The organism is Shinella daejeonensis (assembly GCF_024281235.1).
In the GTDB taxonomy this organism is placed as follows: Bacteria; Pseudomonadota; Alphaproteobacteria; order Rhizobiales; family Rhizobiaceae; genus Shinella; species Shinella daejeonensis.
Genome location: NZ_JAHWXY010000010.1, coordinates 1 through 57,671, shown reverse-complemented (window position 1 = coordinate 57,671; position 57,671 = coordinate 1). Strand labels below are relative to the sequence as shown.

Genomic DNA, 57,671 nt, shown 5'->3' with positions numbered 1-57,671 from the left:
AACGAGCTGGTCGGCCACCTCGTTTGCCCGGAAGCGCATCTTGCGCGAGCGTTCGACCCGGCTGGCGATGCGGCGCAGGTTTTCGAGAAGCACGAAGCGGATCAGCGAGGGCAGCGCCCAGAGCTCGCCGATCTTCAGCACGGTGACCTGCTGCACGCCCTGGACGAAGGCCGTCAGGGTCTCGGTGGAGACATTGCTGTGGGTGTGGGCCACATAGAGCCAGGCGAGCGCCAGGGCGCGCGGAACGGGCCTGCCTTCCACGGAAACGGTGGGAAGCTGGCGATAGAAGCGGCGCGGGAAATCGCGCCGGACCTCCTGGATCGCCTCCTCGACGACATAATAGTTGTCGAGCAGCCATTCGGCAGCGGGCGTGATCTGCGCGCCGGTCTCCACATCGCGGGCCGTCACCTGGTAGACGCGGAAAATCTCCTTCTCGTTTTCCTTCTGCCGGGCATGGAAGGCGAAGGGGCGGAAGCCGGGAAGGAACGGGGCGCCCTCACGCGCCAGCGCCTCGCCGCAATCGGCCAGGTCCTCCCGGGAGAGATAGGCCGCACGGATCGAGTCGTTGTAGTCGATCTGGCGGGGCTCGGCGTCACGAGGAGCGATTTTCGGCGTATTTTGAGAGGACATGTTCCCGATTCATAGATTGGCGGTGACGACTCGTCGGCAAAGGCCCCGATGCCGGACGGTTTTGCGGGCAGGCTGCGCCGGCACGCCGCCTCGAACCAGCATGCCGCGATAGCGAAACGGCGAACGGCGTGACTTGGTTCCAGCGGCCCGCACAGGGCCATGGCCTCGTGGTATATGAAAACGGTATTTTTTAGCCGTAAAGACAGAGGCTTGCAATATCTCGGCCGGGTCGGTCGCGGTTGTGGATGCAGCCATTGACACGAGAGCCGCGGCGCGGCAGTGTCCGCCGGTCAGGGTCTTCCGGGCCGCAGGGTCCGGAGGCTAAGAGGGAAGCCGGTGCGATTGTCCCAACACGGGACACAAAGCCGGCGCTGCCCCCGCAACTGTGAACGGTGAGCGATCGTCGATAAGGGCCACTGGCGCGCAAGCGCCGGGAAGGCGAGACGGTCGCGAGGATCCGCAAGCCAGGAGACCTGCCCTGACGCCTGTAACGTCCATGGGCGGGGTGTCCCTGTGGTGCGCTTGCTTCCGTCCAAGGCGGTATCCGGCATGCGTGCGTCTGGTCATCCCCCAATTTGAAATTGGGGATTATTCGTGTTGGCAATCAACGAAACCTTCGCCTCCGGCCGAACCGAGCCGGAATCCGTCTTCATCGCCTGGCTTTTATGGCAACCGCAGGGCGCGGACCTCGCCGGCGAGGCGCTGAAGGAAGTTCGCAAGCTCTCCCGCTATGAATCCCGCCATCCGGATATTCGCCGGTTGCGCGATCTCTTCGCCTCGCTGGCGGGACTTGAGGGGGCGTTGCATTGACGATTGTTTTCGCAGAGAACACATAAACAAATATTGACATAAACATATCTTTATGTGATTTCCGGCATTCTTGAAATGTCCGGAGGTCTTTGTCATGGCTGGTTCGCAACTGGAAACCCTGTTCGGCCCCGTGCTGCCGGCGCGCGACGGACGGGAAATCCTGTCCGCGCTCGCGGCGGCGGCGCGTGAGCGCATCCTGGTGCTCGACGGTGCGATGGGCACCGAGATCCAGACGCTCCAGCTCGGAGAAACGGATTTCCGCGGCAGCCGCTTCGGTGATTGCGCCTGCCATCAGCAGGGCAATAACGATCTCCTGACGCTTACCCAGCCGGGGGCGATCGAGGACATCCACTACCGCTATGCGCTGGCCGGCGCCGACATCCTGGAGACCAATACCTTCTCCTCCACCACCATCGCCCAGGCCGACTACGGCATGGAGGACATGGTCTACGAACTCAACCGCGACGGTGCGCGCCTTGCCCGCCGCGCCGGGCTGCGGGCAACCGAGAAGGACGGCAAGCGCCGCTTCGTCGCCGGTGCGCTCGGCCCGACCAACCGCACCGCCTCGCTTTCGCCCGACGTCAACAATCCCGGCTATCGCGCCGTCACCTTCGACGATCTGAGGATCGCCTATGCCGAACAGTTGCGCGGCCTCATCGACGGCGGCGCGGATATCATCCTGATCGAGACGATCTTCGATACGCTGAACGCCAAGGCCGCGATCTTCGCCACCCAGGAGGTCTTCGCGGAGAAGAACATCCAGCTGCCGGTGATGATCTCGGGCACGATCACCGACCTTTCAGGCCGCACCCTTTCCGGCCAGACGCCGGAAGCCTTCTGGAATTCGGTGCGCCATGCCGCTCCCTTTTCCATCGGCCTCAACTGTGCGCTCGGCGCCAATGCGATGCGCGCCCATCTCGCCGAGATCGCGCGCGTCGCCGATACCTTCGTCTGCGCCTATCCGAACGCCGGCCTGCCGAACGCCTTCGGGCGATATGACGAGAACCCGGAGGAAATGGCCGCGCAGATCGAGGGTTTCATGCGCGACGGGCTCGTCAATATCGTCGGCGGCTGCTGCGGATCGACGCCGGACCATATCCGGGCCATCGCCGAGGCGGCCGCGCACCACAAGCCGCGGGCAATCCCCGACATCCCGCGCCATATGCGGCTTTCCGGCCTTGAGCCTTTCACGCTGACCGACGCCATTCCCTTCGTGAACGTCGGGGAGCGCACCAATGTCACCGGCTCGGCGCGGTTCCGCAAGCTGATCACCGCAGGCGACTACGCCGCCGCTCTCGACGTGGCGCGCGACCAGGTGGCCAACGGCGCGCAGGTCATCGACATCAATATGGACGAGGGCCTGATCGATTCGGCGAAGGTCATGACGGAATTCCTCAATCTCGTCGCCGCCGAGCCGGATATCGCCCGGGTTCCGGTGATGATCGACAGTTCCAAATGGGAGGTGATCGAGGCGGGGCTGAAATGCGTGCAGGGCAAGGCGCTGGTCAATTCCATCTCGCTGAAGGAGGGCGAGGAGGCCTTTCTTCACCATGCCAGGCTGGTGCGCGCCTATGGCGCCGCCGTCGTCGTCATGGCCTTCGACGAGACGGGACAGGCCGACACGAAGGCGCGCAAGGTGGAAATCTGCACCCGCGCCTACAAGCTGCTGACCGAAGTCGCCGGCCTTGCGCCGGAGGACATCATCTTCGATCCGAATATCTTCGCCGTCGCGACGGGTATCGAGGAGCATGACAATTACGGCGTCGACTTCATCGAGGCGACCCGGGAGATCACCGCCAGCCTGCCGCATGTCCATGTGTCGGGCGGCGTGTCCAATCTTTCCTTCTCCTTCCGCGGCAACGAGCCGGTGCGGGAAGCCATGCATGCCGTCTTTCTCTACCATGCCATTCAGGCGGGCATGGACATGGGCATCGTCAACGCCGGCCAGCTCGCCGTCTACGACACGATCGAGCCGGACCTGCGCGAGGCCTGCGAGGACGTGGTGCTGAACCGTCCGCCGAAAGCCAGCGGCACGGCGACCGAGCGTCTTCTGGAGATTGCCGAGCGCTTCCGGGGCGCCGGCGGCAAGGAGGCCCGGGAGCGGGATCTCGCCTGGCGCGACTGGCCGGTGGAAAAGCGGCTGGAGCATGCGCTCGTCAACGGCATCACCGAATTCGTCGAAAGCGATACGGAGGAGGCTCGCCAGAGTGCCGCGCGGCCGCTGCATGTCATCGAAGGCCCGCTGATGGCGGGGATGAACGTCGTCGGCGACCTCTTCGGCGCCGGCAAGATGTTCCTGCCGCAGGTGGTGAAATCGGCAAGGGTGATGAAGAAGGCTGTCGCCGTGCTGCTGCCCTATATGGAAGCCGAGAAGCTTGCCAATGGCGGCAGCGGCGAGCGCGAAAGCGCCGGAAAGATCCTGATGGCGACCGTCAAGGGCGATGTCCACGATATCGGCAAGAACATCGTCGGCGTGGTGCTGGCCTGCAACAACTACGAGATCATCGATCTCGGCGTGATGGTGCCGGCGGCCCGGATACTGGAGACCGCCCGGGCGGAGAAGGTCGATATCATCGGCCTTTCGGGCCTCATCACGCCGTCGCTCGACGAGATGGCCCATGTCGCGTCCGAAATGGAGCGTGAAGGTTTCGACATCCCGCTGCTGATCGGCGGGGCGACGACGAGCCGCGTGCATACGGCGGTCAAGATCCATCCGCGCTACGAACGGGGCCAGGCGGTCTATGTCACCGACGCCAGCCGCGCCGTCGGCGTGGTGGGCAGCTTGCTCTCCTCCGAGATGAAGCCCGGCTATATCGAAACGTTGAAGGCGGACTATCGAAAGGTGGCGGACGCCCATGCCCGCCACGAGGCGGAAAAGCAGCGGTTGCCGATCGCCCGCGCCCGCGAGAACGCCTTCAGGGCGGATTGGCCGGCCTATGTCCCGAAGACACCGTCCTTCCTCGGCACCCGCGTCTGGCAGGACTGGGATCTGGCCGAGATCGCCCGCTATATCGACTGGACGCCCTTCTTCCAGACCTGGGAAATGAAGGGTGTCTATCCGCGGATCCTCGACGATGAAAAACAGGGCGCCGTCGCCCGCCAGCTCTTCGACGACGCGCAGGCGATGCTGGAGAAGATCATCGCGGAAAAGTGGTTCACCCCGAAGGCCGTCGTCGGCTTCTGGCCTGCCGCCGCAGTCGGTGACGATATCCGGCTTTTCACCGACGAAACACGAAACGCCGAGCTTGCCACCTTCTTCACGCTGCGCCAGCAGCTTTCCAGGCGCGACGGCCGGCCGAACCTTGCGATGTCCGACTTCGTCGCGCCCCTCGACAGCGGCAAGGCGGATTATCTCGGCGGCTTCGTCGTTACGGCGGGCATCGGCGAGATCGCCATCGCCGAACGTTTCGAGCGGGCGAACGACGATTATTCCTCGATCCTCGTCAAGGCGCTGGCCGACCGCTTCGCCGAGGCGTTTGCGGAAAGGATGCACGAATATGTGCGCAAGGAACTGTGGGGCTACGCGCCGGACGAGAACTTCTCGCCGACCGACCTCATCGGCGAACCCTATGCCGGTATCCGCCCTGCGCCGGGCTACCCGGCCCAGCCCGACCACACCGAAAAGGAAACCCTTTTCCGCCTGCTCGACGCGGAGCGGGCCATTGACGTGCGGCTGACGGAGGGCTTTTCCATGTGGCCGGGCTCCTCGGTCTCCGGCCTCTACATCGCTTCGCCGGAAAGCTATTATTTCGGCGTCGCCAAGGTCGAGCGCGACCAGGTGGAGGACTATGCGCGCCGCAAGGGCATGGCGGTCGCCGAGGTCGAGCGCTGGCTCGGACCGGTCCTCAATTACATGCCGGTCCAGAACGTCGCCGCCTGATTCCGTCTCAGGCGGTCGCCAGACTGAGGTAGACGACCATGCCGTAGCTGGCCGCCACCAGCGCGGCAAGCGATGCGACGACGGCGGCCGTGACGCGTGCGCCGGCCTCCATGACCTTGCGGAGATCGATGCCGAGGCCGAGCGCCGCCATGGAGACGACCGTCAGGACCGTCGACAGCAGGCTTATGTGTCCGGCCAGCTCAGGGCCGATCAGGCCGGCGCTGCGGATCGACAGCGTCACGAGGAAGCCGACGATGAACCAGGGCACGAGCCGATGCAACGCCGGCCGCCGGCCGCTGCGCGCGCCGGCGGCAAGCGACAGGACCACGATGACCGGCCCCAGCATCAACACCCGCACCAGCTTGACGAAAGTGCCGATCTGCACGCTCAGCGGCGAGACCGGGGCGGTCGCGGCCAGTACCTGCGGCACCGCATAGACCGTCATGCCGGCCATGATCCCGTAGCCGGTCGCCGACAGGCCGAGCAGCGGCACCAGCAGCGGCAGCAACAGGACGGTCGCAATGCCGAGCGCGGCGGTGAAGGCGATCGAGGAGGCGACCGCATCGGCATCGGCGCGGATGACCGGGGCGGTGGCGGCGATGGCGGAATTGCCGCAGATCGCGTTGCCGCAGGCGACCAGTATCGCCACATGCGGCGAAAGGCCGAGACAGCGTCCGATCACGTAGCTGAAGACGAGCACCAGGGCGACGACGGCGGCGATCGCCGCAACGAGAGACAGGCCGAGCGCCGTGATCGCCGCCGCGCTGACGCCCGCCCCGAGAAGAACGATGGCGACCTCCAGGAAATATTTCGCCGAAAAGGCGATGCCGGGATCGAAGGCGCCCGGCTCGCGCAGGGCGAGGCGAACCAGCGCGCCGATGAGAATGGCGAGTACCAGCGCCTCGATCCAGGCCTCGCCGGCCAGCCGGCGTTCGATCCATTCGGCAGCCAGCGCCGCCACCGAAACGAGGCACGAGAGGACGATGCCGGGCAGGAGTGCGCGTATTTCGAAGAATGCCGTTTTGTGAGCCGTTTTTTCCATGTGGCGACGATAGCGTCGAAAAAATGTTCGATCCATCGACAAATATGATACGTTTCGTTCGATTGGATCGAATGAATGATGACTCTGGAACAGTTGCGGATTTTTGTCGCCGTCGCCGAGCGCGAGCATCTGACGCGCGCCGCCGCGGCGCTGCATCTCACGCCTTCGGCGGTCAGTTCCGCCATCCGGCTGCTGGAGGAACGCTCCGGCATATCGCTCTTTCACCGCACCGGCCGGCGGATCGAGCTGACGGAAATCGGCCGCGCCTTTCTTTCCGAGGCCCGGGAAACGCTGACGCGGGTGGAAAGTGCGGAACTTTTCCTGACGGAAACGAGCGAACTGAAGCGCGGCACGCTGTCGCTTGCCGCCAGCCAGACGATCGCCAGTTACTGGCTGCCGCCGTTCCTGCTCCGCTTTCGCGCGCGTTATCCGGCTATCGAGTTGCGTTTCGCCGCCAGCAATACGGAACAGGTGGCCGAGGCGGTGCGCGCCGGACGCGCCGAACTGGGGTTTGTCGAAGGTGCGATCGACCATCCGGCGCTTGCCGCCCGCACCGTCGCCCATGACCGGGTGGTGATCGTGGCCGCTCCCGGCCATGCGCTTTCCGGCCGGCCGGTCGCCACGCCCGATCTGACGGGCGCGCGCTGGGTGCTGCGCGAGCCGGGTTCGGGGACGCGGGGCGCGCTGATCTCGGCGCTGGCCGCCGGCGGCCTGCCGGAAACGGCGCTCGACGTCGCCCTGTCGCTGCCGACCAATGAGGCGGTGCGCCACGCCGTCGCGGAAGGCGGCGTTCTCGCCGCAATTTCCGAGCTGGTGGTGCGTGACGATCTTGCGAGCGGGCGGCTGGTGCGCATCGCCTTCGATCTGCCGGAGCGCACATTCCTGCTCCTGCACCACAAGGAACGCTATCGCGCCCGTGCCGCGCTGGCCTTCGAGGCGCTGCTCGACGAGGCCTCGTGACATTTCTTCCGGCCTGCAACCCTCGAAGCGGTTCCTGAAAGGGATCATCGAATGCTATCGTCGCAAAAGAAAGCGAAGGGCGGCCGGATCGGCCGGCCATTTCAGGGGCGGAGGCAGGCATGTCGGCGGAGAAAGTGGCGATCATTACGGCGGGTGGCAGCGGCATGGGCGCGGCCGCAGCCCGGCGGCTTGCGGCGGATGGATACAGCGTGGCGATCCTCTCCTCCTCCGGCAAGGGCGAGGCGCTGGCGAAGGAACTCGGCGGCCTCGGCGTCACGGGCTCCAACCAGTCGAACGACGACCTGAAACGCCTCGTCGACGCGACGCTCGAACGCTTTGGCCGCATCGACGCTCTCGTCAACAGCGCCGGCCACGGTCCGCGCGCCCAGATCGTGGAGATCACCGACGAGGACTGGGCGAGGGGCATGGACGTCTACCTGATGAACGTCATCCGTCCGGTGCGTCTCGTCGCCCCGGTGATGCAGCAGCAGCAGGCGGGCGCGATCGTCAATATCTCGACCGCCTGGGCCTTCGAGCCGAGCGCCATGTTCCCGACCTCCGCCGTCTTTCGTGCGGGGCTTGCCGCCTATACGAAACTTTTCGCGGATAGCTACGCGGGCGACAACGTGCGCATGAACAACGTGCTGCCCGGCTGGATCGACAGCCTGCCGGCAACCGAGGAGCGGCGCGAGAACGTGCCGATGAAGCGCTATGGCACGAGCGCGGAAGTGGCCGCCACGGTCGCCTTTCTGCTCTCCGAGGGGGCGGGTTATATCACCGGCCAGAATCTGCGCGTCGACGGCGGCCTGATGCGGTCGGTCTGAGGAAAGGCGCCGTCCGCAAGGATCCGTCATCGTTCGTTTCTGGCCAGTGGCCGGCGCATTTTCGCCGATCCCCCGCCATGTCCGGTGGTTGCGGCGCACAATCTTTCGCCAGAAATAGGCCTAAGTTTGCGCTTGCACCTTGCAACACCATGCTGAAGAGTGGCGCTCATTCGTTATGCCGGGGGGAGGGACGTGACGACACTGCCCTGGAACAATCTCAGCAAGCGCGAGCGACAGGTGCTGGAAGGCGCATTCTGGTCGCACGACAGTTCGCGCCAGGGCCTTGCCGCAGCCCTCGGCTTTTCCCGCAGCAAGGCGAACGGGCTGGTTTCCGAACTCGTCGAACAGGGGCTGATCGAGGAAACCGGACGGCGGCCGTCCACCGGCGGCAGACGCCCGGAAGCCCTTCGGCTGCACCGTGACCTCGGGCTCGTGGCGGGCGTCGACATCGATGCCACCAGCCTCGATATCGCGCTTCTCAAGCCGGATATGACCGTCGTCGCCCGCCAGAGCGAGGTGATCGACGTCCGGGACGGGCCGGGGCCGGTGCTCGCCCGGGTGCGGACCTGCCTCAAGACCCTGTCGCGCGACCATGCGGCCACCGGCCCGCTGCTTGCCGTCGGCATGGGCGTGCCGGGGCCGGTGAATTTCGGCATGAGCCAGCTCGTCAATCCGCCCCTCATGCCGGGATGGGACAGCTTTCCGATCCGCGATTACATGCGCGACGTCGCTCCCGCACCCTGCTATGTCGACAACGACGTCAACCTGATGGCGCTCGGGGCATTGTGGCGCCAGCGCCGGCAGCACCGCAATTTCCTCGTGGTGAAGATCGGAACGGGCATCGGCTGCGGCGTCATCTGCAACGGCGATATCTATCGCGGCCAGACCGGCTCGGCCGGCGATATCGGCCATATCTGCGTCGATGAGACCGGACCGCTTTGCACCTGCGGCAATCGTGGCTGCGTGGAGGCGATGGCCGCCGGACCGGCCATTGTCGCAATGGCCGGCACGGCGGTCGAAAATGGCGAAAGCCCGTTTCTCGGCGACTGGCTGGCGCGTCACGGATCGCTGGGGATCGAGGCGATCGGCGCGGCGAGCCGCGCCGGCGATGCGGCGGCCGAAAGGATCATTGCCCGCGCGGGTGCGCTGATCGGCCAGATGCTGGCCTCGGTCGTGAATTTCTTCAATCCGTCGCATGTCTTTCTCGGCGGCGGCGTCGCCGATCTGGGGCCGCTGCTGTTTGCCGCCATCCGCCAGCGGGTGCACCGGCGCTCGCCGGCGCTTTCGATCCGCCATCTGGAAATCTCGGCCCTGCCTTTCGTCGCGGATGCGGGCCTGATCGGCGCGGGGGTGCTGGCGATCCGCGAATCCTTGCGCGATGGGGAGATATGCCAATGACAAGCCAGGCTGGCGAAAGTCGGGTGACGCCCGGCCTTGCCGTTTCATTCGAAAATGTGGTGAAGGACTTCGGTACGGTTCGGGTGCTGCATGGCATCAGCTTCGATCTGGAGCCCGGCAAGGTCTACGGTCTCCTGGGGGAGAACGGCGCCGGCAAGTCGACATTGATGAAGATCCTCGGGGGCTACCAGCCGCAGACCTCCGGCGTGCTGCGCATCAATGGCCGGCCGGTGTCCTTTTCCAGCTCCCGCGACGCCGAGGCCGAGGGTGTGGTGCTGATTCACCAGGAATTCAACCTGGCGGACGATCTCAGCATTTCCGACAATATCTTCCTCGGCCACGAGAAGAAGCGCGGCTTCCTGCTCGACAATGCGGCGATGCATGCCGAAGCCGGGAGGGTCTTGCGCAAGGTCGGCCTGACCGTCGATCCGGCCGTAAAGATTAGCCGGCTCATCGTTGCCGAAAAACAGCTTGTCGAGATCGCCAAGGCGCTGGCGCGCAACGCCCGCCTGCTGATCATGGACGAGCCGACGGCGACGCTCACCCCCTCCGAGACCAGCCGGCTGTTCAGGCTGATCGAGGAGATGCGCGCCGATGGCGTCACCATCATCTATATCTCGCACAAGCTGGACGAGGTGGAGCGCATCACCGATGAGGTCATCGTCCTGCGCGACGGCCGCTTCGTCGGCCGCTCGCAGACGAGGGACATCACCCGCCGGCAGATGGCCAACATGATGATCGGGCGCGAGGTGACCGACCTCTTTCCCGAGCGCGCGCCGGTGCCGCAGGAAACCGCGCCGATATTCCGCGTCACCGATTTCACGGTGCCGGGCTGGGCGGAAAAGCTCAGCTTCGAGGTCCGGCCGGGAGAAATCCTCGGCTTTGCCGGGCTGGTCGGCGCGGGACGGACGGAGTTGTTCGAAGGCATCCTCGGCCTGCGCAAGGCCTCCGGGAAGGTGGAGATCGCCGGAAAACCCGTTGTTTTCCGTTCGCCGCGCGCCGCCGCCGATCACGGCCTCACCTATCTGAGCGAGGATCGCAAGGGCAAGGGCCTGCATATCGATTTCACGCTGCGCGAAAACCTGACGCTGATGGCGCTGAAACGCTATGTCCGCCCGCTTCTCGATCCCGCCGCCGAACAGCGCGCGCTGGAGGAGGCGGTGAAGGAATACGGCATCCGCACCGGCAGCCTGCGCAACAAGGCCTCGGCGCTTTCCGGCGGCAACCAGCAGAAGCTGGCGCTTGCAAAGGTGCTGCATCCCGAACCGAAGGTCGTGGTGCTGGACGAGCCGACGCGCGGCGTCGATATCGGCGCCAAGCGCGACATCTATTTCCTGATCGCCCGGCTGGCCGCACAGGGGCTGGCGGTGATCGTAATTTCATCGGAACTGCTCGAATTGATCGGTCTTGCGCATCGCGTCGTGGTGATGCGGGCCGGACGCTTCTCCGCCGAGGTGGACGGGGCGCATCTGACCGAGCAGGACCTGATCGCTCATGCAACGGGGACCGCCAATGTCGACGCCTGAACCCTCCCGATCCGATGCGAACGAAGCCGTACGCCCGCGCGAGACGGGGCATGCATCCTGGCAGGAACGTATCCAGAGTTACGGCCCGCTTGCCGGTCTCATCCTGCTCTGCCTCGTCGGCACCTGGCTCAACAGCGATTTCGCGACGCCGGACAATCTTCTGAACGTCCTGACGCGGACCGCCTTCATCGGCATCATTGCCGTCGGCATGTGTTTCGTCATCATTTCCGGCGGTATCGACCTGTCGGTGGGCTCCATGGCGGCGCTGATCGCCGGTTGCGTCATCATGCTGATCAACTGGGCGGGCGCGGCCATCGGTTCGCCGCTTCTCGCCGTACTGCTCGGGGCTGCGGCGGCGATCCTGCTCGGCGCCTTCCTCGGAATGATCCATGGTCTGCTGATCACGCGCGGACGCATCGAGCCTTTCATCGTGACGCTCGGCACGCTCGGCATCTATCGCGCCTATCTGACCTATTTCTCCGGCGGCGGCGCGATCACCCTCGACAATGCGCTCGCCGATCTCTACGCGCCGGTCTATTACGGCTATTTCCTCGGCATCCCGATCCCCGTCTGGGTCTTCCTCTGCGTGGCGGTCGCCGGCGGCGTGATCCTTAACCGCACGGCCTTCGGCCGCTACGTGCAGGCGATCGGCTCCAACGAGCAGGTGGCACGCTATGCCGCCGTCGATGTCGACGGGGTGAAGCTCAAGACCTATGCGCTGCTCGGCGCCTGCGTCGGCGTGGCGACGCTGCTCTATGTGCCGCGCCTCGGCTCGGCCTCGCCGACCACCGGCCTGCTCTGGGAGCTGGAGGCGATCGCCGCCGTCATCGTCGGCGGCACGGCGCTGAAGGGCGGGGCCGGATCGATCGCCGGCACGGTGATCGGCGCGATCCTGCTGTCCGTCATCAGCAATATCCTGAACCTGACCAGCATCATCAGCGTCTATCTGAATGCGGCGGTGCAGGGTTTCGTCATCATCGCCGTCGCGCTGCTGCAACGCAGCCGACGGACGTGATAACCACAGCAACCAAGAGGGAGTGAGAAGAATGCAATCGATGACCAGACGTTTCATGCTGCAAGCCACGGTGGCGGCGGCGGCGCTGATCGCCCTGCCGGCCATGGCCGAGGAGCAGGTCCATCTCGGCGTGTCCATTCCGGCGGCGACGCACAGCTTCATGGGCGGCGTCAACTACTGGACGGAACAGGCCAAGAAAGATCTCGAAGCCGCGCATCCGGATCTGAAGATCACCGTCAAGACCGCCGCCAATGCGACGGAACAGGCCGACCAGTTGCGCGACCTGTCGACCGTGTCGAAGATCAACGCGCTCGTCGTCTTCCCGTTCGAATCGGCCGCGCTCACCAAGCCGGTCGCCGATGTGAAGGACAAGGGAGCCTATATCACTGTCGTCGACCGGGGCCTGACCGATCCGTCGATCCAGGACGCCTATGTTTCGGGTGACAACACGGCCTTCGGCCGGATCCCGGCCGAATATATCGCCAAGGAACTCGGCGGCAAGGGCAATGTCGTGGCGCTGCGCGGCATCGCCACGACGCTCGACAACGAGCGGATGGGCGCGTTCGAGGACGTGCTGAAGCAGCATCCGGACATCACGCTGCTCGACGCGCAATACGCCAACTGGAACCGCGACGACGCCTATAAGGTCACGCAGGACTTCCTGACGCGCTTCAAGGAGATCGACGCGTTCTGGGCGGCCGACGACGACATGGCCTTCGGCGCCATCCGGGCGATCGACCAGGCCGACCGCAAGGACATCAAGATCATCTTCGGCGGCGCCGGCGCGAAGGACATGGTCAAGGTCATCCTCGACGGGAGCGATCCGCGCATCCAGGCGAACGTCAGCTATTCGCCGAAGTTCATCTACGACGCGATCAAGATGACGGCGGAAGCGCGTCTCAAGGGCGAGAGACTGCCGGAAAACAACATCATCCCCTCGGTGCTGATCGACAAGGACAACGCCAAGGACTTCTATTTCCCGGATTCGCCGTTCTGATCCCGGAGACGATCTGAATACGAACGCCGCCGGCAAGCCGGCGGCGTTCGTTTTCCCGACCGTGGGATATGCGCGATGCCGTCGGGATCAGTCGGCGCTGAGGGCGGCGGCCGGTTGCAGGTGCGAGGCGTGGCGCGCCGGCAGGTAGCCGAAGATCAGGCCGGTGAGGAACGAACAGGCGAAGGCGAGCGCCACCGGTCCCGGCGTGAAGCTCACGGGCATGCCGAAGGCCGCGGCGGCATAGCCGACGGCAAAGCCGAGAACGACGCCGATCGCTCCGCCGATCGCCGATACGACCAGCGCCTCGATGATGAATTGGACAAGAATATCGCGCCGGCGCGCGCCGGTCGCCATGCGCACGCCGATCTCCCGCGTGCGCTCGCGCACGCTGACCAGCATGATGTTCATGACGCCGATGCCGCCCACCAGCAGCGAGATCGCGGCAACCGAGCCGAGAAAGACCTTCATCGTGTTGGACGTGGCCGTGAAGGCCTCGCGCACGGAGGACATATTGGTGATCTGCGTGTCCTGTTTCCTGTGCCGTTCGTCGAGCAACGACTGGATCGCATCCTGCGTCTGGTCGATGGCGGCGGCATCCTCCACCTGGATTGTGATGGTGCGCACGTTGCGCTGGCCGAAGAGGCGCAGCCCCCCGGTCGACAGCGGCACGAGGATCGTGTCGTCCTGGTCGCTGCCGCCGGCGGTGGCGCCCATCTCGCCCATGACGCCGATGACCTGGAAGGGAATCTTGTCGACGAGGACATATTGGCCAAGCGGATTGTCACCGTTCGGAAAGAGCGTTCTGGCCACGGTCTGGCCGAGCACGGCGACCGGCGCATGATGATCCATGTCGTCGGCATTGATGAACTCCCCGGCCGCGACCGGCCAGGATTTCGCCAGCGGGAATTGCGGCACGGTGCCGTTGGCGGAGGTCTGATAGTCGATATTGCCGTAACGCACCGTCACGGTGCTGGTCATTTCCGGCACCGCGAAGGCGACGTTCGGCAATTCGAGGATCGCGTCCGCATCGGCAGGGATGAGCGTGACGGGCATCGTGCCGCCGCCCCGGAAATTCGCCATGCTCGGCCGGACGAGCAGCAGGTCGGAGCCCATGGCGGAGATGCGGTCGAGCACGGAGTTCTGCGCGCCGGTGCCGATCGCCAGCATCGCCACGACGGAGCCGACGCCGATGACGATGCCAAGCAGCGTCAGGACCGTGCGGAAGAAATTGGCGTGAAGCGCGCGGAAAGCCATGCGGACCGCTTCGGATATGTCGGCGAGCGCCGCCGCCCCCTCGCTGCCCGCCGGATCCTTCGCCGCCGGTTGCCCGGAAACGTCGCGCGGCTTGCGGACGCGGTCGGAACAGATGCGCCCGTCGCGGATCTCGATCAGCCGGTCCGCCTCCTCGGCCACTTCCTGCGAGTGGGTGATCAGGATGATCGTGTGGCCTTCGCGATGCATGTTGCGCAGCAACGCCATCACTTCCTTGCCGCTCTGGCTGTCGAGCGCGCCGGTCGGCTCGTCGGCCAGAATGACGCGGCCGCCGTTCATCAGCGCGCGGGCGATGGACACGCGCTGCTGCTGGCCGCCCGAAAGCTGGTTCGGCCGATGGTCGAGGCGGTCCCCGAGGTTGAGGGAGGTGAGCAGCGCCTCGGCGCGCTCCTGCCGCTCCTGCGCCGGCATGCCCGCATAGATGGCCGGAACCTCGACATTCTCCCGGGCGCTTGCCGTCGGAATGAGGTTGTAGCTCTGGAAGACGAAGCCGAAGGTTCGCCGGCGAAGGGCCGCCAGCTCGTCGCCGTCAAATCCGGCCACCGGCTCCCCGTCGAGAAGGTATTCGCCGCCCGTCGGGCGGTCGAGACAGCCCAGAATGTTCATCAACGTCGACTTGCCCGAGCCGGACTGGCCGATGATGGCCACGAATTCGCCTGCGTCGATATCGAGCGACACATCGTGCAGTACCTCGACGGCGTAGCCGTCGTTGAAGAAGGTCTTGCCGACGCTCCTGAGTGAAATCAACGGACTCATGGCGGCCTCAGAACATGCGCGGCATACGCATGCCGCGTTGCGAGCGGTTGCCGCCGCGCTCGGAGGCATCGGTGCCGGGGGTGGCGACGACGCGCTCGCCTTCGGAAAGGCCGCTGCGGATTTCCGTGTTGACGCGGTTGCGGATGCCGGTCTCGACGCTGCGGGTCTCGGTCGCGCCGCTGGCGGAGACGACCGTCACCTCGGCCTTTCCGTCACGGCCGCCCGCGCGGATCGCGCCGCTCGGCACCAGCAGGACGTCCTGTGCCGCCTGTTCGACGAAGAACACCTGGGCGCTCATCGACATCATGAGTTCGCCGTCGGGATTGGGCACGTCGAACAGCGCATTATAGAGCACGACATTGTTCTCGGTCGTCGGTAGCGGCTGAATCTGCCGCAGTTTGCCGGTGAAGCGCTTGCCGGGCTGGCCAAGCAGCGTGAAATAGGCGTCCATTCCGACCTTGAGCCGGCCGACATCGGCCTCCGAAACCTCCGCGCGCACGGTCATCGTCGACAGGTCGGCGATGGTGACGATGGTGGGTGCGGTCTGGTTGGCGTTGAGCGTCTGGCCTTCCTTGACGGGATTGTCGACGATGGTGCCGGCCATTGGCGCATAGATCTTGGTATAGCCGAGATCGACCTCGTCGCCGGCGAGCGTCGCCTGCTGCTTGCGGATCTGTGCATCCACGGCCTGCACGTCGGCCTCGGCGGTCGAGAGATCGGCGACCGCCTGGTCGAGTGCCGATTGTGCCGCGGTATTGCCGGCGACGAGGCTGCGCTGACGTTCGAGATTTGCCTGTTTGAAGGTGAGTTGCGCCCGTTTCGATGCGAGCTGCGCCTGAAGATAGGCAAGCTCCGCCCGGTTGATCTCCATACGGTTTTCGATCGTCGCGGGATCGATTTCGGCGATCAGTTCGTCGCGCGCGACCTGATCGCCGATCTCCACATGCAGCGCCTTGAGCTGGCCGGAGACCTGGGCGCCGGTGTCGACCGAATTGACGGCTTCCAGCATGCCGACGGCGGTGACGGCGTTCTCGATGTCGCCGCGCACCACCGCCTGGGTGATGAGGGCGGTCGTGGCCGTCGCCGGGGCGTAGGCGGTCCAGCCGTAATAGGCGGCCCCGGCCAGGCCGGCAACCAGCGGCAGAAGGATCCAGAGCCGCCGCGAGCGCTTCTTGCGGCGCGCGGGCGGTGGCGTGCCGGGAATGAAGGTCACGTTGGACCCGGAGTCTTCCGATGCCGGTGCTTTCTGTCTCGCGGTTCCTGCCGTTTCGTTCATTGTCGTTCCATTCGTCTCATTCGGCCCGCACTTCGGGCTCCTGTCACAAATGACATTCCGGGACCTTCTCGGGAAGCCTTTGGGATCATTATATTTTCGTAATATTTGACGAGATGCAGATTGGCGGGGCCCCGCTGAACCGGGGCTGAACGGATCCCGCCCGGCGGCCGATCGCCTTCAGGCTCGCGTAGGAAGGCCGGCCCGGCGCGCCACCTGGCGTTCGATCGCCGAAAGCCCGTCATAGATCAGGATGGCGAGCATTCCGACGATCAGGCCTCCCTGCAAGACGAAGGCCATGTTGTTCGATTGCAGGCCGGCGATGATGATCTCGCCAAGCGTTTTCGCCGCCACCGTCGAGCCGATGGTCGCGGTGGCGAGGCTGATGACCACCGAAAGCCGGATGCCGGCGAGGATCAGCGGCAGGGCGAGCGGCAGTTCGACGCGCCACAGCCGCTGCCGGCCGGTCATGCCGGCGCCGCGCGCCGCCTCGATCACCGCGGGCGGCAGGGTCGTAAGTCCCGTCAGCGTATTCTCGAAGATCGGCAGCAATCCGTAGAGAAAGAGGGCGATCAGCGTCGGCTTTTCCCCGAAGCCCAGCACGGGCACGGCGAGCGCCAGCACGGCGACCGGCGGAAAGGTCTGGCCGATATTGGCAAGGCTTCGGGACAGCGGCAGGAATTCCGCGCCGGCCGGCCGCGTGGCCAGAATGGCCATGGCCATGGCGACGACGGTCGCGCCGGCCGTCGCAAGCGCGACGGTGCGAAGATGCAGCAGCGTCAGCATCAGAAGATCGCCCTGGCTGTAGATAGCCGGGGCATTGTCCTGCACCAGCGGCCGGAACACCGGTTCGAAGCCGTGTGGCGCGACCAGAAAGGCGACAAGGACGGCGAGCGTCGATCCACGCAGGATGGCGGCGGCCGAAATCCTCATGGCGACCCCGCCGCCCGGCGCGACAGTTCCTCAAGCGTCACCCTGCCGAGGATGCCGCCCGCCTCGTCGGCGACCGGGGCCGCCTTGCGACCCGTCCACAGGAGATGGGCAAGCGCATCCCGCTGGCTGGTGGCCTGTGGCAGCGGCTCTCCTTCCGCTGCGCCGGGCTCCACCGCCGTTGCGACGCTTTCGATCGCCAGCAGCCGGAACGGCCGTTCGCCGAGCCCGATCATCGCCTGCACGAATTCGGTCGCCGGCCGCTTCAGGAGATCGACCGGCGCGCCATATTGGACCAGAGCGCCCTTGTCCATCACGGCGATGCGATCGGCAAGGTTGAAGGCTTCGCTCATGTCGTGGGTGACGAGCACGATCGTCGTGCCGAGCAGCTTCCGGATTTCCAGCAGGTCGGCCTGCGCCTTGGCGCGGATGATCGGGTCGAGCGCGCCGAAGGGCTCGTCCATCAGCAGCACGTTGGGTTCGGCGGCCAGCGCCCGCGCCACGCCGACGCGCTGCTGCTGGCCACCGGAAAGCTCGTGCGGAAACCGTGTGGAAAACAGCGCCGGGTCGAGCTGGAACAGTTGCATCAGTTCCGCCACCTTCGCCCGGATGCGTGCGCCGTCCCAGCCGAGCAACTGGGGGACGGTCGCGATATTCTCCGCCACCGTGCGGTGCGGGAACAGGCCGTCGCCCTGGATCGCGTAACCGATGCGCCGGCGCAGCTCGAAGCCCGGCATGCCGTGATTGTCTTCGCCGTCGAGACGGATCGACCCCGATGTCGGCTCCACCAGCCGGTTGATCATCCGCAGCAGCGTCGTCTTGCCGGATCCCGAGGTGCCGACGATGACGGTGAGTGTGCGCGGCTCTATCGTCATGGTGACATGATCGACGACCGTACGGCCGTCGTAGCATTTGGTGATGTCGTCGATTTCGATCATGCGATTTTGTTCCGGTTGAAGACCGGGGCCTTCATTTCGATGGCGGCGTCGAGGATGACGGCGGCGGCGAAGGCGAGCACTACCGTCGGCAGCGCGCCCAGAAGTACGAGGTCCATGGCCATCTGGCCGATGCCCTGGAAGACGAAGACGCCGAACCCGCCGCCGCCGATCAGGGCGGCGATGGTCGCAAGCCCGATGTTCTGGACCAGCACGATGCGGATGGCGGTGAGGATGACGGGGGTGGCGAGCGGGAGTTCGATCCGCAACAGCCGCTGCGTGCCGGTCATGCCGACACCGCGCGCCGCCTCGTTGACTTCCCGGGCGACGCCGGCCAGCCCGGCCACCGTATTGGCCGTCACCGGCAGCAGCGAATAGAGAAACAGCGCCACGAAGGCGGGGGCTGCGCCGATACCGCGAATGCCCAGCGCATAGGCACCGGGTACATGGACGGCGATCCAGCCGAGCGGGGCGATCAGGAGGCCGAAAAGCGCGATCGAGGGGATGGTCTGGATCAGGTTGAGAACGTTCAGCACGCCGGCGCGCAGCCGCTTTACCCGATGACAGAGGATGCCGAGCGGCAGGCCCGCCACCACCGCGGCCAGAAGCGAGCCGAGCGCCAGCGTGACATGCTTTCCGGCCTCCTGCCAGAAGACGTCGGCGCGGCCGGCATATTCCTTCAGGATCGAGAGATTGTCCCACAGGCCGGAGAGCAGAACTGCACCGACGGCGGCCAGCACGGCCGCAAGCAAGAGCAGCCGTATCCACGGCGGCGGCCCGAGGCGGGCGATCGCATCGGCGGCAAGCAGCGCGAAAGCCGACAGCAGGATCCAGACGCCGGATCCGGGCGCCACGCGGGCGTAGCTGTCGCCATCCGGCGTGAGGAACCGCGCCGACAGGCCGATCGAGACGGCGAGCGCGCAGAGCGCAAGTCCGGCGGCCGCCAGCCGCAGCGATACGGGCAGGCGCAGGAGCGCCATGCAGGCAACCGCCGCCAGAACGATGGCGAGACCGGCGGCGGCGGCCGGCGGCAGCGCTTCGATGAGGGATCGCGCCTCGCCCGGCACGATCCGGTTGGCGCGAAAAATCGCGAAGGGTGCGACAAGGCCGCCATAGGCGACCATCAGGGCGATGACGGCGCCGAGCTTGTCGATCCGGATGGTCAACGGATGCCTCCAGCCTGGTGACGGCCTTGTCTCCCGAAGGTCGCCGCCGAAATGTCGGCCTATTCCAGAAGGCCGTTCTTCTTCAGGAAGTCGTCGGCGACGGCGCCGGCCGGCTCGCCGCCGACCTGCACGCGGCCGTTCAGTTCCTGCAAGGTGACGAGATCGAGCTTCTCGAAGACCGGTTTCAGCAAGGCCTCGATCTGCGGATGCGCCTTGAGCACCGTCTCGCGGATGATCGGCGCGGGCTGGTAGACGGGTTGCACCGCCTTGTCGTCCTCCAGCACCACGAGGCCGGACGGGGCGATGCCGCCATCGGTGCCGTAGACCATGGCGGCGTTGACGCCGTTGGTCTGGTTGGCGGCGGCGGCGATCGTCGCGGCGGTATCGCCGCCCGACAGGGTGATCAATTGCTCCGGCTTCAGTTCGAAGCCATAGGTCTTCTGGAAGGCCGGCAGGGCGGCTGCCGAATTGACGAATTCCGACGAGGCGGCCAGCACGACCTCGCCGCCTTGCGACACATAGGCGGCGAAATCGCTGAAGGTCTTGATGCCGTTGGCCTCGGCCACATCCTTGCGCAGGGCGATCGCCCAGGTGTTGTTGGCGGGCGACGGCGTCAGCCAGACGATCTTGTTTGTCTCGTAATCGAGCTTTCTTGCCTCCTCGTAGGCGGCGGCGGCATCCTTCCAGAGCGGATCGTCGGCCTTTTCGAAGAAGAAGGCGGCATTGCCGGTATACTCAGGATAGATATCGATCTCGCCGGCGGTGATCGCCTTGCGAACGACCGGCGTCGCGCCGAGCTGTACCCGATCCGTCGTGGCGATGTCGTTGGCATTGAGCACGGAAAGGATGATATGGCCGAGGACGCCGCCTTCCGTGTCGATCTTCGAGGAGACGACGACCTGGGCTGCGGCCGAGGCTGCCGACAGGACGAGGGCGAGGGCGGTGGCGATGAAAAGTCTGTTGGGTCGCACGGCTGAATTCCCTTTGAAACGGCGTCAGGTTTCCCGCGACCGGCCATGTTTTGCGCGGGGTGTGACCGGCCATATATGGCGATGCGCCAAGAAGCCTAGGGCAGGGCGCGGAAGAAGTGGCGGCCACCGTCAGTTTTTCATCGAACCGCCGCCCGGGCAAGCGCGCCGCCGGAAAAAATGCCGGCGCGCGTTGCCGCCGCCGGCATCCGGTTTCAGGAGGCGTGCCACCGGCCTCGGCGATCAGCCGATGGTCATCAGGCTGGCGTTGCCGCCGGCCGCTGCGGTGTTGATGGAGGTGGAGACTTCCTCCAGCAGCCAGTTGAGGCAATAGGCTTCCGGATCGCCCGCGATCTCGGCGCCGGTTGCCGCCTGGACCAGAACGAGCGGCCCGGGCAGCGCCGCGATGGCGCGGTTCACCGATGCCACCCGTTCGCGGTCGCCCTCGACGAGTGCGCCGGAGAAGCGGCCATCCTTGTTCCAGTCGGCCGTCCAGGAGAGGCGGGCGGAAACCGATGCCGGCAAGCCGGCAAGCGAGGGCTGCAAGCCGCTGGCCGCGTCGATCGCCACCGCGTTGCCCGTTGCGAGCGCGGCGGCAAGCTGGCGCAGCAGGCCCGCCTCCGTCCGGGGGACAAGCAGGATGCGTCCGCGCGGGTGCAGCGCGTAGAGATTGCTCTCGCCGACCGGTCCGGGAAGCTCCCGTTCCAGGCCGAGGGCGGAGCGCCCGGCATAGACGCGGGCGGCTTCCGCCGCATCGGATTGTCCCTTGCCGTCGAGCCAGACGGTCAGGTCGCGAAGCGCGGGATCGGTGTGGACCGAATCCTGCTGGGGCGGCACCGGCGCGCGCTGCACGAGCCGGCCGATATAGAGCGGGCCGCCCGCCTTGGGGCCGGTGCCCGAAAGCCCGCGACCGCCGAAGGGCTGCACGCCGACCACCGCGCCGATGATGTTGCGGTTGACGTAGAGATTGCCGGCCTTGATGCGGCTGGTGACATGGGCGATCGTTTCGTCGAGCCGCGTGTGCAGGCCGAAGGTGAGGCCGTAGCCGGACGCGTTGATCTCGTCGATGAGCCGGTCGAGATCCGGACGGCGATAGCGGATGACATGCAGCACCGGCCCGAATACCTCGCGCTTGAGGTCGGACAAGGCCTTGATCTCGATGATGGTCGGCGCGACGAAGGTTCCCTCCGTCGCGGCGTCCGGCAGGGCCAGCTGGTCGATCTTGCAGCCGAGGCCGCGCATGCGCTCGACATGCTGGTCGATCTCCTGTTTGGCGTCGGCGCTGATGACCGGGCCGACGTCGACATTGAGCCGGTCGGTGCGGCCGATGGTTAGTTCGCGGAAGGCTCCCTTGAGCATCGCGAGCGTGCGGTCGGCGATCTCTTCCTGAAGGCACAGGACCCGCAGCGCCGAGCAGCGCTGGCCGGCGCTGTCGAAGGCCGAGGTGATGACGTCGGCGACGACCTGTTCGGCCAGCGCCGAGGAATCGACGATCATGCCGTTCTGGCCGCCGGTTTCGGCGATCAGCGGGATCGGCCTGCCGCCGGCCGAGAGCCGTTCGGCAAGCTGCGCCTGGATCAGGCGGGCGACTTCCGTCGAACCGGTGAACATCACGCCTGCCGTTTCCGGTGCGCCGACGAGGGCGGCGCCAAGGCGGCCGCTGCCCGGAACGAATTGCAGCGCGCCGGCCGGCACGCCGCCCTCGTGCAGGATCTTCACGCTTTCATGGGCGATGATCGGCGTGACGCCCGCCGGCTTGGCCAGAACCGGATTGCCGGCCACCAGTGCCGCGGCCACCTGGCCGGTGAAAATGGCGAGCGGAAAGTTCCACGGGCTGATGCAGACGACCGGACCCAGCGGCGCATGGCCCGGTCCCAGCGTCTTGCGCGCCTGATCGGCGTAATAGCGCAGGAAATCGACCGCCTCGCGCACTTCGCCGATTGCGTTGGCCGCCGATTTTCCGGCTTCGCGCATGATGATGCCCATCAGCGGCTCCATGCGCGACTGCATGATGTCGGCCGCCCGGTCGAGGCAGGCCGCCCGCTCGGCCGGCGGCACGGCCGCCCAGTGCGGCGCGTGTTCGGCCGCCATCGCCGCGATGCGGGGGGCGTCCTCCACCGTGAGTTCCGTCACCTCGCCGACGATATCGCGATGGTCGGCGGGATTGAGAACCGGCCGTGTGACGCCCTCGGTCGTGCCGTCGGCAAGGCGCGGCAGCGCATGCCACGGGACGGTGACGGTCGCGGCCAGCTTTTCCGAGAGGTCGGCGAGCGCCGTCTCGTCGGAAAGGTCGAGGCCGGCGGAATTTTCCCTTGCACTGCCGTAAAGGGCCGAAGGCAGTGCGATAAGGTCGTGTTGCGCGCCGACGACCGGCATGGCGGCGACGATCTCGACGGGATCGGCAACCAGTTCGTCGACCGAGACTGCGGGGTCCGAAATGCGATTGACGAAGGAGGAGTTGGCGCCGTTTTCGAGCAGGCGGCGCACCAGATAGGCCAGCAGCGTCTCGTGGGTTCCGACCGGCGCATAGATGCGGCAGGGGCGATCAAGCTTGTCCTTGCCGACGACTTCGTCATAGAGCGGCTCGCCCATGCCGTGCAGGCACTGGAACTCGTATTTCCCGACCTTGAAATCGGGACCGGCAAGGTGATGGATCGTCGCCAGCGTCTGTGCGTTATGGGTGGCGAACTGCGGGAAGATCACGTCGAGCGCGGCGAGCAGCTTGCGTGCGCAGGCCACATAGGCGACGTCCGTATGGACCTTGCGGGTATAGACCGGGAAGCCTTCGAGCCCGTCGAGTTGCGCGCGCTTGATCTCCGCGTCCCAATAGGCGCCCTTGACGAGACGGACCATCAGGCGCCGGCGCGAGCGGCGGGCGAGGTCGATGATATAGTCGAGCACGAAGGGGCAGCGCTTGCCGTAGCCCTGCACCACGAAGCCAAGGCCGTTCCAGCCGGCGAGATCCTTGTCGAAGCACAGCTCCTCGAGAAGGTCGAGCGAAAGTTCGAGCCGGTCGGCCTCCTCCGCATCGATGTTGAAGCCGATATCATAGGTCTTCGAGAGGACCGCGAGCGTCTTCACCTTCGGCAGCAACTCGCTCATCACCCGTTCGGCCTGCAAACGGCTGTAGCGGGGATGCAGCGCCGACAGCTTGATGGAAATGCCGGGGCCTTCGTAGATGCCGCGTCCGGCGGACGCCTTGCCGATGGCGTGGATCGCCGCTTCGTAGTCCCGGTAGTAGCGTTCGGCGTCGGCCGCGGTCGTGGCCGCTTCGCCGAGCATGTCGTAGGAATAGCCGAAGCCGCGCGCTTCCAGCGGGCGGGCGCGTTTCAGCGCCTCCTCGATCGTCTCGCCGGTGACGAATTGCTCGCCCATCATGCGCATCGCCATGTCGACGCCGCGCCGGATGACCGGTTCGCCGCAGCGGGAGATGAGGCGGGTCAGCGCCGAGGCGAGGCTTCGGTCGTTGACGGTCGCGGTCAGCTTGCCGGTGACGACGAGGCCCCAGGTGGCGGCGTTGACGAACATCGAGCGGCCGCCGCCCATATGCGACTTCCAGTCACCCTCGGCGATCTTGTCGCGGATCAGCGCATCGCGCGTCGCCGTGTCGGGGATGCGCAGCAGCGCTTCGGCCAGGCACATCAGCGCCACGCCCTCCTGGCTCGACAGCGAATATTCCTGAACCAGTCCCTCGACGCCGGTGCCCTTGTGCTTGGCGCGCAGGGCGGTGATCAGTTTGCGGGCGGTTGCGGCGATATCGGCGCGCATCGCCTCGGGCACCTGCGCGGCCTCCACCAGCGGCGGCAGGCATTCGGTTTCCGGCCGGCGGTAGGCGGCCGTGATGGCGCGGCGAAGATCGCTCTGCGGCCGGATCGGCGGAGCGAAACGGGCGAAGGGAGACGTGGCGTCGGTCGAGGGACTTGCGGTCTGGGCGTCTGAATTCAGCATCGGAGCACCTGAAGAAGGGAGTGTTGCGATCTGGGCGGCGGTCGTTCGGAGGGCCGGCCGCCCGGTTGTCATGTCGATCTGAAACCCGGTGGATCGATCATCCTGCGGTCCGCACCGTTCCGCAAGGGTTTCGCCGGCTCCCGCGGGGTTTCCCGATGGGGACCATATCCCATGCCGCTCGGGCATTCCGCCTTGCTTTGATGCCTGAATGAATCATAATGACTTATTTTTTGGTATGGGATCGTGTGAAATGGCCATCATAGGCGAGAATATCAGTGAATTAGACCAGTTCGACAGGAGAATCCTCAGGGCGGTCACCGAGGATGGCCGGATCTCGGTCACCGACCTCGCCCAGCGGGTGGGCCTTTCCAAGACGCCCTGCCAGAACCGGCTCAGGCGGCTGATCGAGGGAGGCTACATCGAGGGTTTCACGGCGATCCTCAATCCGGCTCGCCTGGATCTCGATCATGTGGCCTTCGCGGAGGTGAAGCTCACCAATACCCGCGAAGAGGCGCTGAAAAGCTTCAACGACGCGGTGAAGAAGATCAGGGAAGTGGAGGAATGCCACCTGATCGCCGGCCGCTTCGACTATCTGCTGAAAATCCGCACCCGTGATATCCGCCGCTACCGGCATGTGCTCGGCGAGCGGATCTCCACGCTGCCCTTCGTCGCCAGCACGTCGACCAGCGTGGCGATGGAAACCGTCAAGGAAAGCTGGAGCAACCTGCCGGCGGCTGGTTGAGACCGCATGCCGGCTGCATAATGCGGGAGCGGGCGACTTGATCTTGGGCGCGGGCGCCCAAGATATCGCAGACCGGACACCGCGCGGGCGCGTCTTCCGGCATTCAGGGGAGAACGCAGGCGTGCCGACACGAGACCTCCGACCAACCGCAATGGCTGCCGACGGGGGCGATGGTCCGCCGCCGCAGGGCGATATCGTCCACGTCGCCGCCGCGCTGCTTGCGGCGACCCTTGTCATCGCCGCGCTCTATCTCGGCCGCGACGTGCTCTTGCCGCTGGCCGTCGCCTTCCTGATCAGCTTCGCGCTGAACCCGCTCGTTTCCTGGCTGACGCGCCGCGGCCTGCCCCGCCTCCTTTCCGTGCTGGTGGTGCTGACGATGGTGCTGACGCTGTTTGCCGGAATGGGCATGCTGCTGGTCACCCAGGTCCGTTCCCTCGGTGCGGAGCTGCCGACGTACCAGACGACGATCCGCGACAAGCTGGTCGACCTGCGTCACCAGATGCAGGGACCGGGAATTGTCGAGCGGGCGCTGGAAACGGTCGACAGCCTGCAAAAGGAGGTGGAACCCGAGCCGGAAACCCTGCCTGGCGCCGATGCTCCGCAACGCGTCGAGGTGGTCCCCGCGCCCCAATCTCCCTTCGAGATGGCCTTCGAATGGCTGACGCCGCTGCTGGAGCCCTTGGCCACGGCGGGCATCGTCTTCGTCTTCGTCTTCCTGGCGTTGCTCGACCGCAGCGACCTGCGCGATCGCCTGCTGCGGCTTCTCGGCGGCAATATCCATCGCTCCACCACGGCGATGGAGGAAGCCGGCGCGCGCATCAGCAAATATTTGCTGATGCAGCTGCTGGTGAATGTGACCTACGGCGTGCCCATGGCCCTCGGCCTGTGGCTGATCGGCGTGCCGGGCGCGCTGCTGTGGGGCACGGTCGCCGCCGTCATGCGCTTCATTCCCTATATCGGCCCGGTGATTTCGGCGGTCTTTCCGCTGGCGCTCGCCTTCGCGGTCGATCCCGGCTGGCAGATGATTCTGCTGACGCTCGGCCTGATCGTCGTTCTGGAGCTTCTCAGCAACAATGTGGTCGAGCCGCTGCTCTATGGCTCCAGCACCGGCTTGTCCGCTATCTCGCTGATCGCCGCCGCGACCTTCTGGACGTTGCTCTGGGGGCCGGTCGGGCTGATCCTGTCGACGCCGCTGACGGTCTGCCTGCTGGTGGTCGGCCGCAACCTGCCGCAGATGCAGTTCCTCGACACGCTGCTCGGCTCCGCGCCGGCGCTCGATCTGCCGACGCGCATCTATCAGCGCCTGCTCGCCGACGATCCCGACGAGGCGGCCGATATCGCCGCCGGTGAGGTGGAGCGCACCTCGTTGCGCGCTTTCTACAACGATATCGGCATCGAGGTCCTGCGCCAGGCGGGGACCGACTATGCCCGCAACGCCACGGCGGAACACCGCCTGCGCGTCGCCAACGGCATGGACGATCTTCTCGACGACCTGCGGGAGGATTACCCCGTCGCGGAGGTCTCCGGACAGCCGGCGCGGGTGGTCTGTCTCGGCGGGAAATGGGATGTCGATTCGATCGCCGCAGCGATGCTGGCCCATGCGCTCGGTCACGAGGGTATCGCCGCCGAAGCCCGTGCGGCGACCGGCGCGACCGCCCGTCATGTGGCGAAGCTGGACCTGGAGGCGACCGACATCGTCTGCATCGGCTATTTCAGCGATGCGCCCGCGGCGGCCGCGCGTCAGCTGTGCCGCCGCCTGCGCCAGCGCTGGCCGCATCTGAAACTGGTTCTGGCGCTGTGGAACCGCCCGCCATCGCTTCTGGAGGACGACGCCTTCCGCAAGCTCGGGGCCGACGGGGTGGTCGTGTCGATCGACGAGGCGGTCGAGCGGCTCCGCCACATGCTTTCGCCGGAAGAGGCGCTGGCTGCGCAGCAGGCCCCGACACCGGAAAACGATGCGGAACGGATCGCGGCCTTGCACGCCAGCGGCATTCTGGACGGCCATGCGCGCGAAGAACTCGACGCGCTCGCCAAGCGCGCGGCCGATGTCTTCGATGTCGGTTTCGCCGTCATTTCCGCCATCGATGGAGAGCGGGAATTCATCGTCGGTCAAAGCCGCGACCTGCCGGGCATGCGCACCGGCGATGGGACCGACATGATCGTGATGCCCCGTCATCAGGCGGTGTGCGACCATGTCGTCGGGTCGGGCCGGATGCTGGTCGTTTCGGATGCGGAGCGCGATCCACGCTTCGCGGATCATCCGGCCATCGCGTTATGGAACACCCGTTTTTATGCTGGCGCGCCGTTGCGCACGGCGGACGGCCATGTGCTGGGTGCGTTCTGCCTTCTGGATACGAAGCCGCACGGTCTCGACGACAAGGAAAAGGGGTTGCTCGACACGCTCGCCGCCGACGCCACGGCGCTGATCACCGGCGAGGAAACACAAGAGGCCGAAGCGCCGGAGCCGGCGGCTTCCGCAACCGTCGGCCAGCAGGTGCCGGAATGATCGGGAAGGCCGCCCGCGAAGGAACGCGGGCGGTGCTTTCAGAAAGCGACGGCTGATCGCTCAGAATTCCTCCCAATCGGCGGAGGCGACCGCCGCGTTGCCCGAGAAGGCCCGGGCGACCTTGCGGCCGAGCGCGCGGGCCGGGGAGGCTGCCGGCGTTTCCGTGCCGGAAGCCGGGCGTGCGACTGCCGCCGGCGCGTCCGTGGCGGCCAGCCGGAACTGACCCAGAAGCTGGCTGAGGGAAACGACTTCCCGCGCCAGGCTGTGGCTTGCGGCGGTCGTTTCCTCGACCATCGCGGCATTCTTCTGGGTGTCCTGATCCATCTGGTTGACGGCGGTATTGATCTGCTGGAGCCCGGAGGACTGCTCCTGGGCCGACTCGACGATCGCCGCCACGTTCTGGTCGATCTCCTGCACCTCGCGCACGATGGTCTCCAGGGCCCGCCCGGTATCGCCGACGAGCTGCACGCCTTCCTGCACCTGCTCGTTCGAAGCGGTGATCAGCGTCTTGATCTCCTTGGCGGCATTGGCCGAGCGCTGGGCGAGTTCACGCACCTCCTGCGCCACGACGGCAAAACCCTTGCCGGCCTCGCCGGCGCGTGCGGCTTCCACGCCCGCGTTGAGGGCGAGAAGGTTGGTCTGGAAGGCGATCTCGTCGATCACGCCGATGATGTTGCCGATCTCGTCGGACGATTTCTCGATCCGCTCCATGGCGCCGATCGCCCGGCGCACGACGGCGCCCGACTGTTCCGCATCGTGACGGGCGCGGGCGGCGAGCTGGCCGGCCTCCTGCGCGCGGCGGGTGGAATCCTTCACCGTCGTGGTGATTTCCTCAAGCGCGGCGGCGGTTTCCTCGACGGCTGCGGCCTGCTGCTCGGTGCGGCGGGCGAGATCGTCGGCGGCCGACTTGATCTCGTTTGAGCCGGCGTCGATGCCGCGGGCATTCTCGGCCACGAGAGCCAGCGCCGATTGCAGTTTCTCGGCGGAGACGTTGAAGTCCCTGCGTACGGCGTCCAGCGTTTCGGTGAAGGTATCGCCGATGCGATAGGACACATCGCCGTCCGACAGTTTCGAAAGGGCGGTGGCAAGATTGTTGACCGCGAATTTCACGTCGGCTGCTTCCTTCGCCTGCTGCGCTTCGCGCGCCAGGCGTTCGGTCTCGGAGAGGCTGCGGTTGGCCTCGGCCTCCTGCTCCAGCCGGATGCGCGCCTGGGCGTTCTCAAGGAAGACATTGACGGCCTTGGCCATCTCGCCGACCTCGTCGCCGCGCTCCATGCCCGGGATGGCCTCTTCGACGTCGCCGGCCGCCAGCGTGCGCATGCGCTCCTGCAGGCGTCCGATCGGCTGGGCGATGCCGCGGCTGGCAACCGCCAGGCCGGCCGCAAAGGCGGCGATGATGGCAAGCACGATACCGCCCAGCGAGTAGGCGATGGTGTTGAGGTTGCCGGCGGAGATCGTATTGGCGCGAACTTCCAGCTCCGCGAGCAGGCCGTCGGTGAAGGCGCGCAGCCGTACGCCGAGTTGCTCGCCACGGGCGTCGAGTCTGACGATCTGCGAGCGCAGGGCGCCGATCGATCCGTTCTTGGCCTGTGCGGTGACCGTTCTGATTTCTCCTTCGAGCTCTCGCATCTCGACGATGAAGTTCTCGATTTCCTCGGCCTTTTCGGGCAGAAGCTCCTTGGCCTCGTTCATGCGGGCATACAGCAGCTCGGAGTTGGATTCGAGGTTGTCCATCGCGGAAGCGTAGCTTTCCGACCCCTCGCCGTGAACGCCGATGCGATAGGTATTGTAGAAAAGGGTCACGAAATTACGGTCGGCACGGGCGATCTGGCGCAAGGCCGTCGCATCCCTGTCGATGAAGCGCGAATAGATGGTATCGCTGTTCCAGAACGTCTGCGCCATGTAGACGGTGCCGCAAAGCGCCAGCACCGATACTGCGGCGATGACGGACAAGATCTTTGTCTTGATCCGGGTATTGTTCAAAAAGGACATATGTTCTCTGCTTCCGGGAAGTAAGGCGCGGAACCCGTCTTCGGCGGGCTGCCGGGCCGCAGTGAATCTCACATTACACGGGAGAACACCCAGTCATTGGGTGCGAAGGGCGCGATCATGCGGCCCGTCGGCCTTGGGAGGCGCCTGTCCGTTTCATGCCGACGCGACAGGCTCCGACGAACCGGATGTATTATCGGATCCATCGTGCAGGCTCATTGCTAGATCACTAGAAGTAAACAATTTGCTACTATCACGGGTATGTCTATTTTCTCTGGTTGCATCGCCTGCGAGGAAACCGGCCGTGCCGGGCGAAAAGCCGGCCGGGCGGTATGGCGCGGCGCGCCGAACTGATGTGTGACGACGCACGATAATCTTTGACCTCGGCGGGAACCGTCTGTATCGAAGACACAATTCAGCGTGATGACATGGCAATAATGGACGGCGGCCGATGAAATTTCTGGACGAAGCCAAAGTATATATCCGGTCCGGGGACGGCGGGGCCGGCGCCGTTTCCTTCCGGCGCGAGAAATTCATCGAGTTCGGTGGCCCTGACGGCGGCGACGGCGGGCGCGGCGGGGACGTCTGGATCGAGGCCGTCAACGGCCTCAACACGTTGATCGATTTCCGCTATCAGCAGCATTTCAAGGCGTCGATCGGCGTACACGGCATGGGCCGCAATCGCACCGGCGCAAATGGCGCAAGCGTGACGATGAAGGTGCCGGTGGGAACCCAGATCTTCGAGGAGGACAAGGAGACGCTGATCGTCGACCTCGTCAGCGAAGGCCAGCGCTTCCGGCTGGCTGCCGGCGGCAACGGCGGCTTCGGCAACGCGCATTTCAAGTCCTCCACCAATCAGGCTCCCAATTGGGCCAATCCGGGCCTGCCGGGCGAGGAAAAGACGATCTGGCTGCGCCTCAAGCTGATCGCCGACGCCGGTCTCGTCGGCCTGCCGAACGCCGGCAAGTCGACCTTTCTGGCGACCTGCACGCGCGCCCGGCCGAAGATCGCCAATTATCCCTTCACGACGCTGCATCCCAACCTCGGCGTTGCCACCGTGGACGGGCGCGAGTTCATTATCGCCGATATCCCCGGCCTGATCGAAGGCGCTCATGAGGGTGTCGGCCTCGGTGACCGGTTCCTTGGCCATGTGGAGCGCACCCGTGTGCTGCTGCACCTCGTTTCCGCGCAGGAAGAAGACGTCGCCGGAGCCTATCGGACGGTCAAGCACGAGCTTGAAGCCTATGGCGAGGGGCTCGCCGACAAACCGGAGATCGTGGCGCTGTCGCAGATCGACATCCTGGACGAGGACGAGCGCCGGCAGAAGGTCGCGGCGCTGGCCGACGCCTGCGGCAAGACGCCGCTCCAGCTTTCCGCCGTCGTCGGCCTCGGCATGACGGAGGCGCTGCGGGCGCTGCGCGACGTGATTGCCGAAACCAGCCGGGACGGGACCGCCGACTGACATGACGAAGATCCGCAAACCGCTTGCGAAATACCGCCGGGTCGTCGTGAAGATCGGTTCGGCGCTGCTCGTCGATCGCATGGACGGGCTGAAGACGGCCTGGCTCGATGCGCTTTGCACGGACCTTGCGATGCTGAGGGCTGGCGGGACCGAGGTCCTGGTCGTCTCCTCGGGGGCGATCGCCCTCGGACGTTCCGTGCTGAAGGTGCTGGCAGGGACGCTGAAGCTGGAAGAAAGCCAGGCGGCGGCCGCCGTCGGCCAGATCGCGCTTGCCCGCGCCTGGTCGGAAAGCCTGTCTTCCCATGGCGTCGTTGCCGGACAGATCCTGCTGACGCTCGGCGACACGGAGGAGCGGCGACGCTATCTCAACGCCCGGGCCACGATCAGCCAGCTCCTGAAGCTCGGCTCGGTGCCGATCATCAACGAGAACGACACCGTCGCCACCACCGAGATCCGTTACGGCGACAACGACCGGCTGGCGGCCCGGGTGGCGACGATGACGGGCGCCGACCTGCTGGTGCTGCTGTCCGATATCGACGGCCTTTATACCGCGCCGCCGCATCTTGATCCCGACGCGCGCTTTCTCGAGACGGTCGACGCCATCACGCCGGAGATCGAGGCCATGGCCGGCGGCGCCGCGTCGGAACTGTCGCGCGGCGGCATGCGCACCAAGATCGACGCCGGCAAGATCGCGACCGGCGCGGGCTGCGCGATGATCATCGCGTCCGGCAAGGTCGAGCGTCCGCTTTTGGCCATCGGGCAGGGCGCGCGCTCGTCCTGGTTCGCTCCTTCCGGTTCGCCGGTTACGGCGCGCAAGACCTGGATCGCCGGAAAGCTGCAACCGGCCGGCCGGCTGGAGATCGACGCGGGGGCGGAACGGGCGCTCATGGCCGGAAAGAGCCTGTTGCCGGCCGGCGTGCGTAGCGTTTCCGGCTTCTTTTCGCGTGGTGATACCATCTCGATCGTAGGTGTCGCCGGGCGTGAAATCGCCCGTGGCCTCGCAGGCTACGACGCTGATGAGGCGCGGCTGATCGTCGGGCGGAAATCCGCGGAGATCGCCGCCATTCTCGGGTATGTCGGCCGGGCCGCCATGGTGCATCGGGACGATCTGGTGATGACCGGCGCACCGAAGACCCGCGACGAGGAGAAGGATGCCGTCGATGCTTGAGCAGGTCGGGGATGCCATCGACATTGGCGCATTGATGGCGGAAATCGGCCGCAATGCGCGCGCCGCCGCCAGGCCGCTCTCCACTGCGGGAGCCGATCGCAAGACCGCCGCGCTCGAAGCGATGGCCGGCGTCATCGAGACGAAGCGTGCGGACATCCTTGCCGCCAATGCGCTCGATCTGGCGGCCGCGCGCGAAAGCGGCGTCGCGCCTGCTTTTCTCGACCGCCTGATGCTGACGCCGGAGCGGATCGACGCCATCGCCGCCGCAATCCGCGACATCGCGGCGCTGAAGGACCCGGTCGGCGACGTTATCGCCGAATGGGACCGGCCGAACGGCCTGCATATCGAGCGCGTGCGTACGCCGCTCGGGGTCATCGGCGTCATCTACGAGAGCCGACCCAATGTGACGGCGGATGCCGGCGCGCTGTGCCTGAAGGCCGGCAACGCCGTCATCCTGCGCGGCGGTTCCGACAGCGTGCACTCCTCGCGGGCGATCCATTCGTGCCTCGTTGCCGGCCTCACGGCCGCGGGCCTTCCCGAGCACGCCATCCAATATGTGCCGGTGACGGATCGCGCCGCCGTGGGCGCGATGCTGTCCGGTCTCGACGGTGCCATCGACGTGATCGTGCCGCGCGGCGGCAAAAGCCTGGTTTCGCGTGTTCAGAACGAGGCGCGCGTCCCGGTCTTCGCGCATCTCGAGGGCATCTGCCACGTCTATGTCGACGCCTCCGCCAGGCTGGCGATGGCCAGGGAGATCGTCGTTAACGCCAAGATGCGGCGCACCGGTATCTGCGGCGCGGCCGAGACGCTGCTGGTCGATCGCGCGGCGGCCGACAGCCATCTCGTCCCGCTCGTCGAAGCGCTGCGGTCCGCCGGCTGCCAGGTGCGCGCGACCGAAGAGATCCGCGCGCGCGTCCCCGGCCTTGCCGCGGCGGGCGAGGCGGACTGGTCGAGCGAATATCTCGATGCGATCATTTCCGTCGCCCTCGTGGATGGCGTCGGCGGCGCGATAGACCATATCGGCCGCTGGTCCTCGGCCCATACCGAGGCCGTCGTCGCGGAGGATCCGGCCGTGGTGGAACGCTTCTTCGGAGAAATCGATTCGGCGATCCTCGTGCACAACGCCTCGACGCAGTTCGCCGACGGCAGCGAGTTCGGCATGGGCGGCGAGATCGGTATCGCCACGGGCAAGATGCACGCGCGCGGCCCCGTCGGCGTCGAACAGCTCACCTCCTTCAAGTATCGCGTGCGCGGCACCGGACAGGTCCGGCCCTGAGGTGAGCACGGACGCGGTCGCCGAGCGCTATCTGCGAATGCCGCATGTCGAGAAGGGCATGGCGGTCGGCCTGTTCGGTGGCTCCTTCAATCCTCCGCACGAAGGCCATGCGCTCGTCGCCGAGACGGCGCTGCGCCGCCTTGAGCTCGATCAGCTCTGGTGGATGGTGACGCCCGGCAATCCGCTCAAGAGCCGGCATGAGCTTGCGCCGCTGTCCGAGCGCATCCGTCTCAGCGAGGGCCTCGCCCCCGGCCCCCGCGTCAAGGTGACGGCCTTCGAGAAACGGTTGGGCCAGAGTTACACGGCAAAGACGCTGGAGCGGGTGCGATCGCTCAATCGTGGCGTCCGCTTCGTGTGGATCATGGGCGCGGACAATCTTGCGACCTTCCACCAATGGCAGAACTGGCGGAAAATCGCCTGCACCTTTCCCATCGCGGTGATCGACCGGCCGGGCTCGACGCTCGCCTATCTTTCCTCGCGGATGGCGAAGGCTTTCGACTATGCCCGGGTCGACGAGAAGGATGCCGGCGTGCTCGCCATGCGCACGGCTCCGGCCTGGACCTTCATCCATGGGCCTCGCTCCGCCGTGAGTTCCACCGCGCTGCGCCGGCAGGCCGTGGAGGAGAAAAGCCGGCCTTAGGCCGACGACACCTTGAAATCCGGCCCCGATGATGCCTAGATTCACGGTGCGACGGCGCAGGTTCGCCGCCGTATCGTGCTTGTCCTGTTTGCGGAAAGGAACCAACCTGACAACAGTGCACGCCAAGGGAAGCGCCATCGGCGTTTCCTCCAAGAGCCGGGAACGTGGCGACGATGCCGCCGACCGCGCGCTTCAACTGGTCCTCCGTAGCCTGGAGGACTCCAAGGCCGAAGACATGGTCACCATCGACATCGGCGGCAAATCCGCGCTGGGCGACTACATGGTGGTCGTATCCGGACGCTCCAACCGTCATGTCACGGCGATCGCCGATCATCTCATTTCCGATCTGAAGGACGAAGGTCTGGGCGGCGCCCGGGTCGAAGGACTGGAAGCCGGCGACTGGGTGCTGATCGACATCGGCGACGTCATCATCCATGTGTTCCGTCCGGAAATCCGGGAGTTCTACAACCTCGAGAGAATGTGGGCGGCGCCCGAAATCGAGGACGGGACCGTACACTGAAACAAACGCCGGGCGCCTGTCCGGCGGTTATCGCAATCCCGGCAGGGCGCGGCCAGCCGTGAGCATCCGGGATTGCAGCGGATGAAGGGACAGGAGCGGCCATGCGGATCGGACTCTTTGCCGTGGGACGGTTGAAAGCCGGCCCCGAGAAGGAACTTGCCGCCCGCTATCTCGACCGTTTCGCCAGAGCCGGTCCGGCAGTGGGCCTCGATCTCGGTCGTATCGCCGAAGTCGGTGAAAGCCGCGCCGGCAGCGCGCCGGCGCGCAAGCGCGAGGAGGCGGCGCTGCTCGAAAAGGCGCTACCCGAAGGCGCCGCGCTCATCCTTCTCGACGAGCGTGGAAAGGCGCTCGATTCCCATGGTTTTTCCGAGTTGATCGCCGGGTTCCGCGATGGCGGCCGGCGCGACCTGATGATCGCCATCGGCGGTGCGGACGGGCTCGATCCGACGCTTCACGCGCGCGCCGACGCCACACTTTGCCTCGGCAAACTCACCTGGCCGCACCAGCTTGCGCGCATTCTCATCGCCGAGCAGCTCTATCGCGCCGTGACGATCCTGTCCGGTCATCCCTACCATCGCAGCTAAAGTAATCTCAGCAAAAGTGCGCAGCGGTTTTGCGTCCGGAATTGCGGAAACGCTCCAGACCGACGCCGGTAGAACGGGAGCGCCGGGGTGGGAAATCCTGTCCGGCGGCGGCGGTTTTCGATCCATGTCGCTCTTGCCCCTTGCCTTCCGGTCCCGTCGTGGGCATTTGTGGCCTGCCGATGCGCCGGCGCGTCCGGCGTCGATTGAAACTTTCCGGGGCATGTCTTGTCGCAAGCACCCATGATCCTGAGCGGCCGCGGCGTCACTGCGGTCCTCGGCCCGACGAACACGGGTAAGACCCACTACGCAATCGAACGCATGGTGGCCCATGAGACAGGCGTGATCGGCCTGCCGCTGAGGCTGCTGGCGCGCGAGGTCTATACGCGCCTGGTCGAGAAGGTGGGGTACCACAACGTCGCACTCATCACCGGCGAGGAACGGATCACGCCGGCCCTGGCGCGTTTCTCCGTCTGCACGGTGGAAGCCATGCCGCGCGAAACGCGCGCCTCCTTCGTCGCTATCGACGAGGTGCAGCTTGCCGGCGATCTGGAGCGCGGCCACATCTTCACCGACCGGGTGCTGCACCTGCGGGGGCGTGACGAAACGTTGCTGCTCGGCGCGGCCACCATGAAGCCGATCCTCGAACAGCTCCTGCCGGGGCTCACGGTCATCGAGCGGCCGCGCCTGTCGCAGCTTTTCTATGCCGGTTCGAAGAAGATAACCCGCCTGCCGCAGCGCAGCGCCATCGTCGCCTTCTCGGCCGACGAGGTCTACGCGATCGCGGAGCTGATCCGCCGCCAGCGCGGCGGGGCGGCCGTGGTGCTGGGTGCGCTCTCGCCGCGCACCCGCAACGCCCAGGTGGCGCTCTACCAGGAGGGTGACGTCGAATATCTCGTCGCCACCGATGCAATCGGCATGGGGCTGAACCTCGATGTCGACCACGTCGCCTTTGCGCAGGATCGCAAATTCGACGGCTATCAGTTCCGCAATCTCAACCCGGCCGAACTCGCCCAGATCGCCGGCCGCGCCGGCCGCCATCTCAACGACGGCACCTTCGGGGTCACGGGCAGGGTCGAGCCCTTCGACGATGAACTCGTCAAGCGTATCGAGACGCATCAGTTCGATCCGCTGCGGGTGCTGCAATGGCGCACCACGCGCTTCGACTATTCCTCGCTTGCCGCCCTGCGCCGCTCGCTCGACGCACCGCCGCCGATCGGCGGGCTGACGCGGGCGCTGCCGGCGGTCGACCAGCAGGCGCTCGAACATCTCTCGCGCTATCCCGATATCCGCGACCTGGCGACGGGTCCGGACCGGGTAGAGAAGCTTTGGGAGGCCTGCGCGCTGCCGGACTATCGCCGGATCACGCCCGCCCAGCATGCCGATCTCATCGCCGCGCTCTATACCGATCTTGCCCGGCGCGGTACGGTGAACGAGGATTTCATGGCCGATCAGGTCCGCCGTGCGGACCGGACGGACGGCGAGATCGACACGCTTTCGGCGCGAATCGCGCAGATACGGACCTGGACCTATGTGTCGAACCGGCCCGGCTGGCTGGCCGATCCGACACACTGGCAGGAAAAGACGCGGGAAATCGAAGACCGATTGTCCGATGCGCTACATGAACGGTTGACGAAACGCTTTGTTGATCGCAGGACATCTGTGCTCATGAGGCGCCTGAGAGAGAATGCGATGCTGGAAGCTGAAATCAGTGTGAATGGCGATGTCTTCGTGGAAGGACATCATGTAGGACAGTTGGCCGGTTTCCGGTTCACGCTGGTGTCCGGTGCGGAAGGGCCTGATGCGAAAGCCGTTCAGGCGGCCGCGCAGAAGGCGCTTGCGCTGGAATTCGAAGCCCGCGCGGCGCGCCTGCATGCCTCCGGCAACGCCGATCTCGCGCTTGGCGCCGACGGCACCGTGCGCTGGCTCGGAGATCCCGTCGCGCGCCTTGCGGCCAGCGATCACATCATGCGTCCGCGCGTCATCCTGCTTTCCGACGAGCATCTTTCCGGCAACGCGCGCGAGCACGTCGCCGCCCGGATCGAGCGCTTCGTCAACCATCATATCGCGACCGTGCTGAAGCCGCTCGACGACCTGTCGCGCGCCGAGGACCTTCAGGGACTGGCCAAGGGGCTGGCCTTCCAGCTCGTCGAAAACCTCGGCGTGCTGTTCCGCCGCGAGGTGGCGGACGACGTGAAGGCGCTGGACCAGGAGGCGCGCGCCTCGATCCGCAAGCACGGCATCCGTTTCGGTGCCTATCACGTCTTCATGCCGGCGCTCCTGAAGCCGGCCCCGGCCGAACTCATAACGCTGCTGTGGGCACTGAAGAACGACGCGCTCGACAAGCCGGGCTATGGCGACCTCATTCCGGTGCTGGCCGCCGGCCGGACCTCGGTCGTCACCGATCCGGAGCTGGAGCGCGCCTTCTACAAGCTCGCGGGCTTCCGTTTCCTCGGCAAGCGCGCGGTGCGTATCGATATCCTCGAGCGTCTCGCCGACCTCATCCGCCCGCTTCTCCAGTGGAAGCCGGGCGCGGCGCGTCCCGAAGGCGCCTATGACGGCCGCCGCTTCATGGCGACCACGGCGATGCTGTCCATCCTCGGCGCGACGCCCGACGATATGGAAGAGATCCTGAAGGGGCTCGGCTATCGCGCCGACAGCGTTTCGGCCGAAGACGTCGCGGCCCATCTCGCGGCGCTGGAGCCCACGGCCGCTGAAACGCCGGAAACGGCACCCACCGAAACGCCCGCAGGCGCCGCTGAGGCGGATGCGGATGCATCCGGCGACGCGGTCGAAACGGTGGAAGCCGTTGCGGCCGCCGACGCTCCGGCCGCGGTTTCCGAGCCGGTTGCGGCCGAAAGTGCGGCGGAAGAACAGGCTGTCGAGACGCCGGCCGCCGAGGTGCTGCCCGAAACGCGGACCGAGACGCCGGAAGCGGCAGCCGTTGCCGAGGTGGAGCCTGTCGAACCCAAGCCGGTGCTGCTCTGGCGTCCGGGTGGCCGCAACGACAACCAGCGCCAGGGGCAGCGGCAGGGCGAGCGGCGCGGTGAGCGCCAGCGCGGCCAGCCGGGCGGCGAGCGGCGTGAAGGTCGCGGCAACCGCCCCGAAGGAAACCGCTCCGACGGCAAGGGCCGTGACGGCAAGCCGCATGGCAAGGGTCGCCCGGACCGTGGCGAGCGGCAGGATCGCGGCGGCAAGCCCCAGCAGGCGAAATTCGAGGCGCGGCCGCCCCGCAAGGACAAGCCGATCGATCCGGATTCGCCCTTCGCCAAGCTTGCGGCGCTCAAGGAGCAACTGAAGAAGTAGGATCATGGCCCGCGATGAGGAACTGCCGGATCGTCAGGCGCGTCAGCGCATCGACAAATGGCTGTTCTTCGCGCGACTGCGCAAGTCGCGTTCGCTGGCGGCGAAAACCGTGGAGGCGGGCGATGTCCGTATCAACGGCACGGTGATCCGGCAAGCGTCGCAGGCGGTCCGTCCGGGCGACGTCGTCATTGTCTCGCTCGACCGCCAGGATACCGTCGTCAGGGTGCTCAAGCCCGGCGAGCGGCGCGGGCCTTACGATGAGGCGCGTCTTCTCTACGAGGACATGACGCCGCCGCCTGCGCCACGCGGAGAGCGCAATTCCTTCGCCCAGGCGACGCGGGATCGCGGGACCGGTCGTCCCACCAAGCGGGAGCGGCGGCAGACCGATCGCCTGCACGATCTTTCCGGTGGCGACGAGGATTAGAAAACCATGCCAATACAGGCGGAAACGCCGCATGGATTGCCCTTGCAAAGCCCCTGCAAAGCCTTTACCTCAACCACCGAAAGGGCGCGCCGCAGGGTGACGATCGTCGTGTGCGACGATTTCTGTCGGCGGCTCGTCGTTGCGCGGGCCCTGCCGGGGTGAAGGGATCTTCACCTGCTATATGACGTTTCTGGAGTGACTCATGACGTATGTCGTGACCGACAACTGCATACGCTGCAAGTATACGGACTGTGTCGAAGTGTGCCCGGTCGACTGTTTCTACGAGGGCGAGAACTTCCTGGTCATCCATCCGGACGAATGTATCGACTGCGGCGTTTGCGAACCCGAATGTCCCGCCGAGGCGATCAAGCCCGATACGGAGCCCGGTCTCGACATGTGGCTGAAGCTCAATTCCGACTTTGCGTCCGTCTGGCCGAATATCACCGTCAAGCGGGATCCCATGCCGGAGGCGAAGGAGATGGACGGGGAGCCCGGCAAGTACGAGAAATATTTCTCGCCAGAACCCGGCCAGGGCGACTGATCGCGGATACGGCGAAACGTCATTTGGGGAAAACAGGCTTGCCCTCGTCGAAAGACGATAGGACAGTCTTGATGACCCTTGCGAAGCAAATTATTGATTTCGGCACTTTTTTGTGATAGGGTCCGGATACTGATCCATATCGCGGCACGTCGCGTGCCCGAAACCACCACGAAAGCAACGATCCCCACCGGCGCCAGCTCCCATAGGCAACTTCGTGTTGCCACCAATGTGAACGCGCCGAGGGACCCTTGCGCATGGCGGACGGAACAGAGTGGTGTCACCCGACGGTGCCCCCGTCTTTCCCGGGTTTTCGGACCCGACCCGGCGCTTGCCGGGAGCGTTACAGGGAGTATTTGAACAGAATGACGACCCAGCAGAAGAAATCTTCCACGCGCCAGGGCTTCAAGACCGGTGAATCGATTGTCTATCCCGCCCATGGCGTCGGACAGATCGTCGCCATCGAGGAGCAGGAAGTCGCCGGTATGAAGCTCGAGCTTTTTGTCATCGACTTCGAGAAGGACAAGATGCGTCTCAAGGTTCCGGTCGCCAAGGCCGTTTCCATCGGCATGCGCAAATTGTCGGAGACGGACTTCGTCGAGCGCGCGCTGAAGGTTGTCCAGGGCAAGGCCCGCGTCAAGCGGACCATGTGGTCGCGCCGTGCGCAGGAGTATGACGCCAAGATCAATTCCGGCGACCTGATCTTGATTGCCGAGGTGGTCCGCGATCTCTACCGCGCCGAAAACCAGCCGGAACAGTCCTATTCCGAACGCCAGCTCTACGAGGCCGCCCTCGATCGCATGGCCCGTGAAATCGCTGCCGTCAACAAGATGTCGGAAACCGAATCCGTGCGTCTCGTGGAGGCCAACCTGAACAAGGGGCCGAAGCGTGGCAAGGCTGCCGAGGAAGACGAGACGCAGGACGAAGCGGCCTGATCTCTCCGCGATAGCGTTCTTTTCAGAACCCGGCCGGCAACGGCCGGGTTTTTTGTTGGAACCTTTCGCCATCCTCCACGTTTGCCAGCCAAGGATTGCCCGTCCCGCTTGTGGACCTGTCCCGTCGCCGGGCGCTCCCGGTGAAGGCGGCGCGGTCGCCCTTCACCTTTTTTGTGTGGAGAGGATGCCCGATGACCAGCACTTCCGCAGACCGCCGCATGATCCAGATCGCCATGTCCGCGCCTTATCTTGCCCGTGACGAGGAGCAGGCCCTGGCGCAGGCCTGGAAGGAAAGACACGATCAGGATGCCCGCAACCGCATCGCCATGGCGCATATGCGTCTCGTCGTTTCCATGGCCGGGAAATTTCGCAATTTCGGCCTGCCCTTCGGGGACCTCGTGCAGGAAGGCTATATCGGCCTGCTGGAGGCGGCGGCCCGCTTCGAACCGGAGCGGCAAGTCCGCTTTTCCACCTATGCGACATGGTGGATCCGTGCCTCGATCCAGGACTATGTGCTGCGCAACTGGTCGATCGTGCGCGGCGGCACGAGTTCGGCGCAGAAGTCGCTGTTCTTCAACCTGCGGCGCCTGCGCGCCCGGCTGGCCCGTGGCGACAGTCATCTGACGAGCGAAGCCGTGCATCAGGAAATCGCCGCCGCCCTCGGCGTCAGCGCGGCGGACGTGCGGCGGATGGACGCCCGGCTTTCCGGCGCCGACGTCTCGCTTCAGGCGCCGATCGGCAACGGCGGCGAGGGAGAGGGGGCCGACCGGATCGATTTCCTCGCAAGCGATGCGCCCTTGCCGGACGAGCAGGCTCTCGAAAGCATCGATGGCGAACGCCGCCGCCACTGGCTGCATGCGGCGCTCGGGCAATTGAACGAGCGGGAAATGAGGATCATCCGCGCGCGCCGGCTGGCGGAAAACGGCGCGACATTGGAGGAACTGGGCGTGATCCTCGGCATTTCCAAGGAACGGGTGCGCCAGATCGAGAATCGTGCGTTGCAAAAGCTGAAGGCCGTTCTCGTCAGCAAGACGGCGGATCACGCCTACGCCTGACCGCCCGCAACGCGAGCCGCCGCCTTTCCCCGGCCCGTCCGTCCGGGCGGGATTTCACGTGCCGTCCGGGAAGCCCGCCGTTTTCCTATTCGCCGATGATCTTCATCTTGTCCCCCGGCCGGACGGTGCTGGAGGCCGAAAGCGCGTTGATCAGCCGGAACAGATCCAGCTTGCGGCTGGTGCCCATCATGCGCGCGGCAAGGGTGGCGACCGTATCGCCGGGCTTGGCCGTGACGACGCGCACGCGCAGCGGCTTCAGCGCGGCCACTTCCTGAGAGGTCAGCCGGCGGAAGGAGGATTTCAGCACCGCTGCCGTCGGGGCGAGATCGGCCGATCCTTTCGGCACCGCCGTCAGGAAGCGGTAGATCTGGCGATCGATACGCACCACCGTCACGTCGAATTCCCAGCGATCCGCCGCCGCCTTCGCGGTCACGGCTTCCAGACCGTTGATGGTGATGGGGCGGATGGTGTCCGGCAGCAGGCCGGTCACCCAGCCGCTGGAAATATAGTTCACCAGATTCTGGCGGCGATTGTCGGCCACGCCATCGAAACGGATGGCGATGTCGCCGGGGCCGGTCGCCAGCACGGCATCGGCCTTGTTGTCGATCTGGAAGTCGGGCGGAACGTCGAAGCGGATGCCGAGCTTGCCGTGGAGGAAGGTCTGGCCGCGCACATAGCCTTCTTCCGGCGCATCCCCGTAGAGCAGGCCGTCGATGCCGGCGAGATAGTAGTCGCGGCCGCGGTCGCCGACCGTGCCCTCCTGGCCGAAGGCGCGGGCATGCATGCGGGCAAGCTCCACCCGTTGCGGCGCGTTCGGATGGCTGGAGAGGAAGTCGAGGCTCTGGTCGGCCTCCGGGTCGACGGCGGTGAAGCGGGCATAGGCCGCCATGGAATCGAGGAAGCGCGCCGCCGCATAGGGATCGTAGCCGGCTTCGCCGAGCATGCGCACGCCGATCACGTCGGCCTGGAGTTCCTGATTGCGCGAAAAGGCGGCGAGGCGCAGCTTGCCGCGCGCCAGCGCCTGCTTGCCCGCGATGTTGCTGGACAGGACTTCGGTCACCACGCGGCTGGCGATGACTTCCGCCTCTTCCATCTTCTGTCGCTGGATGCCGTGATTGGCGGTGACATGCGCCATCTCGTGCGAGAGCACGGCCGCCACTTCCGAGGCGTCGTTGGCAAGCGCCAGCAGCCCCCGCGTCACGTAGAGGTAGCCGCCCGGCAGCGCGAAGGCGTTGATGGCCGGCGAATTGAGGATGGTGATGCGATAGGACTGGCTCGGGTTTTCCGAAACGAGTGTCAGTGCGCCGGCGATCCGGGCGACCAGACGTTCGGTCTTGGCGTCCTTGTATTCGCCGCCGTAGCTCGCCACGATGCGCGGATGCTCGCGGGCGCCGAGCTGCGCGCGTGGGTCGTTCTTCTGCACCTCGTCGACGATCTGCGGATTTGACGACGGCGAGATCTTCGGCTCGTAGGTCTGCTCGATCAGCGATTGGCAGCCGGCAAGCAGCGCGGCGGCCAGCGCAAGCGCACCGAAGCGCCTCGGGATTGCGCCCGCGGATAGGATTGCCGCTCGCAGCGTCGCTATCGCCATCGTTCCTGCCCACACCCCATCATGGGTTTCTTATCGGCCGCGATTTCCTTCGCACCCGCAAACAGATGAGATAGACGCGCAACACCGGCGCGGCAACTCCCCATTCGACAAACGGTCGCCTTGTGGCTCCGGTGACACAGGGCGGCGTCCAAATTGTGGCGCGGCCTGACGGTGCTTCAGGATGGGGCGTCAGGATGGGACGTAGGCCGGATCGCGCCCGAGGAACCGCGCGACGGCGGGCGGTTCCTCGCGGTCGAGGAAGCGTTCCGCCGGATCGTCGGTCCGGATTTCCCCGGCCTCGATGAACAGCACGCGGCTGGCGAGGCGGCGGATGTCCTCCGGCTGGTGGGTGATGAAAAGCATGGTGACGGCATTTTCGGCATGCAACTGCCCGAGAAGAGCCGCCATGTCGGCGCGCGTGGCGGGGTCGAGTGCGGCGAAGGGTTCGTCGAGAAGCAGGATCGGCCGGTTGCGCACGAGGATACGGGCAAGCGCCACCCGCTGCCTCTCGCCGCCCGAAAGCGAGCCTGGCCGGCGCGACTCGTAGCCGGCAAACCCCACCCGAGCGAGCGCCGTCGCCGTCCGTTTCCGGGCGGCTGCATCGAGCCTCAGCGCGGGGTCGATGCCAAGCCCGACGTTGTCGGCCACCGATAGATGGGCAAAGAGATTGTTTTCCTGGAAGATGACGGAAACCGGCCGCTCCGAGGGGTCGCGTCCGGCCATATCCTGTCCGAACAGTTCCACCTTCCCTTCGGCCGGCGTCTCGAAGCCGGCGATCACGTTGAAGAGCGTCGACTTGCCCGCGCCGGAAGGGCCGGCGACGGCCACCGCTGCGCCTTGCGGAACGGTGCAGTCGAAGGAAAGGCGGGTCTTTCCGAAGTGCAGGGTTGCCGCCGCAAGGCGGATGGCGGGGGCGGAAACGGGTTCAGGCATTGCCCCGTCCTTTCGTTTCGGGCTCGGCGGAGGCCGACGGCAGGGTCAGAAGAAGGCAGAGAAAGCCGAGCAGCAGCGCGATGCCGGCGGCGTCCGCCGTGCGATAGCTCGCCATCCGGGAAAAGAGCAGCCACGGCAAGGTCACGAAGCCGTCCGCGCCGAAGATGGCGATGGCGCCGAGATCGCCGAGCGACAGCGCCATGGCGAAGGCGAAGGCCATCGCCAGCGGCTTGCGCAGGGCGGGCAGGTCGATGCGCAGGAGGCGGTTTGCGCCGGTGACGCCGAGGCTCAGGGCCAGTCGGCCGGTGCGCGCGAGATGCGTGCGAAAGGCCGGTTCCAGCACGCGCACCACGAAGGGCAGCGCCATCAGGGCATTGATGATCGCGACAATGGCCGGCGCATGGCGCGTCGTGTCGCCGAAGTGGCGCAGGATCAGGAACCAGCCGGTGGCGATGATGATCGGCGGCACCAGCAGGATCAGCGAACCGGTTGCCGGAAGTGCGCGGGCGAGGAAGCGGGTGGTGGCATCCGTCCCGCCGCGATCGGCCAGGCGCGGTGTCATCACGACGGGAAGCGCCAGCAGCAGGCAAAGGCTTGCCGAGGCGAAGGCGATGGCGAGGCTCGTGGCGAGCGCGCGGTGCAGCAACGGGTCGAGCGCCAGCCGCCCGAGATCGGCCGAAAGGCCGGCTGTGAGCGTGGCGATGAGCGGCGCGCCGGTGAAGGCTGCGAAAAGGAACAGTATGGCCCCGTCGGAGAGCCGCCTGTGGCGGCCATCGAAGCGCCGGATGGGCCGTCCTGCGGTCGCGCCTTCCTCGTCCGGACGGCCGATCAGGGCGATCAGCCCAAGGAGCGCTGCCGTCATCAGGATTTGCAGGGCGGCGAGCAGCACGGCGCGCGGCGGATCGAAATCGAAGCGCAGCGCCTGATAGATCGCCACTTCGATGGTGGTTGCCGCCGGCCCTCCGCCGAGTGTCAGCACGATGGTGAAACTGGTGGCGCAGAGCATGAAGACGAGACCGGCGATGCCCGGCGCCACCCGGCGGATCGCCGGCCATTCGACGAGGCGGAACAATGCGGGGCCGCGCATGCCGAGATTGGCGGCGGTCAGCCAATGTTCCGGCGCGATGCGATCGAGGGCTGCGAGCATCAGCCGTGCGGCAAGCGGCAGGTTGAAGAAGACATGGGCGATCAGGATACCGGCCAGCCCGTAGACGCTGACCGGATTGTCCAGTCCGGCAAGGTGAAGGAGATCGTTGACGATGCCCTGCCGCCCCCAGATCTCGACGATGCCGAGCGCGGCCACCAGCGCCGGCAGGCCGAGCGGCACCACGGCGAGCCGCAAGAGCCAGACGCGGCCGAAAAAGCGCCGCTGGCGGGCGAGTGCGCGGGCGACCGGGATGGCGAGCGCCACCGACAGCAGCGTCGAAAGCGCCGCCTGCCACAGAGTGAAGCGGGCGACGCGGACAAGATAGGGGTCGAGGAGCGGTCCGCCGTCACCTGATTCCGCATGGCCGAGAAGCACCGCCGCCGCCACGCCGGCAAAGCAGAGCACGAAGCCGAGGGTCAGGCCCCCGGCCAGGCGCAGGCCCTTGCGTTCGGCGCGCGAAAACATCGTCACCGGCCTATTTCGCGCTCATCGCGGCCAGCCATTCGTCGATCCACGCCTTGCGGTTGGCGGCGACGTCTTCCGGCGCCATCAGGAAGGTCTTTTCCGGCTTCACCAGCGCCTCGAAGGCGGCGGGAAGCGGCTCGTGCGTCGCGGCGGCCGGCATCATCCAGTTGGTCTCGGGAATGATCGACTGGAAATCCGGACCGGTCATGAAGGTGAGAAAGGCGCGCGCCAGATCCGTGTCGCGGGCCGTGCGGGTCATGCCGGCGACCTCGATCTGGATATAGTGACCCTCTGCGAAGGCGGCCGCCTTGTAGCGTCCGGTTCCTTCCGCGATGACGTGATAGGCCGGCGAGGTGGTGTAGGAAAGCACCATCGGCGCTTCGCCCCGGGTGAAGAGGCCATAGGCCTCCGACCAGCCGGGGGTGACCGTCAGCACGCGGTCCTTGAGCCTGCTCCAGGCCGCGCCCGCCTCGTCGCCGTAGATCGCCTTCATCCACAGCAGCAGGCCGAGGCCCGGCGTGGAGGTGCGGGGATCCTCGATGACGATCTTCTCGGCCGGGTCGCCCTCGACGAGTTCCTTCATGCTCTTCGGCGGATCCTTCAGCGTCTGGCTGTCGTAGACCACCGCGAAATGGCTGTAGTCATAGGGCAGGAAGGTGTCGTCGGAAAATCCGCCCGGCACCGTCAGCCCCTCGGGAGAAAGGCGGTGCGGGGCAAAGAGGCCGGTCGCCTTCGCCTCGGCGATCAGGTTCGTGTCGAGGCCGAGAACGATGTCGGCTTTCGTGCTCTCGCCTTCGAGCTTCAGGCGGGTCACCAGCTCCACGCCGTCGGCAAGACCCACCCATTCGATCTTGCAGGCGCAGGTCTTCTCGAAGGCGGCGGCGACTTCGGGGCCGGGACCCCAGTCGGCGACGAAGCTTTCATAGGTATAGATGGTGAGCGTCTTTTCCGCCGCGTTCGCCGGCGGGGAAAACAGGGCGGCGAAGATTGCGATCGTGGGGAGTATGATATTGCGCATCAGCGTCTCCTTCAGTCCATGAACGGGAATTAGGGCGCTGGAATGAGCCGTCTAATCCCTCCGCCGGTACGAGCCGGATCAGGTTCTTCGGGTTGGCGGAACGCCTCTCAGCCGCAGGACCGGAACCCGGCGGCACCCCGTTAGAGCATCGCAAGGCATAGTCCCCCGCGCGACCGTGCGCAAGAGGCTCCCTCCGGTGGCCGGCTTCCCGCATGCCGGAGCCTTGCCGTTCTCCTTCATCCGGCCGCCAAAAACTTTCCCTTTCCGGGGAACATGCGCTAAGGGCATCAGCCATGATCACGCCGGCATCCGCAGAGCAGACATTCGTTATCCTCCTTGGCGGCGCGCTCGAGGCGACGCCCCGCCTTGCCGCGGACATGGCCGGCGCGCGTTTCGTGGCGGCGGACGGGGGCATGCGCCATGCGGCGGCGCTTGGTATCGTGCCGGAGATCTGGGTCGGGGATTTCGATTCCACCGCGCCGGAGCTTGTCGCGGCCTTTCCGGATGTGGAACGTCAGTTCCATCCGGCCGCCAAAAACGAGACGGACGGCGCCATCGCCGTGCTGACGGCGGTCGAACGCGGCGCGCAGCACCTCGTTCTGGCCGGCGCGCTCGGCGGCGAGCGCAGCGATCATGCGCTGCTGCATCTGCTGCATGCGGTCGCGCTGGCGGAGGAGGGGCTTTCGGTCAAGCTCACCTCCGGCGAGGAGGAGGCCTGGCCTCTCCTGCCGGGTGCGCGCGAGATCGACCTGCCCCCGGACAGCCTGTTTTCCGTCCTCGGCTTCTCGCCGCTCGCCGGCCTTTCCATCGACAACGTGCGCTATCCGCTGCGGGATTTCTCGCTGCCCTTCGGCTCGTCGCGCACCATCTCCAACGTGGCGGAAGGCCCGATCCGGCTTTCACTCGCCTCCGGCCGCGCGGTGCTTCTGGCGCGGCCCTACGATCTTTCAGGAGCCTGATCCATGGCGCCCCCCATTCTCAAACTCGACAATATCACCTTGAGCTTCGGCGGCACGCCGCTGCTTGCCGGCGCGAACCTGCAAGTGGAGCCGGGCGACCGCATCTGCCTCGTCGGCCGTAACGGTTCGGGCAAGTCGACGCTGATGAAGATCGCCGCCGGCCTTGCGGAGGCGCAGTCCGGCGAGATTTTCCGCCATCCCGCAGCGACGATCCGCTACCTCCATCAGGCGCCGGATTTCGATGGTTTCGATACGGTTGCGGCCTATGCGGAAGCCGGGCTCGGACCGGGCGACGATCCCTATCGCGTCACCTATCTGCTCGAACACCTCGGCCTTGCGGGCGACGAGAATCCGAAGTCGCTTTCGGGCGGCGAGGCGCGCCGGGCGGCGCTCGCCCGCGTTCTGGCGCCGGAACCGGATATCCTGCTTCTCGACGAGCCGACCAACCACCTCGACCTGCCGACGATCGAATGGCTGGAAGGCGAGTTGCAGTCGACCCGCTCCGCCCTCGTCGTCATCTCGCACGACCGCCGTTTCCTGGAGAAGGTCTCCAACGCGACCGTCTGGCTCGACCGAGGCCAGTCGCGGCGGCTCAATCGCGGTTTTTCCCATTTCGAGGCCTGGCGCGACGAGGTGCTGGAAGCCGAGGAACTGGAGCAGCACAAGCTCGGCAAGGCCATCGAGCGCGAGGAGCACTGGCTGCGCTACGGCGTCACCGCGCGGCGCAAGCGCAATATGCGCCGCCTCGGCGAGTTGCACGACATGCGCGCCCGCTATCGCGGCCACAAGGGACCGCAGGGCAGCGTGCAGGCAAGCGCCTCCGATGCGCAGGATTCCGGCAAGCTGGTCATCGAGGCGGATAAGATCGCCAAGAGCTTCGGGGAGCGCGCAATCGTCGCGCCTTTCTCGATCCGCGTGCATCGCGGCGACTGTATCGGCCTTGTCGGGCCGAACGGCGCGGGCAAGACGACCCTGCTCAAGATGCTGGTCGGCCAGCTTGCGCCCGACAGCGGCGCGGTGCGGCTCGGCACCAATCTGGAGATCGCCGTTCTCGATCAGCGCCGTGAGGATCTGAACCTCGACGACACGCTTGCCCACTATCTCACCGACGGGCGCGGCGAGACGCTTCTCGTCAACGGCGAACAGCGCCATGTCACCGGCTATATGAAGGAATTCCTGTTCCAGCCGGAGCAGGCCCGCACACCGATCCGCAACCTTTCCGGTGGCGAACGGGCGCGCCTGATGCTGGCGCGCATCCTGTCGCGGCCGGCGAATCTGCTTATTCTCGACGAGCCGACCAACGACCTCGACATCGAGACGCTCGATCTGTTGCAGGAGATCGTGGCGAGCTTCGCCGGCACGGTGCTGCTCGTCAGTCATGATCGCGATTTCCTCGACCGCACCGTGACCTCGACCATCGCGCCGGCGGATCCGGAAAGCCCGGACGGCCGATGGATCGAATATGCCGGCGGCTACTCCGACATGATGGCCCAGCGGCGCGGGGCGGCGGAGGAAAGGCGCAAGGCCGCCAGGGTCGAGAAGGCGAAAGCCGCAACGCCCGGACAGCCGGTGGAATCCAGGGCGAAGGGCAAGCTTTCCTACAAGCAGAAGTTCGCGCTGGAAAACCTGCCGAAGGAGATGGAAAAGGCGGAACGGGAGATCGCCGCGCGCGAGGAGAAGATGGCCGACCCCGCCTTCTTCACAAAGGACCCGGCCGGCTTCAGCCGGCTTGCCGCCGAACTCGAGAAGCTGCGCGCCTCCCTGACGGCAATGGAGGAGGAGTGGCTGGAACTGGAAATGCTGCGCGAGGAACTGGAAGGGTGAGGCCGCGGCATCCTTCCTGTGCTGTCCCACGTCCGCACCGGGCATGAAGCAGTGGATTGATTCGCGGGCTGCTTAGGTCTATCTAAAGGGCTCGTGGTGATTTGCCGGCCGGCTTGCAGCCACGTTAAACAAGTCGCTAAAGGGCCGCGAGAGGAAGACCTTCCGTGGACCGGTTGCGACATCGTTGCAGCCGGTTTTTTGTTTTTCGATCGAGTTGAGCCATGCCCATCAAGATTCCCGATACGCTTCCCGCCTTCCAGACCCTCGTCAAGGAAGGCGTGCGGGTGATGACCGAGACAGTGGCGATCCGGCAGGATATCCGCCCCTTGCAGATCGGGCTGCTCAATCTCATGCCGAACAAGGTCAAGACGGAAGTTCAGATGGCCCGCCTCATCGGCGCCACGCCCCTGCAAGTGGAACTGTCCCTGGTGCGTGTCGGCGGTCACCGGCCGAAGAACACGCCGGAAGAACATCTGCTTGCCTTTTACGAGACGTGGGAAGAGGTCAGGCATCGCAAGTTCGACGGCTTCATCATCACCGGCGCGCCGGTCGAGACGCTCGACTACGAGGACGTCACCTATTGGGACGAGATGAAGCGGATCTTCGACTGGACGCAGACCAACGTTCATTCGACGCTCAACGTCTGCTGGGGAGCCATGGCGGCGATCTACCACTTCCATGGCGTTCCCAAGCACCGGCTGCCGGAAAAGGCCTTCGGCGTCTATCGTCATCACAACCGCAAGCCGTCCTCCGTCTATCTCAACGGGTTTTCCGACGATTTCCAGATCCCGGTGTCGCGGTGGACGGAGCTGCGCGCCGAGGATATCCGCAAGGTGCCAGGTCTCGACATCCTGATGGAATCCGACGAGACGGGTGTCTGCCTGGTGCAGGAGACGGCCGGCAACCGACTCTATATCCTCAACCATGTCGAATATGATTCCACGTCGCTGGCGGAGGAATATTTCCGCGATGTTGAGGCGGGCGCGCCGATCAAGCTGCCGAAGAACTACTTCCCGCACAATGATCCGTCGCTCGTGCCGCAGAACCGCTGGCGCAGCCATGCGCACCTGCTGTTCGGCAACTGGATCAACGAGATCTACCAGACGACATCCTACGATCCGGAGAAGATCGGCACGGGCGCCTGACGTCCGCACCACAGGGCGGGGGTGCAATTCCATGCGGGGGCGCTGCCGAGCAGGCCGGCGCTGGAAGGAAGAGGCGGCGAATACGGCCGCGGAACGACATGAAGCCGAAGAGAAAAATGGTGCGGGTGGTCGGAATCGAACCGACACTCCTTTCGGAACCGGATTTTGAGTCCGGCGCGTCTACCAGTTCCACCACACCCGCACGGGGGCCGCCGATGGCGCGGGACCTTTGCAGGCCCGGCCGGCCGGGCGCATACGCTCCGGAGCAGCCCATGCCGTTTACACGAAGGTTTATCGGGCGGCAACGGGAAATCGGGCATGATCACATCTGCGTGCGGTGATTTACAAGTGCGGCGCAATCGGTAGAACTTCGCCGATCCGGCCGCTCTATGATCCGGCCCACCTGGAAGGACCCGCATGACCGTATCTCTCGCCATTTCCCCCAAGGCAAGCGCCGTCCTTCTGGCGCTCGGCATGGTCGCCACGGTTGGCGGCGCGCTCGGTTTCGAGCATATCGGCGGTTATATTCCCTGCGCGCTCTGCCTGGTGCAGCGCGATCCCTATTACTACGGCATTCCCGTCGCGCTCGCCGCGGCACTTTCGGCCTTCTTCGGCGGCCCGGCCTGGCTGACGCGCGGCCTTCTTACCGTGGCGGGCGTCATGATGCTCGTGGGGGCCGGCCTCGGGGTCTATCACGCCGGCGTGGAATGGGGCTTCTGGGAAGGGCCGGCGACCTGCGCCACCTCGGCCCAGGGCGTCACCATGAATGCGGAAGACCTGCTGGCCGATCTCAACGACAAGCACGGCCCCTCCTGCACGGAGGCTTCCTTCCGTTTCCTCGGCCTGTCCTTCGCCGGCTGGAACGTGATCGCAAGCCTCATTCTGGCCGCCGTCGCCTTCAATGGCGCGCGGGCGCGCAAGGCCTGAGTTTCCGGCGCCCGTTCAGGGCTGAAGCTCGACGTTCCAGTAGAGATAGTCCATCCAGCTTTCGTGCAGATAGTTGGGTGGAAACAGACGACCGTTGTTGTGCAGATCCTGAACCGTCGGGTGATAGGGCGTCTGATGCGGGAACATGCCCGCCTGTCTCGGCAGCTTGCTGCCTTTCCTCAAATTGCAGGGAGAACAGGCGGCGACCACATTGGCCCATGTCGTTTCGCCGCCATGGGCGCGGGGAATGACATGGTCGAAGGTCAGGTCGTTGCGCGACCCGCAATACTGGCATTCGAACCGGTCGCGCAGGAACACGTTGAACCGGGTGAAGGCCGGGTGGCGCGAGGGCTGCACATAGGTCTTGAGGCTCACGACGCTCGGCAGGCGCATCGTGAAACTGGGCGAGGAAACCGAATGGTCGTATTCGGCGATGATGTTTACGCGGTCAAGAAAAACGGCCTTTATCGCGTCCTGCCAGGACCAGAGCGACAAGGGGTAATAACTCAGCGGCCGGTAGTCAGCATTGAGGACAAGTGCTGGCAGGGCCTGTGGTGAAACAGAAATCGTCAAGGGCGTCTCCTGGGCGATTCGGCATCTGCCCCTGTATATTAGGTCCGTTGTTACAGCATTGTGAAGACAGAAAGAAAAAGCCGCCGCCCGCTTCCGGCCCGTCAGTTTTCGAGGATCGGCGCCCCGTCCCGCCGCATCCGGCGAGCGTAATAGGCCCAGAACAGGCGGGCCGAAACGCCCCGCCAGGGCGACCAGGCCCGGGCGATCCGTTCGAGTTCCTGCGGCGTCGGGCGCGAATCCAGCCCGAGCCCGTCGGCGACGGCGTTCTGCAACGCCACGTCGCCGGAGGGAAAGATATCGGGATGGCCGCCGCAGAAGAGAAGATAGACTTCCGCCGTCCAGCGGCCGACGCCCTTGATCGCCGTCAGCCTCGGGATCGCCACCTCCGCGTCGAGGGTGCAGACCGTTTCGAGGTCGAGCATCCCGCTGTCCACCGCCTCGGCCGCCCGGCGCAGCGTCTGCGTTTTGGCGCGCGACAGACCGGCGCTCCGGCAATCCTCGTCGCAGAGCGCGAGGATATGGTGGGGCGTCACCTCGCCCGCCGCCGCTTCCAGCCGTTTCCAGATCGCGTCGGCGCTGGCGCGCGACACCATTTGCGCCACGATGATGCCGGCAAGCCCGCGGTATCCGGGGGCAAGGCGACGCAGCGGCACCGGACCGGCCTTGTCGATGACGCCAAACAGGCGCGCATCGAGAAGCGCGAGGTCGACGAGGCCCGCTGCGACGTCAGCATCCGTCCTGATCATATGCAACTGCATGGCATTCGCTCCCGTGCCTGATGACGCGGCACGGCTGTTCATGCCAGAAGACAACATGGACACCGCTTTGTCAAAGACACGCGTCTTCCGCTTCGCCCCGAGCCCCAATGGCCTCCTGCATCTCGGCCATGCGCTGTCGGCGATCCTCAATCATGACCTCGCCGCTGCCTGCGGCGGCCGTTTCCTGCTGCGCATCGAGGATATCGATCCGGCCCGTTCGCGGCCCGAATTCGAAGCGGCGATCCTTCGGGATCTCGCCTGGCTCGGCCTCGACTGGGAAAAACCGGTGCGCCGCCAGTCGGACCATCTTGCCTTCTACAGGCAGGCGCTGGATCGCCTGAAGGCGCTCGGCCTCCTTTATCCCGGCTTCCTCAGCCGGACCGATGTGCGCATGCGGGTGGCGGCCTGCGAGGCGGCGGGAGGCACCTGGCCGCGCGATCCCGACGGCGCGCCGCTCTATCCGACGGAAGAGCGCGGGCTCGATCCCGAATTGGCGGCGGCGCGGATCGCGAAGGGCGACCAGCACGCCTGGCGTCTCGATATGGACAAGGCGCGGGCGCTTGCCGGCGCGCCGCTTTTCTGGGTGGAGGCGGGGGCGGGGCCGGCGGGAGAGACCGGAACGGTCCTTGCCCGGCCGGAGCTTTGGGGCGATATCATGCTGTCGCGGCCCGACGCGCCGGTGAGCTATCATCTCGCCGTGGTGCTCGACGATGCGGCGCAGGGCGTGAGCGACGTGGTGCGGGGGCAGGACCTTTTTCACGCAACGGCGGTGCACCGGCTGTTGCAGACGCTCTTCGGCCTGCCAGCGCCGCGCTATCGCCACCACGGCCTCGTTCCCGGACCGGATGGCCGCAAGCTTTCCAAGAGCAACCGCGATACGGGGATCGCGGCCTACCGTGAAAAGGGAGGCTCACCGGCCGAGATTCGCGCCCTGCTCGCGGGCGATGGCTTCGTCCTCGATTGAATCCGGCTCTGCGTTCGGGTTCGCGTCGGGCGCGGTCTTCCTCACGCCGTGGACGCGGTCGGAGACGAGGCGACGCACCCGGTACTTGAGCAGCGCCGCGTTGACTTCGGCGCCCATGATGAAGATCGCGCCGATGATGTAGAGGAAAACCAGCGCGATCATCAGCGAGGCCAGCCCCGCATAGGTCGAGACGTAATTGGCGAAGGTCGCAAGATAGGAGGCGAAGGCGTAAGCGCCGAAGCCCCAGGCCAGCAGGGTCAGCAGGACGCCGGGCAGCACGTCGGCGATCTTGCGCCGGCCGGCCGGCAGCCAGAGATGGGCGATCAGCAGGCCGGCGAGCAGCATGACGAGCGTGCCGACGAGGCCCCAGTTCTCCACCCAGGCATAGGCCTGCGAAAGCCAGGGCAGCCAGTCGCCGGTCCGGCGCACCGCAAGCGGCGCGGCGACCAGCACGATGCTGAGGACGGCGAGCGCCAGCACGCCCACCAGCACGAAGCCGAGGCTCGTCAGCCGCGTCGTGTACCAGTAGCGTGTCTCGGCGACGCGGTAGGCGCGATTGAGCGAGACACGCAGCGCTTCGACGCCGTTCGAGGCGAAATAGGCGGCCGCCAGCACCGAGATCGTCAGCAGGCCGCTGCGCGGAACGGTAAGCACCGCCACCACTTCGCGGGAGATCGGCTCGGCGATCGATTCCGGCCAGGTGTCGAAAATCAGATGGACGGCGGTATCGGCGAACTGGTCGGCGCCGAGAAAGGAGGCAAGCGCCGTGCCGAAGATCAGGAAAGGAAAAAGGGCGAGCAATGTCGAAAGGGCGACGTGGCTGGCCATCGCCCAGCCGTCGTCCTCGGAAAAATGCCAGAGCGCGTCGAACAGGACCTTGTAGGCAAGGCGGATGGCGGTGGGTATCTGCAATGTCCGTTCCTTTATCGGCGTGGCCGGTCCTGTTACGGCAAATGGCCGTTCCTGTCACGGCGAATGGCCTGTCCTATCACGGCAAATGGCCTGTCCTATCACGGCGAATGGCCTCCCTGTCACGGCGAATGGCCGGTGCGGCGGGCGATTGTCAGCCGCCGGTGAATATGGGAAACCACCGGGGATATGTACAGGGAACCGCAATGCCGCCTCAACCCGTAACGTCACCCACGATCATCGTGACCGGCTGCTCCTCGGGGATCGGCGCTTATTGCGCGCGGGCTCTGGCGAAGGAGGGTTGGCGGGTCTTCGCCACCGTGCGGCGGGAGGAAGACCGCGCGCCGCTTGAAGCCGAGGGTATAGAGACCTTCCTGATGGATTATACGCAACCGCCCTCCATCGCCGCGCTGGTCGACGATGTGCTTCAGCGGACCGGCGGCACGCTCAACGCGCTTTTCAACAATGGCGCCTATGGTCAGGCGGGGGCGGTGGAGGATGTGCCGGTCGACGTGCTCAGGCTCCAGTTCGAGACGAATGTTTTCGGCTGGCACGACCTGACGCGCCGCCTTGTTCCGGTGATGCGCCGGCAGGGGCACGGGCGTATCGTGCAGTGCTCGTCGATCCTCGGCCTCGTGCCCTATCGCTGGCGAGGGGCCTATAACGCCTCGAAATTCGCGCTGGAGGGCCTGACGCTGACGATGCGCATGGAGCTTGCCGGTTCCGGCATCCATGTCAGCCTGATCGAGCCGGGGCCGATCGAATCGCGTTTCACGGCCAATGCGCTGCGCCAGATCGAACGGCACATCGACATGGAGAATTCCGTCCATGCAAAAGAGTATCGCCGGCAATTGCGCCGTCTCAGGGGCGAATCGAAACCGGCGCGCGGCAAGCTCGGGCCCGACGCCGTCCATGCGGCGCTGCGGCATGCGCTGACCGCGAAGGCGCCCCGGCCGCATTACGTGCTGACGCGGCCGGCGCGGGAGGGCGTGCTGCTGAAACGGCTCCTGCCGGCGCGGCTGTTCTATTATCTCGTCGGCAGGTTCGGCTGATGCGGGCGTGGCCCGGCACAAGCAACCCTTCCGCCGGTCAAGCGGCCGAAAACGCGTGCTATTTGCGCTGAATGTCCTATTTGGATAGGACCTTCATTCCTCAAATCCGGATCCCTCGCCATGTCCTCCTTCTTCACGTTCCTCACCCTCCTCGTCATGGGGCTCGTCGCCATCGTTCTGGTGCGCGGCCTGTTCAACATGGCGCGGGGCGGCAGCGGCAATACCTCGAACAAGCTGATGCAGCTGCGCGTGCTCTTGCAGGCGATCGCCATCGTGCTCATCATGGTCACGCTCTGGCTGACGGGAGGTGGCCGCTGATGGTGAAGCTCAACAAGATCTATACCCGCACGGGAGACGGCGGCACGACGGCTCTCGTTTCCGGCCCGCGGCGCAAGAAGCACGACCTGCGCGTGGAAGCCTATGGCGAGGTGGACGAGACCAACGCCTGCGTCGGACTCGTGCGGCAGCACCTTGCCGGGATGGCCGAACTCGACGCGATGCTGGAGCGTATCCAGAACGACCTGTTCGATCTCGGCGCGGACCTTGCGACGCCCGATACCGGTCAGCCGCTCGAATATGAGCCCCTGCGTATCGTGCAGGAACAGGTGGACCGGCTGGAGCGGGAAATCGACAGCCTCAATGCGGATCTGGAGCCGTTGCGCTCCTTCGTGCTGCCGGGGGGCAGCGCGGCGGCGGCGGGGCTGCATCTCGCGCGCACGGTCGCGCGGCGCGCCGAGCGGCGCATCGTCGCGCTTGCCGATGGCGGCGAAGCGGTGTCCAAACCGGCGATCGCCTATATCAACCGGCTGTCTGATCTGTTCTTCGTCGCCGCGCGCTGGGTCAACGACAAGGGACGCAGCGATATCCTCTGGGTGCCGGGCAAGAACCGGTAGCGTGCGCGCGGAAGGGAATTCATGTTCATACCGCTGCACGACGCCAATTCCCTCAAATATATCAAGGTCCAATATGTCACGATCGGGCTGATCGCGGTCAATGTTGTCGTCTGGCTGGTCACCGGGCTTGCCTCGACGCAGGCGTTCTCCGACGCGGCGGTGGTGGGGCTCGGCTATATTCCGGCCGTCGTCTTCGACTTCGCCGATCTGGAGCCGAGCCTCGTGCTGGTGCCGCAGGACGCGACCTATATCACCTACGCCTTCCTGCACAGCGATGGCCTGCACCTGGCTTCGAACATGCTGTTCCTGTGGGTGTTCGGCGACAATGTCGAGGATGCGCTCGGGCATCTCCGCTTCCTCGCCTTCTATCTTCTCTGTGCGGCGGCCGGCGCGCTTGCCCACGGCCTCATCGAGCCCCATTCGGAAGCGCCGCTCATCGGGGCGTCGGGAGCGGTCTCCGGCGTCATCGCGGCCTATATCCTGCTGCATCCGCGCATCCGGGTCTGGGTGCTGGTGTTCTTCCGCATCCCGCTGCCGCTGCCGGCGGTGATCCCGCTCGCCTTCTGGATCGCGCAACAGTTCTACATGCTGGTCATCGGCGGCGATCCGGGTGTCTCCTGGGGCGCGCATGTCGGCGGCATCCTTGCCGGTGCGTTCCTCGTCGTCTTCCTGCGGCGGCGCGGGGTGCCGTTGTTCGACAGGACCATCGTCGCTCCGAAAGCCGTCCGGACCGCAGGGGCGAAGCTGGAAAACGAACGATCGCCGCCTGCGCGCTGGGGCCGCTAGAAACCACGCGTGACGGTAATCAAGCCAGTCGGGAATTTCATGGGGTGTGGGGCAAGGAACATTGTATTTGGGGAAAAAACGCGTATCGATGTCGCCCAGCGGCAATCAGGGTACTCCCGAAAAGCGCATTTTCCTCGCGGGTATTTGAAGGAAGGAAGCCATGAAGATAGTTGTCCCGGTGAAGCGGGTGGTCGACTACAACGTGAAGATCCGGGTGAAGACGGACGGATCGGGCGTTGAGCTTGCCAACGTGAA

47 protein-coding genes, 1 tRNA gene, 1 pseudogene and 3 riboswitches (1 of these 52 running past the window's edge) are annotated in these 57,671 nt (G+C 65.9%); of the genes and pseudogenes, 31 read left to right on the top strand and 18 right to left on the bottom strand.

Annotated features, from left to right (window positions below; genetic code table 11):
* Positions 1–630, bottom strand: partial view of a glycoside hydrolase family 94 protein gene (locus KYK29_RS18630; RefSeq protein ID WP_254692393.1) — the 5' portion only. The gene continues 7,902 nt to the left of window position 1, outside the view; 630 of the gene's 8,532 nt are visible here — the first part of the coding sequence; it begins with the start codon at positions 628–630; its stop codon lies off the left edge, out of view.
* Between the two features lie 276 nt (positions 631–906).
* A riboswitch (cobalamin riboswitch) is annotated at positions 907–1,125 on the top strand.
* Positions 1,126–1,227: 102 nt separating this feature from the next.
* On the opposite strand from KYK29_RS18630, the gene KYK29_RS18625 reads away from it, so the two are divergent.
* Both KYK29_RS18625 and metH read left to right on the top strand, forming a co-directional pair.
* Positions 1,228–1,440 (top strand): hypothetical protein, encoded by a 213-nt coding sequence (locus tag KYK29_RS18625; protein WP_254692392.1) that lies wholly within the window; start codon positions 1,228–1,230, stop codon positions 1,438–1,440.
* A gap of 94 nt (positions 1,441–1,534) precedes the next feature.
* Entirely contained in the window at positions 1,535–5,320 is a 3,786-nt protein-coding gene (gene metH, locus KYK29_RS18620; RefSeq protein WP_254692391.1) for a methionine synthase, read from the top strand.
* 7 nt (positions 5,321–5,327) lie between these two features.
* Here the strand turns inward: metH and KYK29_RS18615 are convergent, their stop codons facing one another.
* Positions 5,328–6,362, bottom strand: coding sequence for a YeiH family protein (locus KYK29_RS18615; protein ID WP_254692390.1), 1,035 nt, complete (start codon positions 6,360–6,362; stop codon positions 5,328–5,330).
* A gap of 78 nt (positions 6,363–6,440) precedes the next feature.
* On the opposite strand from KYK29_RS18615, the gene KYK29_RS18610 reads away from it, so the two are divergent.
* From KYK29_RS18610 to KYK29_RS18585, 6 genes are all read left to right on the top strand, one after another.
* The gene (locus KYK29_RS18610) at positions 6,441–7,322 is read left to right on the top strand and encodes a LysR substrate-binding domain-containing protein (protein WP_254692456.1); all 882 of its coding nucleotides are present in this window, start codon (positions 6,441–6,443) and stop codon (positions 7,320–7,322) included.
* Positions 7,323–7,441: 119 nt separating this feature from the next.
* Entirely contained in the window at positions 7,442–8,146 is a 705-nt protein-coding gene (locus tag KYK29_RS18605) for an SDR family oxidoreductase (RefSeq protein WP_254692389.1), read from the top strand.
* A gap of 192 nt (positions 8,147–8,338) precedes the next feature.
* Positions 8,339–9,544 carry an ROK family transcriptional regulator gene (locus tag KYK29_RS18600; protein ID WP_254692388.1) on the top strand — a complete coding sequence of 402 codons (1,206 nt, stop codon included), beginning with the start codon at positions 8,339–8,341 and terminating at the stop codon, positions 9,542–9,544.
* On the top strand, positions 9,541–11,070 hold the full coding sequence (locus KYK29_RS18595) for a sugar ABC transporter ATP-binding protein (protein ID WP_254692387.1): 1,530 nt from the start codon (positions 9,541–9,543) through the stop codon (positions 11,068–11,070). The genes KYK29_RS18600 and KYK29_RS18595 overlap by 4 nt, the downstream gene beginning before the upstream one ends.
* Positions 11,057–12,085, top strand: a complete 1,029-nt coding sequence (locus KYK29_RS18590) for an ABC transporter permease (protein ID WP_254692386.1) — start codon at positions 11,057–11,059, stop codon at positions 12,083–12,085. Before KYK29_RS18595 ends, KYK29_RS18590 begins: the two co-directional genes overlap by 14 nt.
* A 40-nt stretch (positions 12,086–12,125) precedes the next feature.
* Positions 12,126–13,082: a substrate-binding domain-containing protein gene (locus KYK29_RS18585; protein ID WP_254692385.1), complete on the top strand. Its 957-nt coding sequence runs from the start codon at positions 12,126–12,128 to the stop codon at positions 13,080–13,082.
* 87 nt (positions 13,083–13,169) lie between these two features.
* Here the strand turns inward: KYK29_RS18585 and KYK29_RS18580 are convergent, their stop codons facing one another.
* The 7 genes from KYK29_RS18580 to putA all read right to left on the bottom strand — a co-directional run bounded on the left by KYK29_RS18580 (position 13,170) and on the right by putA (position 24,330).
* Positions 13,170–15,110: a MacB family efflux pump subunit gene (locus tag KYK29_RS18580; protein ID WP_254692384.1), complete on the bottom strand. Its 1,941-nt coding sequence runs from the start codon at positions 15,108–15,110 to the stop codon at positions 13,170–13,172.
* A gap of 7 nt (positions 15,111–15,117) precedes the next feature.
* Positions 15,118–16,386, bottom strand: a complete 1,269-nt coding sequence (locus tag KYK29_RS18575) for an efflux RND transporter periplasmic adaptor subunit (protein ID WP_254692383.1) — start codon at positions 16,384–16,386, stop codon at positions 15,118–15,120.
* A 177-nt stretch (positions 16,387–16,563) separates the two neighbouring features.
* A complete protein-coding gene (locus tag KYK29_RS18570; RefSeq protein WP_254692382.1) occupies positions 16,564–17,316 on the bottom strand; it encodes an ABC transporter permease in 753 nt (250 codons plus the stop codon).
* Positions 17,313–18,251: an ABC transporter ATP-binding protein gene (locus tag KYK29_RS18565; protein WP_254692381.1), complete on the bottom strand. Its 939-nt coding sequence runs from the start codon at positions 18,249–18,251 to the stop codon at positions 17,313–17,315. The genes KYK29_RS18570 and KYK29_RS18565 overlap by 4 nt, the downstream gene beginning before the upstream one ends.
* Positions 18,248–19,414: an ABC transporter permease gene (locus tag KYK29_RS18560; protein ID WP_437437274.1), complete on the bottom strand. Its 1,167-nt coding sequence runs from the start codon at positions 19,412–19,414 to the stop codon at positions 18,248–18,250. Before KYK29_RS18560 ends, KYK29_RS18565 begins: the two co-directional genes overlap by 4 nt.
* A gap of 59 nt (positions 19,415–19,473) precedes the next feature.
* Complete coding sequence (gene osmF, locus KYK29_RS18555; RefSeq protein ID WP_437437273.1) at positions 19,474–20,385, bottom strand: glycine betaine ABC transporter substrate-binding protein OsmF; 912 nt, start codon at positions 20,383–20,385, stop codon at positions 19,474–19,476.
* A gap of 240 nt (positions 20,386–20,625) precedes the next feature.
* Positions 20,626–24,330, bottom strand: a complete 3,705-nt coding sequence (gene putA, locus KYK29_RS18550; protein WP_254692380.1) for a trifunctional transcriptional regulator/proline dehydrogenase/L-glutamate gamma-semialdehyde dehydrogenase — start codon at positions 24,328–24,330, stop codon at positions 20,626–20,628.
* A gap of 250 nt (positions 24,331–24,580) precedes the next feature.
* Between putA and KYK29_RS18545 the strand changes: the two genes are divergently transcribed.
* Together KYK29_RS18545 and KYK29_RS18540 are read left to right on the top strand one after the other, a co-directional pair.
* Positions 24,581–25,072, top strand: coding sequence for an Lrp/AsnC family transcriptional regulator (locus tag KYK29_RS18545; protein ID WP_254692379.1), 492 nt, complete (start codon positions 24,581–24,583; stop codon positions 25,070–25,072).
* Positions 25,073–25,223: 151 nt separating this feature from the next.
* Entirely contained in the window at positions 25,224–27,578 is a 2,355-nt protein-coding gene (locus KYK29_RS18540) for an AI-2E family transporter (RefSeq protein WP_254692378.1), read from the top strand.
* 60 nt (positions 27,579–27,638) lie between these two features.
* Here KYK29_RS18540 and KYK29_RS18535 read toward each other — a convergent pair whose 3' ends face one another.
* Positions 27,639–29,570: a methyl-accepting chemotaxis protein gene (locus tag KYK29_RS18535; RefSeq protein WP_254692377.1), complete on the bottom strand. Its 1,932-nt coding sequence runs from the start codon at positions 29,568–29,570 to the stop codon at positions 27,639–27,641.
* 448 nt (positions 29,571–30,018) lie between these two features.
* Between KYK29_RS18535 and obgE the strand changes: the two genes are divergently transcribed.
* From obgE to KYK29_RS18480, 11 genes are all read left to right on the top strand, one after another.
* Entirely contained in the window at positions 30,019–31,029 is a 1,011-nt protein-coding gene (gene obgE, locus KYK29_RS18530) for a GTPase ObgE (RefSeq protein ID WP_254692376.1), read from the top strand.
* Position 31,030: 1 nt separating this feature from the next.
* A complete protein-coding gene (gene proB, locus KYK29_RS18525; RefSeq protein WP_254692375.1) occupies positions 31,031–32,197 on the top strand; it encodes a glutamate 5-kinase in 1,167 nt (388 codons plus the stop codon).
* Entirely contained in the window at positions 32,190–33,473 is a 1,284-nt protein-coding gene (locus KYK29_RS18520; protein WP_254692374.1) for a glutamate-5-semialdehyde dehydrogenase, read from the top strand. The genes proB and KYK29_RS18520 overlap by 8 nt, the downstream gene beginning before the upstream one ends.
* 37 nt (positions 33,474–33,510) lie before the next feature.
* Positions 33,511–34,113 (top strand): nicotinate-nucleotide adenylyltransferase, encoded by a 603-nt coding sequence (locus KYK29_RS18515; protein WP_254692453.1) that lies wholly within the window; start codon positions 33,511–33,513, stop codon positions 34,111–34,113.
* Positions 34,114–34,144: 31 nt separating this feature from the next.
* Positions 34,145–34,633, top strand: a complete 489-nt coding sequence (gene rsfS, locus KYK29_RS18510; protein ID WP_437437276.1) for a ribosome silencing factor — start codon at positions 34,145–34,147, stop codon at positions 34,631–34,633.
* A gap of 101 nt (positions 34,634–34,734) precedes the next feature.
* Positions 34,735–35,217 (top strand): 23S rRNA (pseudouridine(1915)-N(3))-methyltransferase RlmH, encoded by a 483-nt coding sequence (rlmH, locus tag KYK29_RS18505; protein ID WP_254692372.1) that lies wholly within the window; start codon positions 34,735–34,737, stop codon positions 35,215–35,217.
* 240 nt (positions 35,218–35,457) lie between these two features.
* Positions 35,458–38,520, top strand: a complete 3,063-nt coding sequence (locus KYK29_RS18500; RefSeq protein WP_254692452.1) for a helicase-related protein — start codon at positions 35,458–35,460, stop codon at positions 38,518–38,520.
* 4 nt (positions 38,521–38,524) lie between these two features.
* On the top strand, positions 38,525–38,944 hold the full coding sequence (locus KYK29_RS18495) for an RNA-binding S4 domain-containing protein (protein ID WP_254692371.1): 420 nt from the start codon (positions 38,525–38,527) through the stop codon (positions 38,942–38,944).
* A 202-nt stretch (positions 38,945–39,146) separates the two neighbouring features.
* Complete coding sequence (gene fdxA, locus KYK29_RS18490) at positions 39,147–39,485, top strand: ferredoxin FdxA (protein ID WP_254692370.1); 339 nt, start codon at positions 39,147–39,149, stop codon at positions 39,483–39,485.
* Positions 39,486–39,847: 362 nt separating this feature from the next.
* A complete protein-coding gene (locus KYK29_RS18485; protein WP_254692369.1) occupies positions 39,848–40,417 on the top strand; it encodes a CarD family transcriptional regulator in 570 nt (189 codons plus the stop codon).
* 191 nt (positions 40,418–40,608) lie between these two features.
* Positions 40,609–41,472 (top strand): RNA polymerase factor sigma-32, encoded by an 864-nt coding sequence (locus KYK29_RS18480; RefSeq protein WP_254692368.1) that lies wholly within the window; start codon positions 40,609–40,611, stop codon positions 41,470–41,472.
* Between the two features lie 85 nt (positions 41,473–41,557).
* Here KYK29_RS18480 and KYK29_RS18475 read toward each other — a convergent pair whose 3' ends face one another.
* From KYK29_RS18475 to thiB, 4 genes are all read right to left on the bottom strand, one after another.
* Positions 41,558–43,063 (bottom strand): M48 family metalloprotease, encoded by a 1,506-nt coding sequence (locus KYK29_RS18475; RefSeq protein ID WP_254692367.1) that lies wholly within the window; start codon positions 43,061–43,063, stop codon positions 41,558–41,560.
* Positions 43,064–43,252: 189 nt separating this feature from the next.
* Complete coding sequence (gene thiQ, locus KYK29_RS18470) at positions 43,253–43,996, bottom strand: thiamine ABC transporter ATP-binding protein (RefSeq protein ID WP_254692366.1); 744 nt, start codon at positions 43,994–43,996, stop codon at positions 43,253–43,255.
* A complete protein-coding gene (thiP, locus tag KYK29_RS18465) occupies positions 43,989–45,608 on the bottom strand; it encodes a thiamine/thiamine pyrophosphate ABC transporter permease (RefSeq protein WP_254692451.1) in 1,620 nt (539 codons plus the stop codon). Before thiP ends, thiQ begins: the two co-directional genes overlap by 8 nt.
* Positions 45,609–45,618: 10 nt before the next feature.
* Entirely contained in the window at positions 45,619–46,626 is a 1,008-nt protein-coding gene (thiB, locus tag KYK29_RS18460) for a thiamine ABC transporter substrate binding subunit (RefSeq protein ID WP_254692365.1), read from the bottom strand.
* A gap of 38 nt (positions 46,627–46,664) precedes the next feature.
* Positions 46,665–46,776, bottom strand: a riboswitch (TPP riboswitch).
* A 143-nt stretch (positions 46,777–46,919) separates the two neighbouring features.
* On the opposite strand from thiB, the gene KYK29_RS18455 reads away from it, so the two are divergent.
* The 3 genes from KYK29_RS18455 to metA all read left to right on the top strand — a co-directional run bounded on the left by KYK29_RS18455 (position 46,920) and on the right by metA (position 50,554).
* Positions 46,920–47,585 (top strand): thiamine diphosphokinase, encoded by a 666-nt coding sequence (locus tag KYK29_RS18455; protein ID WP_254692364.1) that lies wholly within the window; start codon positions 46,920–46,922, stop codon positions 47,583–47,585.
* A 3-nt stretch (positions 47,586–47,588) separates the two neighbouring features.
* A complete protein-coding gene (locus KYK29_RS18450) occupies positions 47,589–49,409 on the top strand; it encodes an ABC-F family ATP-binding cassette domain-containing protein (protein ID WP_254692363.1) in 1,821 nt (606 codons plus the stop codon).
* Positions 49,410–49,492: 83 nt separating this feature from the next.
* A riboswitch (SAM riboswitch) is annotated at positions 49,493–49,569 on the top strand.
* A 61-nt stretch (positions 49,570–49,630) separates the two neighbouring features.
* Positions 49,631–50,554, top strand: a complete 924-nt coding sequence (gene metA, locus KYK29_RS18445) for a homoserine O-acetyltransferase MetA (RefSeq protein WP_254692362.1) — start codon at positions 49,631–49,633, stop codon at positions 50,552–50,554.
* A 117-nt stretch (positions 50,555–50,671) separates the two neighbouring features.
* Here the strand turns inward: metA and KYK29_RS18440 are convergent.
* Positions 50,672–50,756: transfer RNA gene (locus KYK29_RS18440), tRNA-Leu, on the bottom strand.
* A 215-nt stretch (positions 50,757–50,971) separates the two neighbouring features.
* Here KYK29_RS18440 and KYK29_RS18435 point away from each other — a divergent pair.
* Complete coding sequence (locus KYK29_RS18435; RefSeq protein ID WP_254692361.1) at positions 50,972–51,481, top strand: disulfide bond formation protein B; 510 nt, start codon at positions 50,972–50,974, stop codon at positions 51,479–51,481.
* 15 nt (positions 51,482–51,496) lie between these two features.
* Here KYK29_RS18435 and KYK29_RS18430 read toward each other — a convergent pair whose 3' ends face one another.
* Complete coding sequence (locus KYK29_RS18430; protein WP_254692360.1) at positions 51,497–52,054, bottom strand: HNH endonuclease; 558 nt, start codon at positions 52,052–52,054, stop codon at positions 51,497–51,499.
* A gap of 101 nt (positions 52,055–52,155) precedes the next feature.
* Entirely contained in the window at positions 52,156–52,806 is a 651-nt protein-coding gene (locus KYK29_RS18425) for a DNA-3-methyladenine glycosylase family protein (RefSeq protein WP_254692450.1), read from the bottom strand.
* Between the two features lie 61 nt (positions 52,807–52,867).
* On the opposite strand from KYK29_RS18425, the gene gluQRS reads away from it, so the two are divergent.
* Positions 52,868–53,776, top strand: coding sequence for a tRNA glutamyl-Q(34) synthetase GluQRS (gene gluQRS, locus KYK29_RS18420; protein WP_254692359.1), 909 nt, complete (start codon positions 52,868–52,870; stop codon positions 53,774–53,776).
* Here gluQRS and KYK29_RS18415 read toward each other — a convergent pair.
* The gene (locus KYK29_RS18415) at positions 53,723–54,682 is read right to left on the bottom strand and encodes a YihY/virulence factor BrkB family protein (protein ID WP_254692449.1); all 960 of its coding nucleotides are present in this window, start codon (positions 54,680–54,682) and stop codon (positions 53,723–53,725) included. The genes gluQRS and KYK29_RS18415 overlap by 54 nt on opposite strands.
* Positions 54,683–54,891: 209 nt before the next feature.
* On the opposite strand from KYK29_RS18415, the gene KYK29_RS18410 reads away from it, so the two are divergent.
* From KYK29_RS18410 to KYK29_RS18390, 5 genes and pseudogenes are all read left to right on the top strand, one after another.
* Positions 54,892–55,737: an SDR family oxidoreductase gene (locus KYK29_RS18410; protein WP_254692358.1), complete on the top strand. Its 846-nt coding sequence runs from the start codon at positions 54,892–54,894 to the stop codon at positions 55,735–55,737.
* A 120-nt stretch (positions 55,738–55,857) separates the two neighbouring features.
* Positions 55,858–56,055, top strand: coding sequence for a twin transmembrane helix small protein (locus KYK29_RS18405; protein ID WP_254692357.1), 198 nt, complete (start codon positions 55,858–55,860; stop codon positions 56,053–56,055).
* Entirely contained in the window at positions 56,055–56,630 is a 576-nt protein-coding gene (locus tag KYK29_RS18400) for a cob(I)yrinic acid a,c-diamide adenosyltransferase (RefSeq protein WP_254692356.1), read from the top strand. The genes KYK29_RS18405 and KYK29_RS18400 overlap by 1 nt, the downstream gene beginning before the upstream one ends.
* Before the next feature lie 21 nt (positions 56,631–56,651).
* Positions 56,652–57,416 carry a rhomboid family intramembrane serine protease gene (locus tag KYK29_RS18395; RefSeq protein ID WP_254692355.1) on the top strand — a complete coding sequence of 255 codons (765 nt, stop codon included), beginning with the start codon at positions 56,652–56,654 and terminating at the stop codon, positions 57,414–57,416.
* Between the two features lie 160 nt (positions 57,417–57,576).
* Positions 57,577–57,671: pseudogene (locus tag KYK29_RS18390) on the top strand (electron transfer flavoprotein subunit beta/FixA family protein); the annotation flags it as partial.

What these genes read in the sequence shown, in the direction of transcription:
- KYK29_RS18575 (WP_254692383.1), bottom strand. Translation starts at nt 16,386, where the DNA reads ATGAACGAAACGGCAGGAACCGCGAGACAGAAAGCACCGGCATCGGAA.
- proB (WP_254692375.1), top strand. Translation starts at nt 31,031, where the DNA reads ATGACGAAGATCCGCAAACCGCTTGCGAAATACCGCCGGGTCGTCGTG.
- KYK29_RS18400 (WP_254692356.1), top strand. Translation starts at nt 56,055, where the DNA reads ATGGTGAAGCTCAACAAGATCTATACCCGCACGGGAGACGGCGGCACG.
- rlmH (WP_254692372.1), top strand. Translation starts at nt 34,735, where the DNA reads ATGCGGATCGGACTCTTTGCCGTGGGACGGTTGAAAGCCGGCCCCGAG.
- KYK29_RS18475 (WP_254692367.1), bottom strand. Translation starts at nt 43,063, where the DNA reads ATGGCGATAGCGACGCTGCGAGCGGCAATCCTATCCGCGGGCGCAATC.
- KYK29_RS18520 (WP_254692374.1), top strand. Translation starts at nt 32,190, where the DNA reads ATGCTTGAGCAGGTCGGGGATGCCATCGACATTGGCGCATTGATGGCG.
- KYK29_RS18455 (WP_254692364.1), top strand. Translation starts at nt 46,920, where the DNA reads ATGATCACGCCGGCATCCGCAGAGCAGACATTCGTTATCCTCCTTGGC.
- KYK29_RS18450 (WP_254692363.1), top strand. Translation starts at nt 47,589, where the DNA reads ATGGCGCCCCCCATTCTCAAACTCGACAATATCACCTTGAGCTTCGGC.
- KYK29_RS18585 (WP_254692385.1), top strand. Translation starts at nt 12,126, where the DNA reads ATGACCAGACGTTTCATGCTGCAAGCCACGGTGGCGGCGGCGGCGCTG.
- KYK29_RS18595 (WP_254692387.1), top strand. Translation starts at nt 9,541, where the DNA reads ATGACAAGCCAGGCTGGCGAAAGTCGGGTGACGCCCGGCCTTGCCGTT.
- KYK29_RS18605 (WP_254692389.1), top strand. Translation starts at nt 7,442, where the DNA reads ATGTCGGCGGAGAAAGTGGCGATCATTACGGCGGGTGGCAGCGGCATG.
- KYK29_RS18485 (WP_254692369.1), top strand. Translation starts at nt 39,848, where the DNA reads ATGACGACCCAGCAGAAGAAATCTTCCACGCGCCAGGGCTTCAAGACC.
- KYK29_RS18515 (WP_254692453.1), top strand. Translation starts at nt 33,511, where the DNA reads ATGCCGCATGTCGAGAAGGGCATGGCGGTCGGCCTGTTCGGTGGCTCC.
- KYK29_RS18615 (WP_254692390.1), bottom strand. Translation starts at nt 6,362, where the DNA reads ATGGAAAAAACGGCTCACAAAACGGCATTCTTCGAAATACGCGCACTC.
- KYK29_RS18495 (WP_254692371.1), top strand. Translation starts at nt 38,525, where the DNA reads ATGGCCCGCGATGAGGAACTGCCGGATCGTCAGGCGCGTCAGCGCATC.
- thiP (WP_254692451.1), bottom strand. Translation starts at nt 45,608, where the DNA reads ATGTTTTCGCGCGCCGAACGCAAGGGCCTGCGCCTGGCCGGGGGCCTG.
- KYK29_RS18410 (WP_254692358.1), top strand. Translation starts at nt 54,892, where the DNA reads ATGCCGCCTCAACCCGTAACGTCACCCACGATCATCGTGACCGGCTGC.
- fdxA (WP_254692370.1), top strand. Translation starts at nt 39,147, where the DNA reads ATGACGTATGTCGTGACCGACAACTGCATACGCTGCAAGTATACGGAC.
- thiB (WP_254692365.1), bottom strand. Translation starts at nt 46,626, where the DNA reads ATGCGCAATATCATACTCCCCACGATCGCAATCTTCGCCGCCCTGTTT.
- KYK29_RS18565 (WP_254692381.1), bottom strand. Translation starts at nt 18,251, where the DNA reads ATGATCGAAATCGACGACATCACCAAATGCTACGACGGCCGTACGGTC.
- KYK29_RS18405 (WP_254692357.1), top strand. Translation starts at nt 55,858, where the DNA reads ATGTCCTCCTTCTTCACGTTCCTCACCCTCCTCGTCATGGGGCTCGTC.
- KYK29_RS18590 (WP_254692386.1), top strand. Translation starts at nt 11,057, where the DNA reads ATGTCGACGCCTGAACCCTCCCGATCCGATGCGAACGAAGCCGTACGC.
- metH (WP_254692391.1), top strand. Translation starts at nt 1,535, where the DNA reads ATGGCTGGTTCGCAACTGGAAACCCTGTTCGGCCCCGTGCTGCCGGCG.
- KYK29_RS18540 (WP_254692378.1), top strand. Translation starts at nt 25,224, where the DNA reads ATGGCTGCCGACGGGGGCGATGGTCCGCCGCCGCAGGGCGATATCGTC.
- KYK29_RS18610 (WP_254692456.1), top strand. Translation starts at nt 6,441, where the DNA reads ATGACTCTGGAACAGTTGCGGATTTTTGTCGCCGTCGCCGAGCGCGAG.
- KYK29_RS18480 (WP_254692368.1), top strand. Translation starts at nt 40,609, where the DNA reads ATGACCAGCACTTCCGCAGACCGCCGCATGATCCAGATCGCCATGTCC.
- KYK29_RS18580 (WP_254692384.1), bottom strand. Translation starts at nt 15,110, where the DNA reads ATGAGTCCGTTGATTTCACTCAGGAGCGTCGGCAAGACCTTCTTCAAC.
- rsfS (WP_437437276.1), top strand. Translation starts at nt 34,145, where the DNA reads ATGCCTAGATTCACGGTGCGACGGCGCAGGTTCGCCGCCGTATCGTGC.
- KYK29_RS18570 (WP_254692382.1), bottom strand. Translation starts at nt 17,316, where the DNA reads ATGAGGATTTCGGCCGCCGCCATCCTGCGTGGATCGACGCTCGCCGTC.
- obgE (WP_254692376.1), top strand. Translation starts at nt 30,019, where the DNA reads ATGAAATTTCTGGACGAAGCCAAAGTATATATCCGGTCCGGGGACGGC.
- KYK29_RS18435 (WP_254692361.1), top strand. Translation starts at nt 50,972, where the DNA reads ATGACCGTATCTCTCGCCATTTCCCCCAAGGCAAGCGCCGTCCTTCTG.
- KYK29_RS18500 (WP_254692452.1), top strand. Translation starts at nt 35,458, where the DNA reads ATGATCCTGAGCGGCCGCGGCGTCACTGCGGTCCTCGGCCCGACGAAC.
- KYK29_RS18395 (WP_254692355.1), top strand. Translation starts at nt 56,652, where the DNA reads ATGTTCATACCGCTGCACGACGCCAATTCCCTCAAATATATCAAGGTC.
- putA (WP_254692380.1), bottom strand. Translation starts at nt 24,330, where the DNA reads ATGCTGAATTCAGACGCCCAGACCGCAAGTCCCTCGACCGACGCCACG.
- metA (WP_254692362.1), top strand. Translation starts at nt 49,631, where the DNA reads ATGCCCATCAAGATTCCCGATACGCTTCCCGCCTTCCAGACCCTCGTC.
- gluQRS (WP_254692359.1), top strand. Translation starts at nt 52,868, where the DNA reads ATGGACACCGCTTTGTCAAAGACACGCGTCTTCCGCTTCGCCCCGAGC.
- KYK29_RS18545 (WP_254692379.1), top strand. Translation starts at nt 24,581, where the DNA reads ATGGCCATCATAGGCGAGAATATCAGTGAATTAGACCAGTTCGACAGG.
- KYK29_RS18535 (WP_254692377.1), bottom strand. Translation starts at nt 29,570, where the DNA reads ATGTCCTTTTTGAACAATACCCGGATCAAGACAAAGATCTTGTCCGTC.
- thiQ (WP_254692366.1), bottom strand. Translation starts at nt 43,996, where the DNA reads ATGCCTGAACCCGTTTCCGCCCCCGCCATCCGCCTTGCGGCGGCAACC.